Below are 57,671 nucleotides of genomic sequence, written 5' to 3'. Positions count from 1 at the left end.
GATCCGTGTTTATCATAGCAAAGCTATTAGCCTAATGACGCGCGTTTAAAGAAGTGATTTTACTTATCTAAGGCTCTGTGATCATGGTGGCAAGGCCATAAGCATGGCAATAAGTAAAAGCTATATGAAAGCGTTTAAGTATAAGTAAATCTTATAGGTGATTTAAATCACATTTATAAATTACCCTTGCAAATATTTGGCCTTTGTTATATAATTACATTTGTGAAAGATAATAATTTTATAGGAGGAATAAAAATGGCAAAACAATTTAAAACCATGGATGGTAACACAGCTGCTGCATATGTATCATACGCATTTACAGAAGTTGCTGCCATCTACCCAATAACTCCTTCTTCAAATATGGCTGAAGCTGTTGACAGCTGGTCTGCTCACGGCAAGACTAACATATTTGGCGAAAGAGTTTTAGTTCAAGAAATGCAATCTGAAGCTGGCGCAGCTGGTGCTGTACACGGATCATTACAAGCAGGTGCATTAACTACTACATATACAGCTTCACAAGGTCTTCTACTTATGATTCCTAATATGTATAAGATCGCTGGTGAATTACTACCAGGTGTATTCCACGTATCAGCAAGAGCTCTTGCTTCTCACGCTCTAAGCATCTTTGGTGACCACCAAGACGTTATGGCATGCCGTCAAACTGGCTTTGCTATGTTAGCATCTGGCTCAGTTCAAGAAGTTATGGACCTTGCAAGTGTTGCTCACCTTTCAGCTATTAAGGGCAGAGTACCATTCTTACACTTCTTCGATGGTTTCAGAACTTCTCACGAAATTCAAAAAATCGAAGTTATCGACTATGAAGATCTAAAGAAACTTCTTGACAAGGACGCTCTAAGAAAGTTCAGAGAAAACGCTTTGAACCCAGAACATCCAGTAACTAGAGGTACTGCTCAAAACCCTGATATCTATTTCCAAGCTGCAGAAGCATCTAACAAACACTATGAAGATATCGTTGAGATAGCTGCTGACTACATGAAGGAACTTTCAAAGATTACAGGAAGAGAATACAAACCATTCAACTACTACGGAGCTGAAGACGCTGAAGACATCATCGTTGCTATGGGTTCTGTAACTGATACTGTTGAAGAAACTGTTGACTACTTAAACAGCAATGGCAAGAAGGTTGGTCTTATCAAGGTTAGACTATATAGACCATTCTCTAAGAAATACTTCTTCGATGTATATCCAAAGACTGTTAAGAGAATAGCTGTTTTAGATAGAACTAAGGAAAAGGGCGCTCTAGGCGAACCACTATACCTTGACGTTAAGTCAATGTTCTACGATGCAGATACTAAGCCACTTATCGTTGGTGGTAGATACGGTTTAGGTTCAAAGGATACTACTCCTTCACAAATCTTATCTGTATATGAAAACTTAGCATCAGAAAATCCTATCAATGGTTTCACTATTGGTATCAATGATGATGTTACTCATAAATCACTAGAAATTAAGAAAATTATAAATACTGAACCAGAAGGAACTATCAAGTGTAAATTCTGGGGCTTCGGATCAGACGGTACAGTAGGTGCTAACAAGTCAGCTATCAAGATTATCGGTGATAACACTGACCTTTACGCACAAGGCTACTTTGCTTATGACTCTAAGAAGTCAGGTGGTGTAACTGTTTCTCACTTAAGATTCGGTAAATCACCTATCAAATCAACATACCTAATCAGCCACGCAGACTTCATAAGCTGTTCAAAACAATCTTACATCAATCTATATGATTTATTAGATGGACTTAAAGATGGCGGAACATTCTTATTAAACTGCATTTGGGACGAAAAGGAACTAGAAGAAAACTTACCTAACAGCTTAAAACGCTCTATTGCTGAGCACCATGCTAAGTTCTACACTATAAACGCAACTAGAATCGCTGAAGATATCGGTCTAGGCGGAAGAACAAACATGATCATGCAAGCTGCATTCTTCAAGTTATCTGAAGTACTTCCTCTTGACGAAGCAATTGCTCACTTAAAGGACTCTATCGTTAAATCTTATGGACGTAAGGGTGAAAAAGTAGTTAATATGAACTACGAAGCAGTTGACAAGGGTATTGAAGAATTAAAAGAAATTAAATATCCAGAAAGCTGGAAAGACTTAAAGGACGAAAAAGAAGAAAAGAAAGAAACTACTAAGTTCTTCGAAGAAATTGCTGAAGTAATGAACGCTCAAAAGGGTGACACTCTTCCAGTATCTAAGTTTGTAGGTATTGAAGACGGTACTTTTGAAAATGGTACAGCTAAGTTCGAAAAGAGAGCTATCGCTGTTAACCTACCTAAGTGGCACAAAGAAAATTGTATCCAATGTAACCAATGTTCATACATCTGCCCTCACGCTGTTATCAGACCAATACTTCTAAATGATGAAGAAGCTGCTAAGGCTCCTGAAACATTTGAAACAATCGAAGCTAAGGGTAAAGGCTTAGAAGGATTACAATACAGAATGCAAGTTTCATCACTTGACTGTACAGGTTGCGGTAACTGCGCTGACATCTGTCCAGCTAAGGAAAAAGCATTAGAAATGGTTCACTTCGAAGACATTGCTGAAGTAGAAAGTGAAAACTGGGATTTCGCTATGGACGAAGTTGAAGTAAAAGACGACCTTATGGATAAATTTAGCGTTAAGGGATCTCAATTCCAACAACCACTTCTTGAATTCTCAGGCGCTTGCGCTGGTTGCGGTGAAACTGCTTATGCTAAATTAATCACTCAACTATATGGTGACAGAATGATCGTTGCAAACGCAACTGGATGTTCATCAATTTGGGGTGGTTCAGCTCCATCAACTCCATACTGCGTAAACAAATGCGGTAAGGGACCTGCATGGGCTAACTCATTATTCGAAGATAACGCTGAATATGGTTACGGTTTCGTTCTAGCTGATGAAGTTAACAGAAAGAGAATCAAAGCTCTTATGGAAAGCTACATCGAACTAGACAAGAAGGACGCTGATCTTGAAGAAGCGTTCAAACTATGGTTATCAGATATAAGAGACGCTAGAGTAAGTAAAGAAGCTTACGCTAAGATGGCTAATAAATTAGCTAAGAAGACTGGCGACGCAGCTCAAGACGAAATACTAGAACAACTTGATGAACTAAGAGACTACATGATTAGAAAGTCTGTTTGGGTATTCGGTGGAGACGGCTGGGCTTACGATATAGGCTTTGGCGGACTTGACCACGTACTAGCAGCTGGTAAAGACATCAACATCTTTGTATTTGATACAGAAGTTTACTCAAATACAGGTGGACAATCATCAAAAGCTACTCCAACAGCAGCTGTTGCAAAATTCGCAGCTTCTGGTAAGAAGATCAGAAAGAAAGACCTTGGTCTAATGATGACAAGCTATGGCTACGTATACGTTGCTCAAATCGCTCTAGGCGCTAACATGAACCAAGCACTTAAAGCAATTAAAGAAGCAGAAGAATACGATGGACCATCAATCATCATCGCTTACGCTCCATGTATCAACCACGGATTAAAATGCGGTATGGGTAAGAGCGTTAACAGAGAAAAACAAGCTGTTGCAGCTGGTTACTGGCACCTATACAGATTCGACCCAAGACTTGAAAAAGAAGGCAAGAATCCATTTGTACTAGACTCAAAAGACCCTACAGAATCATTCCAAGACTTCATAGGCTCTGAAGTAAGATACACATCACTTCAAAAGGACTTCCCTGAAGAAGCAGAAATCTTATTCAAGGCAGCTGAAGAATCTGCTAAAGACAGACTTGCAAGCTACAAGAGAATGGCTGGCTTAGATAAATAATTTAAGTAAATATATTTAATGAGATGCGAGGAGATATCTTCGCATCTTTTTTTGCTTGCAATTCACCCCTCAATAATTTATAATATATAAAAGGAAGTGAAGAGATGAAACTAATTAAAGCAAATAAAAAACATAAAGATATAGTTTTAGAATTTAAAGAGAAAATAATAGAAGCAGGAGAGAGATTTTGCGGGGTTAGTGGACTTGAAAGACTTGATTTTGATGAGTGGCTTGAAAGGAATAAGTCAATAGAAAATAAAAGCACCTGCCCAGAGGGAATAGTCCCTGCGATGCAATATATTTATACTGATGACGACGAGAGCAAAGTTATTGGCATGATAAATTTAAGACTTGAACTGAATGACTTTTTACTTAAATTTGGTGGACATATAGGCTACTCAATTGTCCCAGATGAAAGACGCAAAGGATACGCAAAAGCTATGCTTAAAGAAGGACTTAAGTTTTATAAAAATCACGGCTATGAAAAAGTTCTTATTACATGTGACGTAAATAATATAGCGTCAGCAAAGACCATAGAAGCGTGTGGCGGTGAGCTCGAAAATATTATTAAAGAAGATGAACTTCATTCAACAAAAAGATACTGGATTAAATTATAATTGGGTATATATATTTTAAGGAGTTGATTATATGTATTTACTAAAACTATACAGAGACTTTGACCTTGTCTACTCGATAGGCATGTTCAAAGAAGAAAAAGATTACAAAGAGTTTTTAAAAGGCATTCCAAGCTGCAAACCTGAAGAAGATGGCTATAACTATAGAATATATCTAGATGGTTTTCCAGCACTACTTAAGCTAAAATTCAATGACGCCGACTTTATCATTTCGAGAGATATCTTTCTAAACAGAGAATATCTTTACGTCGATGTCGAAGAGTATCCACTACTTAACGAGTACAAAGGCATGTATGATAAGTATCAAGTGATTGGCGCTTATGCCATCGGCACAGATGAGCTCGAAGACTATGTGACAAGACGTAACAAGAAGCTCGATCTTGTATTTAAGATACTTGATGATATGGGCGTCGAAGCCTTTAGAGATTATTCAGACTCTGAAGATGGTGAGTGCATCATTCTTAAGAAGGACTCAAGTATATTATTCGTGCTTGACCCATCATTCAATGAAGACCTTCCAGACGATGAAGCTGGACTAAGAAAAGCAATCGAAGAAGAGCTAGAAAACAAGTAAATAGTTTTTGTAAAGATCTAAGTTAGTCTTAGATCTTTTTTAGTCCATATACATGTGATAACGTGGTAACAATTGTGATTAAAATGCTTGACAATTACGAGTAAATCTAATATAATAACAATGTTAATATATATGTAAGGGGAGAGATGTATGGCCAAAGAACAATACTTAACAGAAGAGGGTTTAAAACAAAAGGAAGAAGAGCTTGAGTACCTTAAGACCGTTGCAAGAAAAGAAGTTGCAGAAAAGATCAAGATAGCACTTGGTTACGGAGACTTAAGTGAAAACGCTGAGTATGATCAAGCAAAAAACGATCAAGCAGCACTTGAAGAAAAGATAGCTAAACTTGAAAATATACTTAGAAACGCAGTACTTATAGACGAGGCAGGAGATACTGATAACAAATCAGTAAAGGTTGGCTCAAACGTTAGATTCAAAGACATGGATACAGATGAGTTTTTAGAATACCAAATCGTTGGTGTAGTAGAAGCGGATCCATTTAACGGTAAGATTTCAAACGAAAGCCCTGTTGGCAGAGCCATGATAGGTAGAAAAAGAAATCAAGTTGTTGAAGTAGAAGCACCATCAGGTATTAAGAAATATAAAATAACAAAGATATCATAGGAGTTGAAAGATGCAAAACACAGATTTAAATGAAATGCTTCAAATTCGCAGACAAAAGTTAAAAGAACTACAAGATCAAGGCAAGAACCCATTCTTAATTGAAAAGTTTAATCCTGATCATCACACTACAGACATTACTGATAACTACGATGAATTTGAAGGCAAGGAAGTTACCGTAGCTGGTAGAATTATGTCAAAGAGAGGACACGGTAAAATCTCTTTCATGGACATACAAGATATGAAGGGAAGAATACAAATCCTTTCAAAAATTGACGAACTAGGTGAAGAAGCCTACAAGATTATCTCATACTTAGATATGGGGGACATCATAGGCGTAGAAGGCGAAGTCTTTAAAACACAATCAGGCGAAATCAGTATTAAAGCTAAAAAGCTTACATTACTTTCCAAATCCTTACAAATACTACCTGAAAAGTGGCACGGATTAAAAGACCCAGACCTTAGATACAGACAAAGATACGTTGACCTAATCGTTAACCCGGAAGTAAAAGAAACATTTTTACTAAGAAATAAAATTATTAGAAAGATTAGAGAGTACCTAGACAACTTAGGCTACTTAGAAGTAGAAACTCCAATCCTTGGCAATATCGCTGGTGGTGCAAACGCAAGACCATTCTTAACACATCATAACGCACTAAACATCGACATGTCATTAAGAATAGCGAACGAACTTTACCTAAAGAGACTTATAGTCGGCGGTTTCGACAAAGTTTATGAAATGGGTAAGATGTTCAGAAACGAAGGTATGGACACAAGACACAATCCAGAGTTTACTAATATCGAGCTATACGAAGCATACGCTGACTATAACGATATGATGGAAATTACTGAAAATCTTGTTGCTTACGTTGCTAAAGAAGTTTTAGGAACTACAAAAGTTGAATATCAAGGCAAAACTATTGACTTTACTCCACCATGGAGAAGAATTAAAATGCAAGACGCAGTTAAAGAGCACACAGGTGTTGACTTTGACAAGATAAATACAGATGAAGAAGCTCTTGAAGTAGCTAAAGAACATAAACTTGAAATAAAACCTGGCATGACTAGAGGCCACGTAATAAGTGAAATGTTCGAAGAATTCTGCGAACAATATATGGATCAGCCAACATTTATCATTGGCCACCCAGTAGAAATTTCTCCACTAGCAAAGAGAAATCCAGACGATCCAAGAATTACTAACAGATTCGAAGCCTTTGCCAATTGCTGGGAAATAGCAAACGCTTTCTCAGAATTAAACGACCCAATCGATCAAAGAGAAAGATTCGAAGAACAATTAAGACAAAAAGAATACGGCGATGACGAAGCACACCCAATGGATGAAGACTTCTTAAACGCTATAGAAGTTGGTCTTCCACCAACAGGCGGACTTGGTATAGGTGTTGACAGACTCATCATACTACTTACAAATCAAGCATCCATAAGAGACGTAATCTTCTTCCCTACAATGAAGCCAATAGGCTTAGAAAAGGCAGAAAATAGCGATTCTAATGCTAATAATGACAAAACTTACGACCAAGTTACGACAGATTTAAAAAAATTAGACTTCAGCAAAATAAAGGTTGAGCCTTTATTTGAAGATGAAGTTGATTTTGAAACTTTTTCAAAGTCTGATTTTAGAGTTGTAAAAGTAAAGAATTGTGAAGAAGTTCCAAAGAGTAAAAAATTATTAAAGTTTACTTTAGATGATGGAACTGGCAAAGATAGAATTATTTTGTCGGGTATTAAAGCTAATTATAATGCGGATCAATTAATTGGTAAAACTCTTTTGGCAATAACTAACTTGCCTGAAAGACAAATGATGGGAGAATTAAGTCAAGGCATGCTTTTATCTGCAATATGTGAATATGATGGGGAAGAGTTATTAAATTTAATAATGTTAGACCCTAGTATTCCTGCAGGAGCAAAATTATATTAATTAAAAATAGAACTCGTTATGAACTGAGATTAAAATATATTTAATCTCAGTTTTTTTATTAACATATTTTAGAGCGATAGAGAAATCTATCGTTTTTTTAATGCAAGAAAGGAAGTGAAATTATGAACTTTGATTATTTTTATAATCGTCAAGCTGATAGGTTTAGTTTCTATATGTTACCAAAAATCTTAATTAGTGATGAACATTTTAAATCTTTATCATCTGATGCTAAGATATTTTATGCTTGCTTACTTGAAAGAACTAGCTATTCATATAAAAATAATTGGATTGACGATGAAGATCGGGTTTATATAATTTTTACTATAGATGAAATCATGAAAACCTTGAGTGTTTCTAATAAGACAGCTACTAAAATATCTGCTGAGCTTGAAAATATTGGATTAATAGAAAAGAAAAGGCAAGGCTTAGGAAAGCCAAATATTATCTATGTTAAAGATTTTATGAGTGTATTTGACATCGAGAAAAATGAGTATATTACAAGAAGTGTAGATTCTACACTTCAGAAGTGTAATAATTACACTTCTGGAAATGTAAAAAGTACATCTCAAGAAGTGAAGAAAGTACACGGAATAGATACTAATTATAATAATACTAATTATAATAATATAAAAAGAGACGAGAAAAAAACTTATGGACAATTTCAAAATGTTTTCTTAAGTGAAATTGAATATCAAGACTTATTAAATAAAATAGGTAGTAGAATTAATGAATATATAGAAAGGTTGTCTTCATACATGAAGTCGAATGATAGATCTTACAAAGACCATAAAGCTACGATAATAAACTGGTATTTAAATGACAACAAATATAAAAGTAAAACACAATTGAAACCAGTATCTAAAGCTAAAGATTTCAATGAGAGAGAATATCCAGATAATTATTTAACTGAAAAATACTCAAATAATTGGAAATAAAAATTTGTGGAGGTGGATATACGATGGTTAATGAAGAGGCGAGCAGATCGACCTTAAATATAGAGTATAAACTGGCTAAAGCAACTGCTGAAGGTGTTTTGAATGCAATCAAATCAATATATGGTTTAGGTGGTAATGAAGAAAGCTTCGATAAAGCTCTTAAAACAAATGGGAAAGAAGTCAAGTTAAAAGACTTAGTAGCAAAGGGTAAAGTTGAAGATATGCCAATTAAAGATGCAGAATTGAAAGAACTGAGGAAAGAGCTAAAGAAAGATGGCGTAAATTTTTCAGTGGTTAAAGATAAGGAGACAAAAGAATATACTATATTCTTTCAATCAAAGGACTCAAAAGTAATGTATCACGCTTTTAACAAAGCTATCAAAAGAGCAGAAAAGAAGATAGATAGAAAAGAATCTGTCCACAAAAAACTTGAAAATTTTAAGCAAAAGGCAAAAGAAGCTATTTTTAAAGATAAAGTTAAAAATAAGCATAAGGAGCAATCACTATGATGTTAACTTTAAATCTTTTGCCACTATATTAAGAAGTTGACGGCTATGAAGAATAAAATAATAGAAAGCATAGTAGCTGACATTAAGGGCATGTTTAAAATACAGGATAAAAAAAGTTTTATTAAGCAAAACTTACCGTATCTTGTATTTTTTTATATAGCAAATATTTTTTCAAAGCATGTCAATGGTTATATAGGTGGAGATATTATAGATAAAATTTTTGTTGCTCTAAGAGATTTAAAAACTATCTCTTATATTCCAAGTTTAAAGCTAAACGATATTCTATCAGGTTTAATCTTTGTTGCCATAATCAAGCTGATTATTTACGAAAAAGGTAAAAACAGAAAAAAATTCAGACAAGGCAAAGAATATGGTTCTGCAAGATGGGGGAATTCCAAAGATATAGAGCCATATATCGACCCTAAGTTTGAAAATAATGTTTTAATTACTAATACCGAAAGACTTACAATGAACTCAAGACCTAAAAATCCTAAATATGCTAGAAATAAAAATGTCTTAGTAATAGGCGGTTCTGGTTCAGGTAAAACAAGGTTCTATGTTAAGCCAAATCTAATGCAAATGCATTCTTCTTATGTAGTCACTGACCCTAAAGGCACACTTATAAATGAGTGTGGAAAGATGCTTTATGACAATGGTTATGAAATAAAAGTTTTAAATACTATAAATTTTAAGAAGTCTATGAAATATAATCCGTTCGCATATATCAGAAGCGAAATAGACATCTTAAAATTAGTACAGACTATTATTGCCAACACTAAAGGCGAGGGCGAAAAAGCTGGAGAAGACTTTTGGGTAAAAGCTGAAAAATTGTATTATACGGCTTTGATAGGATATATCTTTTATGAAGCACCTAAAGAAGAGCAAAACTTTGCAACGCTTCTTGATATGATAGATGCTTCTGAAGTTAGAGAAGATGATGAAACATACAAAAACCCAGTTGACAGACTATTCGAAGCATTGGAACAAAAAGATCCTCAGCATTTTGCTGTTAAGCAATATAAAAAATATAAACTCGCAGCTGGAGTAATAGAATTAAGGAGAACACTTAATCACTATTTTAGTGAAATATGTACTTCTTAATTCTTTTTTTATTGAAAAATTAAGAGAAAGGGGGTAAAAATGAGGAATTTTGAAAAGATAACAGCACTCTATGAAAGATTAAGTCGTGATGATGAACTGCAAGGAGAGAGTAACTCTATCATCAATCAGAAAAAAATATTGGAAGAATACGCAAGCAAAAATAACCTGTCAAACATCATTCACTTTACAGATGATGGAATCAGCGGAACACAGTTTGACAGACCGGGATTTATGGCAATGATGAACGGAGTCAATCAAGGAAATATTGGTTGTATCATCGTAAAAGATATGAGCAGACTTGGCAGAGATTATCTCAAAGTCGGTCAATGTATGGAGATACTAAGACAAAAGGGCGTAAGACTAATCGCTATCAATGACAATGTAGATAGTTTTTACAGAGAAGATGATTTTACCCCTTTTAGAAATATCATGAACGAATGGTATGCAAGAGATACATCAAGAAAAATCCAATCGACTTTCAAGTCAAAAGGGGAAAGTGGAAAACATACGGCAAGTACACCGCCTTATGGCTATATCAAAGATGAAAAAGATAAAAACAAATGGATAGTAGATGAAAAAGCAGCAGAGATAGTAAGGCGAATATTTAACCTGACCATGCAAGGAAATGGTCCGTATCGAATAGCAAAGATATTAGAAAGTGAAAAAGTAGATATACCCGCCTACCATCAACAAAAATTAGGCTATGGACTATATCAAAGCAAAAACTTTGAACATCCCTATCGTTGGTGCAGCTCAACCATAGCAAGCATTTTAAAGAAACAGGAATACTTGGGGCATACAGTCAATTTCAAGACAAGAAAGCATTTCAAGGACAAGAAAAGTAAATATGTATCGGAAGATAACTGGCTTATTTTTGAAAACACGCATGAACCAATCATAGACCAAGAAACCTTTGATAATGTGCAAAGGATAAGGGGAAATGTAAAAAGGTATCCTGACGGTTGGGGAGAATATCACCCACTCACAGGACTGATGTATTGTGCAGATTGTGGGAGCAAGATGTATGTTCATAGAACGAGCAATTACAAAAATATACCCTATTACACTTGCAGTGCCTATACTAAAACACCTTGTGGCATGCTTTGTCCATCAGCACACAGAATAAAAGCGGAAGTAGTCTTAAACCTTATTAGGGAAACACTGAAAGACATTAAAAAATACCTTGATGAAGATAATGAAGCCTTTATCCGTTCCATTCAAAATGAAATGGAAGAAAAAGAAAAAATAGAGATAGAAAAGGAAAAGATAAGATTAACGGAAAGCCAAAACAGACTTCAGGAACTCGAACGACTGATGTGCAGAATTTACGAAGATATGATCCTGAATAAAATACCGAATAATCGCTATGAAATCCTTAATAATCAATATGAAACGGAGCAGGTAGCTTTAAGTAAAGAAATTAAGGACTTGGAGCAGCAGGTTTCAAGATATGAAAAAGAAACAGACAGAGCAAGAAAATTTATATCTCTTATCAGTCGTTATGAAAACTTTGATGAACTTACAACTACAATGATAAATGAGTTTGTAGAAAAAATTATCGTACACGAAAGAGATAGAAAAGGAAGTCAGACATCAAAGCAAAAGATAGAAATTTACTTTAATTTCATAGGAAATTATGAACTGCCACAGGCGGAGTTAAGTGATGAAGAAAAACAAAAACTTGAGGAAGAAGAAAGAAAAATAAAGAAAAGAAAAGACAAGCTACATCAAAATTACCTGAAACGAAAAGCAAGCGGAAAACAGAAAGAGTATGAAGATAAATATAAGGCAAGGAGAGAACAGAAGAAACAGGAGAAAATAAAGGTTTTGAAAAGAGTGGGGATACCGGTGAGTGAGTATATAAAAACAAATATTTAAACCTATCTTGACAAATATTGAATTTTGATTTATTATTAAATATATATTCAGTATTTGAATAGAAAGAGGTGTGCTATGGCACAAGTATTAAAAGAAGAAGTTAGAAATAGAATACTCGAAGCAGCAGAAAAAGTATTTTATAAAAAGGATTATAGAGGTGCCAAATTAACAGAAATTGCAAAAGAAGCAGATATTCCTGTGGCACTCATTTATACCTATTTCAAAAATAAGGAAGTTTTGTTTGATGCAGTAGTAAGTTCTGTTTATATAAACTTCGAGTCAGCTTTTAATGAGGAAGAATCTTTGGAAAAAGGTTCTGCTTCTGAAAGGTTTGATGAGGTTGGAGAAAATTATATTCATGAACTTTTAAAAGATCGTAAGAAGTTAATTATTTTAATGGATAAAAGCTCAGGTACAAAGCATACAGAAGCAAAACAAAAACTCATATCACAAATGCAGGTTCATATTGAAGTAAGTTTAAAAAGACAATCGAAACAGGAATATGATCCAATGCTTGCCCATATTTTAGCCAGTAACTTTACAGAGGGACTTCTTGAAATAGCAAGGCATTATCAAAGTGAAAAGTGGGCAAAAGATATGCTAAAACTTATTGCAAGGTGTTATTACAAGGGAGTGGAATCCCTATAATCAGCACAAAAAAATAGACTTTGCGTAATCAGCAAAGTCTTACTTTAAACCTTAATACTGAATTAAAATTCAATATTATTCAATTTTGAAAGGAGAGTTGTTCATGCCGGAAAAAGAATTAAGAAAAAAAGTGATTGGGAAAAACGGTTTATCCAATTCACTTCTTGCTTTAAAAATAGTATTTGATTTGATACCACAAATCTTACTCGTATATTTGATTAGTTCTTTAATTACAAACAATATTAACGAAGGTAATTTAAAGTATATATTTTTGGGAATCTTTATATCGTTTGTATTAAAAGGAGTGTTTTATTATTTTGCAACAAAGGTTGCCCATGAGAAAGCATACGAAAAATTAACAGAACTTAGGTTAGATATTATCGGTCATCTGAAAAAACTAAGTTTGGGATTCTTTAAAGAACATAATACAGGAGAGCTTACCAACATTGTCCAACATGATGTAGAACAAGTGGAAGTATATCTTGCTCATGGTCTCCCTGAAATAATGTCAGTTACACTTCTGCCTACCATTATTTTTGTAGCTATGATTTTTGTGGATTGGCGTCTTGCTCTTGGGATGATTGCCGGAGTTCCACTCATGTATTTGGTAAAAGTTCTTTCACAGAAAACAATGGATAAAAACTTTGCGATTTACTTCAATCATGAAAACAGAATGAGAGAAGAGCTAATGGAATATGTAAAAAATATTTCTGTGATTAAGGCTTTTGCTAAAGAAGAGGAAATTAGTGAAAGAACATTAAAAACGGCAAGAGAATATATTTACTGGGTTAAAAAGAGCATGGGGATGGTTACAATTCCAATGGGACTCATTGACATATTTATGGAAATTGGAGTGGTTATTGTCATGATTTTGGGAAGCATATTTCTTTATCATGGAAATATTACAACGCCTAATTTTATCCTTGCCATTATTTTATCGTCTGCTTTTACTGCTTCTATAAGTAAGACAGCTACATTGCAACATTTTTCTATTGTGTTTAAGGAAGCGTTAAAGGCGATAGGGAAAGTATTAACAGTTCCACTTCCAAACAAAAAGACAGAACAAGGTTTAGAATTTGGAAACATAGAATTTAAAGATGTGAATTTTGCATACGGAAAAGATAGCTTTGAGCTTAAAAATATCAATTTGAATTTTAAGAAAAATAGTTTGAACGCCTTTGTAGGAGCAAGCGGTTGTGGAAAGAGTACGGTATCTAATTTGCTTATGGGATTTTGGGATGCAGATGAAGGACAAATACTGATAAATGGAAAAGATATAAAAGAATATAGTCAAGAAAATATCTCAATGCTGATTGGTAGTGTGCAACAAGAAGTTATCCTTTTTGACTTAAGTATTTTTGAAAATATAGCAATTGGAAAACTAAATGCAACAAAAGAAGAAGTCATAGAAGCTGCTAAAAAAGCAAGATGCCATAATTTTATTTCAGCATTGCCAAATGGATATGAAACACGAGTAGGTGAAATGGGAGTTAAGTTATCCGGTGGAGAAAAACAAAGAATCTCTATAGCAAGAATGATACTGAAAAATGCACCGATTTTAATATTAGATGAAGCAATGGCGGCTGTTGATAGTGAAAATGAAAGACTTATCGGCGAAGCAATTGACGATTTAAGCAAGGATAAAACCATCATTACAATTGCTCATCATCTAAATACGATTAGAGATTCAGACCAAATTATTGTTATGGATAAGGGTGTTGTTCTTGATGCAGGAAGCCATGAAGAGCTGATGAAAAGATGTGATTTTTATAAGGATATGGTTGAAGCACAGAACAAGGTAGATAGATGGAATTTGAAAGAGGTGGTAACAGAAAATGTTTAGAGAAATGTTAAAACTACTTACAAAAACTGGCAAGAGAGATTTGATTATATCGAGTGTATTCTTTGCCCTTTATGGACTAAGCTCCATAGCTATGATTGTGATCGTATTTTCTATACTGTTCCAAATATTCGATGGAACGAGCTTAGCAAGTCTATATAAATATTTTATTGCGATTGGATTACTTGTAGTGTTCAAAGGTATTTGTAATATGGTTGCAGATATGAAAAAGCATAGTGCAGGTTTTGATATTGTTCAGCAAATCAGAGAACGCATGATTATCAAATTAAAAAAATTCAGCTTAGGATTTTATACCAACGAAAGACTGGGCGAGATCAATACAATTTTACACAAAGATGTTGATAATATGTCCCTTGTTGTAGGACACATGTGGTCAAGAATGTTTGGTGATTTTTTGATAGGTGCAGTCGTATTTGTTGGTCTTGCAAGTATTGATTTCAAACTTGCTATTATTATGGCTGTATCTGTTCCGATTGCACTTATCTTTCTATATCTGACAATTAAGCAATCTGAAAAAATAGAAAATCAGAACAACTCAGCACTTCTTGATATGGTTAGCTTATTTGTTGAATATGTTAGAGGAATACCTGTACTAAAGAGTTTTTCAAACAATAAGAGCTTAGATAATGAGCTTATGAACAAAACGAAAAAGTTCGGAGAAACAAGTAAAGCAGCTTCAAGATTCAAGGCAAAACAGTTATCTATATTTGGTTTTTTACTGGATATTGGATATTTAGTTCTTTTAATTGCAGGAGCAATACTTGTTATAAAGGGAAATCTCGATGTGCTTAATTTTATTATCTTTGCGGTAATTTCAAAAGAGTTTTATAAGCCGTTCGCTTCTATGGAACAACACTATATGTACTATGTTTCGGCGGTAGATAGTTACGAAAGACTTTCAAGAATTTTATATGCAGATGTAATCCCGGATAAAGTGAATGGAATTGTTCCGAAAGATAATGATATAGCTTTTGAAAACATAGATTTTTCCTATGAAAAAGATGAATTTAAAATGGAAAAATTGAGTTTTTCTATTGCTGAAAAAACAATGACAGCCTTAGTTGGAGAATCAGGTAGTGGAAAGACTACTATAACAAACTTACTTCTAAGATTTTATGATGTGCATAAAGGGAAAATTACACTCGGAGGAACTGATATAAGGGATATTCCTTATGATGAGCTTTTGGATCGTATCAGTATTGTCATGCAAAATGTTCAACTATTCGATAACACGATTGAAGAAAATATTAGAGTAGGTAAAAAAGGAGCTACAAAAGAGGAAATCATTAAAGCTGCAAAGAAGGCAAGGATACATGATTTCATTATGAGCTTACCAAAAGGTTATGAAACTGATATTGGCGAAAATGGAGGAATTTTATCAGGTGGACAAAGACAAAGAATATCTATTGCAAGAGCTTTTCTAAAAGATGCACCGATTTTAATTCTTGATGAAATGACAAGTAATGTTGATCCTGTAAACGAATCTTTGATACAGGATGCTATTACAGAACTTGCAAAGAATAGAACTGTACTTGTAGTGGCTCATCATTTAAAAACAATTCAAAAAGCTGACCAAATTCTCGTATTTCAAAAAGGAAATTTACTTGAAAAAGGAAAGCATGGCGAACTTCTTGCAAAAAATGGTTACTACACAAAATTATGGAAAGCTCAGTATGAGGTATAACCATGATTTTGCTAAAAAATGTTTATTATGAATGGGAAGATGGACGAACTGCTTTAAAAAATGTCAATCTTGAAATTAGAAAAGGTGAATTTGTTTTAATTTCAGGGAAAAGTGGAAGTGGTAAAAGTACTCTTGGAAGTGTGATGAATGGTCTTATTCCACATTATTACAAAGGCAAAATGAAAGGGGAAGCCTTTGCGTCCGGAAAAGATATAAGCAAATTATCGCTTCATGAAATAGGGCATATTGTAGGGACTGTATTTCAAGATCCAAGAAGTCAATTTTTTACGACAACGACAGATGAAGAAATAGCTTTTGGGCTTCAAACCATTTGCAAATCAAGAGATGAAATAAAACAGAGAGTAGAAGAAGTATATGCAGAACTGGATATTGAGGAACTGAAAGGAAAATCTGTTTTTGAATTATCAAGCGGACAGAAACAAAAGATAGCTATTGCAAGTATCTATGCGATGAATCCGAAAGTTTTAATTTTAGATGAACCTTCAGCAAATTTGGATATGAAAGCAACATTTGACCTATTTTTAATTTTGGAAAAATTAAAGAAAAAAGGAACAACAGTTGTTCTAATTGAACATCGTTTGTACTATGTAAAATCTTTATTTGACCGTTTTCTTTTGGTGAAAGATGGAGAAATTGCACTGGACTTGAGTCGGGAAGAAGTTATTCATCTTGAAGGGGAGTTTTGGGATGAGAATGGACTAAGAACTCTTGAATTAGAAGAATATAGGATAAGTGAGAAGAAAGACTCATATCAATTAAATGATGAAAGTATAAACGGAAAAGGCTTGAGATTTTGCTATCCGAATGTAGCTAAGGATGGAAAGAAGCAAAAACAGTACATTTTAAATCATCTTGATTTTAATATGGAGTGCGGAATAGCCATTGGTCTTATCGGCTTAAATGGTACCGGAAAAACTACCTTTGCAAGAGTGATTTCAGGACTTGAGAAGATAAAAGAGGGGAAGATATGGACGGGGAAAGATAATTCGCTTAATCATAAAGATTTAATGGATATGTCATATTTTGTCTTTCAAGATTCAGACTATCAGTTGTTTTCGGAAAGTGTACTTGATGAAATGCTGCTTGGTATTTCAAGTAAAGATAAAAAAGAAAATACTCAAAAGGCAAAGTCTATTTTGAATGTACTTGGCTTAGATAAATACATTGATAAGCATCCGTTTGCTTTATCAAGAGGAGAAAAACAAAGACTCACAATAGCTTGTGGAATGATGAAACAGGCAAAAGTTTTTATCTATGATGAACCAACATCAGGTTGTGATAAAGACTCAATGCTTTCAGTGGCAAAATTAATTGAAGAACAATTAAAAAATGGAACAACAGTTTTGGTGATAAGTCATGATTTTGAGTTTTTAGCGAACACAGTGAGTAAGCTCTGGGTAATGGGAGATGGAAAAATAGAAAGTGTTTTGAATATGAGTGAAAGTAATAAAATTCTCATATTGGACAAGATGAGAGGAGGTAGATAACTTGATGGATAGAAAAACAGTCGATCCGAGAATAAAACTTACTCTACTTCCAATTGTTGGATTTACGAGCTTTTTTATAAGCGATACAATTCTACTTTTCGGACTGATTCTCTTTGCCTTTTTTCTGTATGTATACAGCAGTATGTGGAAAAGAGCATTACGCTTTATTTTGTTTTTTGTGATTTTATACTGCATAGAGTTATGGCTTGGAAAGTTTTGTGAAGCAAGTATCGTATTTGCAATATATATGTTTATTTACTTTGCATCAAGGATGACCTTAATTGCTATGTTTGGTGGATATATAACAAAGACTACAAGTGTAAGTGAAATGCTTGAAGCATTAAATAGAATGAAAGTACCAAGAAGCATTGGTATACCTTTTAGTGTTTTGCTTAGGTTTGTACCAACTATAAAAATAGAACTCAAGGCATTAAAAGAGAATATGAAGATTCGAGGAATCGTAACAAGTAGATTTTTCCCCTTGCTACATCCAATTAAATATATTGAATATACGCTTGTTCCGCTTTTAATGAGAATGATTAAGATTTCAGATGAACTGTCAGCTTCAGCACTCATTAGAGGACTTGATAGTGATGAGAACAGGGTTACATTAACAAAATTGAGGTTTAGAACAACGGATTTGTTGATTGGACTATTAGGAGCTTTGATGATTGCTCTTGTGATAGTAATACAGAAAATTTATTAGGAGGACTTTTATGAAAAACAAATTAAATGGTCGTGATTTTATTACAATCGGAATCTTTAATGCAATTGGAATTGTCATATACATGGCGGTTGCATTTGCTATGGCAACAACAGTGATTGGAGGATTTATTGCTTCAGGAGTTAGCTTTATGGTAGCTGCTACCGTTTATATCCTTATGGCTTTGAAAGTTAAAAAGAAGGGCGTATTTACAATATCAGGAACGCTTCTTGGTTTAATTGCATTGTCAGGAGGACATTTGCCTCATGCAGTCTTTGCTGTAATCGGTGGAATTATATGTGATTTGATTATAGGAAATTATGAGAGCAAGGGACGAATGATTATTGGATATGGGATATTTGCATTAGCGGATTTTTTAGGGACAGTAATTCCTGTGATTTTATTCGGAACAGCTTCTTTTGTGGAAAGAGCATCAAAATGGAAAATGAGTGAAGCACAAATAAATGAAGCATTATCTTATTTCAAAGTTTCATGGGCAGTAGGCTTTGCCTTGATAACATTTGTTCTTGCTTGCATAGGAGCATTCGTTGCAACAAAGATACTCAAAAAGCATTTTGAAAAAGCAGGAGTGATTTAATAATAAATTTACTTAGGAGGGAAAATAATGGAGGGATAATTATGTCAAAACTTATAGTTTCGGTTTTCACGGAACGATATAATTATCCTTTTTTATTCTTGGAATTGCTTACACATAGCAATAATACTTTACCAGAAACGACCAAATAGAAAATTATATAAAACATTAGTTTTTAAGCCGAGAGGACTTTTTACGCCAAAGTGTAGAAGTCCTCCTTTTTTATTCTCAAAACCAAAACAGAGAACTTAAAAAGGAGGATGACTAAGTGGCAAAGAAAGAATATTACCTTTATGTAAAAGGCAAAGCCGTACCTGTAAGTGAAGAAGTCTACAAAGCCTATTGGAAGATAACAGAGCATGAAAAGTATCTCCAAAGAAAAGATTGGAAGCATAATGTAATACCATTTTCGGCACTGGATCATGATGGACACTTTGTAGATAACATCATAGATGAAAAGATAGACTTAGAAAAAATTGTAGAAGTAAAAATGCGAATTGAAGAACTTCATAAAGCATTAAATACTCTTACAAAAGAAGAACGAGAACTAATGGAAGCCATCTTCTACAAAGAAGAAAGTCTAAGGTCAATCAGCAGAAGAGAGAAAGTTACACATCAAGCAATCAGTGGGAGGAGGGATAGGATTTTAGAAAAACTGAGAAAGATTTTAGAAGATAAAATCTAAAAACTTGGAAAGGTTAAGTGTCAAAAAAGGTGCTTAACCTTTCTTTATGGAAACAAGTAGATACCAAAACGGAGGAATTAAAAATGAAGAAAGAAAAAACATTACAGGAAGTACAGGAACAAATTTCTGAACTTCAGGAAGAAAGAGAAAAGTGCGATGTAAAGCTGAAACAATTACAAAATCAAGGCAAAAAATTAGAAAAACTGGCAAATGAAAAGGAACGAAAAAGAAGAAATCACAGGCTCATACAAAGGGGATTGATAGTAGAAAGGGTCATTAAAAATCCTCTAATATTTACCAATGAGGAGATAGAAAAACTGTTAAATATCTCTACTCACACAGAAGAATACAGACAAGCCTATGAAGAAATGATAAATGGAAAAGATATGGAAGATGAAACAGACATAGAGTAGATAAAAAAAATAGTTTTTTCAGAAGCTCCCTGCAAGGGCAAAAAGCTTCGCAGAACGCAAAGCACCATTTAGGGTGTATAATTGCGCCCTTAGAAAATCTAAGGGATTTTAGCAAGTCTTTAAACACACAAAACTTAATAAAAATATACGGATAAAGCAGATAGGAAAAGATACAAAAAATAACCTGTCTGCTTTTTTCCTTTACCTGAAAACAAACAAAAAATGAAAGGAGCTTATACCGATGGCAGAAACATTTCACTTTAGTATTTCTATGATAAGCAGAGGAAAAAGTAAATCGGCAGTTGCAAGTGCAGCATATATCTCTTGTGAGAAAATCAAAAATGAATGGGACGGAGAAGTTCATGACTATCATAATAAAAAAGGACTTTTACATTCAGAAATCTTCTTGCCGGAGAATGTCCCCATAGCATTAAAAGATAGAACTACCTTATGGAACAGCGTTGAACTAAATAAGAAAGCAAGCAATGCACAGCTTGCAAGAAATTTTATCATTGCTCTACCAAAAGAATTATCCTTTGAAGAAAATAAGAAACTCATTACCGACTTTATTGGGGAAAATTTTGTATCAAAAGGAATGATAGCAGATCTTGCAATCCATGATGAAAGTGATGAAGAAAATAACAATATCCATGCTCATATTATGACTACCCTTAGACCAATCAATGAAAAAGGAGAGTGGCTGGCAAAAAGCAAAAAGGAATATGTACTTGATGAAAAGGGAGAAAAGATAAAACTAAAAAGCGGAAACTACAAAACAAGAAAAGTAGAGCTGACAGACTGGAACGATAAAGGAAACGCAGAGAAATGGAGAGAGAATTTTGCAAGCCTTTGTAATCAGTATTTAGAAAAAAATCATCAGGAAAAGAGAGTGGACCATCGCTCCTACAAAAGACAAGGGATAGAAGAAATCCCAACCATTCATATGGGAGCAAGTGCAAGTGCCTTAGAGAAAAAAGGAATCGAAACCGACAAAGGAAACATCAACAGAGAAATAAAAAAGCATAATTCCTTAGTAAAAGCCATCAAGAACAAGATAAAAGAAATCACCTCTTGGATAGACTCTTTACTTGGAAATCTACAAGCTAAATACGATGAGTATAAACAGACCAAAAAAGATGAACTGGAGAACAAAGCAGAACTCTTTAACCTCTATGAATATATCTCTATCTACAACGAGATACAGGGAGAAAAAACAAAAAATCTATCCTACTACGGACAGATAAAAAAAGGAAATGCAGACCTAAAGAGATTTGTAAAAGCAATCTACTATTTGAAAGATAATCATCTTCAAACCATAGCAGACCTACAAGAAAAAGTCATTGAACTGGCAAAGCAAAGTAAAAAGATAAGTGAAGATATTCAAAGCAAAACCCAAAGAATAAAGGAGTTAAATCGTTGCTTTATTTGTGCAGACATCATCAAAGAAAATAAGGCGGTATATCAGGAATATAAAGATAAAACTTTTCTTAAAGATAAATTTTACAATTCACATAAAGATGAAATTGAAAACTACAAAAAAGCAAGAAAGACTATAGAAAAATTTACTGGAACATCAGCTATAAAGTCGAGTGATTGGCAGAAAGAAATATCAAGCCTTGAAAATCAGATACAAGACTTAACTGAAGATAAAGCTAAAGTTCAAGACGAATTTAAGCAGATAGATCATATCAAATATGCAGTAAAGATTGTGGGTGACGAGTATGGAATAGATTTATCTATAGAGATAGACAAGGCAATTAAGAGGGGAGATAAACCAAGTGTAATTGCACAACTGAAAAAATTTCAAGAGCAAGAGGAAAGAAAGGAGCAGTACAAACAAAAAGCAAAAGAAAAGGCTAAAGAAAATTATAAAAATAAAGGGGAGGAAAGATAAAAATGGCAGACAACAGAAGATACTATTGGTTAAAATTGAAAGAAGATTTTTTTACAGATAAGAGAATCAAAAGGCTAAGAAAAATATCAGGAGGAGATACCTATACAATCATTTATCTTAAATTGCTTTTACTTAGCTTAAAAGATAGTGGGAAGCTGTATTATGATGGAGTAGAAACAGACTTTATCAAAGAGCTTGCCTTAACGATTGATGAAACGGAAGATGATGTAATGGTTACAGTAAATTATCTTGTAGCACAAGGATTGATGGAGATAATTACAGAAAATGACGAGTATTTTTTAACAGAAATTCCAAGTCTTATAGGTTCAGAAACAGCTTCTACAAGGCGTTCAAGAAAATCGAGAGGACAAAAAGCGTTGCAATGCAACACTGGTGCAACACCTTGCAACCTTTTGCAACAAAACTGCAACGGAGATATAGAGATAGATAAAGAGATAGATATAGAGTTAGAAAAAGAGGGGGAGATAGAAAAAATATCCCCCAACCTTTATGGAGAATATAAAAATGTTTCCTTAACCGATGAAGAATATGGGAAGTTAAAGGATAAAATGCAAGGTCATAGGGAAGAAATGATAGAAAAGCTGTCAACCTATATGCAAAGCACGGGAAGAAACTATAAAGATCATTATGCGACCTTAGTTCATTGGTATGAGCAAGATAAAGGTAAATTAAAAGAAAGCCATAAATCAAAAGTATATACCTTTGAAGATTATGACAAGGGGGAACACTTGTAGACCTCGTATAAGACGGTGGAAAGGTGTTTTTAGAGCGTTAATGATAAAATAGGTATCAGACTATAGCTAAGTGTAAAATAGGGCTTAAAATTGCAGTATGAAAAAATAGCGTATTTATGATAAAATGATAGTGATATGGTAATAAACTCAGTTATAAGGAGAGGATATATAAATGCGAATTCAATTTACTGTAACCGATGAAGAACTTGAAATTTTAACTAAAAAAGCAATAGAGGGAGGTTTCCCAAGCGTTACTGAATATTGTAAGTGTAGCAGTTTACAAGAAAATACAAGCTATGCTGACCTATATACTACCTTATTAAACAAAATTAGCTCTTTACCGAAGGGCAAAGAATTTGTTTTGAGAGAGTTAATCGCAACACCGCCGGCATTGATTGGCAGATGGTTTTATGAAAATGTAAATAAGAGACTTGTAAAAAATGTGGAACACATCGGAAAAGCTGAAGGCGGAGTAGAAAAATATAAAAGAATTTAGATAATGTTGGAGGTGCATTTCATGGCAGAAGAGAATAAAGAGATAGTTATTGTAGATGATAAAACTATACAAGAAAAAATATATCTTATTCGTGGGCAAAGAGTAATGCTTGATGCAGATTTAGCTGAAATATATGGTTATGAAACAAAAAACTTTAATAGACAGGTGAAAAACAATATTGAGAAGTTTGAAGGCGAAGATTTTATGTTTCAACTGACCGAGAATGAATTTGAAAACTTGAGGTGCAAAAATTTCACCTCAAGTTGGGGCGGTTCAAGATACTTACCAAATGCCTTTACAGAACAAGGTATTTATATGCTTATGACGGTATTAAGAGGTGAACTTGCGATTAGGCAAAGTAGAGCCTTAATTAGAACATTTAAGCAGATGAAAGACTTTATAATCGAAAATCAAGATTTTATTAGCTCAAAAGAATTGGTACAAATAGCAGTACAGACAAATCAAAACACAAAGGATATAGCTGAAATAAAGTCGCAAATGGCTACAAAAGAAGATTTGAAAAAGGTTATGGATAATTTTATAGATCCGGACACATACAAGCATTTCCTTTTAATGAACGGAGATAAGATTGAAGCAGATGTTGCCTATACCAAAATATATAAGTCTGCAAAGAAAAGTATTTATGTGATAGACAACTATATAGGCTTGAAAACCTTAGAATTATTAAGGGCTGCAAAAGACAATGTTGAAATTATAGTCTTTAGCGACAATGTGAAAAACAAGGATATGCTGACAAAAAATATCCTAAACGATTTTAGAAAAGATTACCCTAATATCAATCTGAAGATGAAAATTGCAGGTAAAAAGTATCACGATAGATATATTGCCATTGACTATGGAACAGACAGTGAAGCCTTTTATCTTTGCGGAGCTTCATCAAAAGATGCAGGAAATAAAATATCAAGTATTACAAAGATAGAGGAATCTTCCAAGGATATGTATCATACGATGTTTGGCGGAATGCTGAACAATAAGGATTTGAAAATTTAATATGTAAATGGTAAAGCGTTATTAAATGAATAGCTATAAGACTTGTGAAAGGCGGTAGAAATAAAACTCTATCGTCTTTTTTTGATTGCAACTAACAGGAGGGAAACTAATATGCACGAAAATAAAAATGAACATAATACAGGAACAAAGACTATAAAAAAGATTGGAAAAGTAACTTATGAGGTTATTGTCCATTTTAATGAAAATGCGACTGAAACTATGCAAGATAAATTGAAAAGGATAATGCTTAGAGAAATGGAGATGAAAAAACATCAAAAAGGAGATAAAAATGATTAGAAAGTCCTTGACAAGTTGTTACAGGCAAAACTGCTAAATCAATTTTAATTTCGTGTGGAGCAAGATTAGCACCATTTGATATAAAAGAACTTAGAAGCTTAATGAGTGAAGATGAATTAGAGCTTGACAAAACTGGAGATAGAAAAACAGCTTTGTTTGTTATTATTTCAGATACTGATGATACATTTAACTTTGTAGTTTCAATAATGTATTCTCAATTATTTAATCTACTTTGTGATAAGGCGGATGATGTGTATGGAGGAAGACTTCCAATTCATGTTAGATGTTTGCTTGATGAGTTCGCAAATATCGGTTTGATTCCAAAGTTTGAAAAACTAATTGCCACAATTCGTTCAAGAGAAATATCAGCGAGTATAATATTACAAGCACAATCCCAATTAAAAGCAATCTATAAAGACCATGCAGATACAATAGTTGGTAACTGCGACTCAACACTCTTTCTAGGAGGAAAAGAAAAAACAACAGTAAAAGAGTTATCAGAAACCTTAGGAAAAGAAACCATAGATCTATATAACACATCAGAAACAAGATCCAATCAAAAATCTTATGGACTTAACTATCAAAAGCTTGGCAAAAAATTAATGAGTCAAGACGAGATAACAGTTATGGATGGTGGAAAGTGTATATATCAATTAAGAGGTGTAAGACCTTTCTTGTCAGAGAAGTTTGATATAACTAAGCATAAAAATTATAAACTACTTGAAGATTATGACAAGAAAAACTTATTTGATGTAGAAAATTACCTTAAAAATAAAGATAAATTAAAACTAAAAGCTAATGATAAGATAATTACTTTAAGTAGATAATTTAAATATAAATTTAACAACTTAAGGGGGGATAAAAATGAGAATTAGAGATCGGACATAAATTAAATAATAGTTTTATTCAGTAAGCAACTGGCATTTGCCAATTGCTTTTTTATTGAAAATAGTAAAGGAGAGAATAGAGATGGAAAATGAATTAATTAATATTGATGCGAATTTAGTTAAAGAACCTAGATTTGCAGAGTTTGAGAAAAATGGAGAAACTGTAAAAGTTGCCAACTTTTCTTTAGTAAGAAAAAATGAAGATGGCAAAAAAGCATACACTGATTGCTCTGTCTTTGGCGACAAATCTAACATTGTGAAAGATTTTGAGAAAGGTGACTCAATTCATGTGTATGGATATTTTAAAGAAAATATGAAAGACGACAAGGTATATAAAAACTTTATTGTTGTGTCTCTTAACAAAATAGAAAATAAAGAAATTTAAATTAAGGAGGAATAAATTATGGAATTTTTTACAGAAGGTGTAAACACATTAAAACTTCTTGTAACTGCGATTGGTGCAGGTTTAGGAGCGTGGGGAGTTATTAACTTAATGGAAGGTTATGGTAATGATAACCCTGGTGCTAAATCTCAAGGTATTAAGCAATTTATGGCAAAATAAGGACGGAATAACACAACAAATTCTCTAAAATAAATCACTAAATCAATGTAAGATTGAATGAAATCAATATTTATGCTATAATTAAATAAATCTAATGAACATAAAAAGAGGGATATTATGGCACTTAACTATAAACCATTATGGATACAGTTAGCAAAAAAAGGTTTAAAGAAAACTGATGTAATAGCTATGGCAGGGCTTACAACAAATGTTATGGCACAAATGGGCAAGGATAAACCAATTACATTTAAGAATTTAGAAAGAATATGTAAGGCTCTATCTTGCACTCCTAATGATATTATTAGTTTTGAAGATGAATTTGAACAAGAGATTTAAATTCTTATAGTTCTTTAAACTTGATTTATAAGGAATCAAAGAAAATCTTAATAAAGTTATCTAAAATTTTATTGAAATAACAGTAATGGATGGAGGCACGTGTATATACCAGATAAGAGTAGTAAGACTTTTACTATCTGATAAATTTGATATCACAAAACATAAGAATTACAAGTTACTGGAAGATTATGATTAAATATTAAGATATAATTATTTTTGGCAAAATATCTATATACAAACCATGGAGGTAGGCATATGAGGTCTTATGAAAGTAAGGAAGAATTAAAAAATGAGATTAAAAAAACTTTTGCAAAATATATTTCAGAGTTTGATAATATCCCAGAAGAATTAAAAGATAAAAGAGTAGACGAAGTTGATAGGACACCAGCAGAAAATCTTGCCTATCAAGTAGGTTGGACAGCTTTAGTATTGAAATGGGAAGAAGATGAGAAAAAAGGACTTGAAGTAAAAACACCATCAGATAAATTCAAGTGGAATCAACTTGGAGAATTATATCAATGGTTTACAGAGAACTATGCCCATAAATCTCTATATGAACTAAAAGAACAACTAACAGAAAATGTAAAAAAAATTTATCTTATGATAGATGAATTAACAGATGAAGAATTATTTAAACCACATATGAGAAAATGGGCAGATGAAGCAACCAAAACTGCTACTTGGGAAGTATATAAATTTATTCATGTAAATACAGTAGCGCCATTTGGAACATTTAGGACTAAGATTAGGAAATGGAAGAAATTAGTTCTATAGATAGAAAAGTATAAATAAGTTTACTTAGGAGGATTTTATGGCAGTTGCAAATATCAAAGTTACATTAAATTGCCCAATAGAAAAAGTATGGGATAAAGTTACTGACCTTCGTGATTTTGGTTGGAGAAGTGATATCAAAGATATCAAAATTATTGATGATAAGAATTTTGTAGAGATTACAAAAGATGGGATAGAAACAAATTTTAAAGTTATAGAATGTATGAAACATCAATGCTGGTCTTTTGAAATTGAAAACGCAAATATAAAAGGAACTTGGATAGGAAAATTTTATTCGAATTGAGATAAAACAACATTAGATTTTACAGAAAATATTATTTCTAAAAAATTTACATTTAAACCTTTTGTAGGACTATATTTAAGAAACCAACAAAAACTGTATTTTAAAGATTTGAAGGAATCACTTAATTGTGAAGAAGCAAGTCATGTTCAAGTGTTATGAAAATAATGAAATAGATAAATTGGAGATTCCTTGACAAATATGCTCTTACGTGCTATTATTTAAGTGACTATTTAAAAGGAGTTAATAAATATGCGGCAAGGTATTCTTAAATAAACTGTCAATTTGATAGCGGGAACAAATAATTAGATGTCCTTTTTTAGGAGGGCTTAGTTTTTTGTACCCAGTTTAAGAATACCTTTATCATGTGATTCTAAAGTATCCAGAGAATATCTGTATGCTTTGTATACCTATGGTTATGCATAAAAATCCCAGTGATAAAAGTATTTATCACTGGGATTTTTATGCCCTTTTGGGTTTTTGAATGGAGGAAAATCACATGAAAATTATTAATATTGGAGTTTTAGCTCATGTTGATGCAGGAAAAACTACCTTAACAGAAAGCTTATTATATAACAGTGGAGCGATTACAGAATTAGGAAGCGTGGACAAAGGTACAACGAGGACGGATAATACGCTTTTAGAACGTCAGAGAGGAATTACAATTCAGACAGGAATAACCTCTTTTCAGTGGGAAAATACGAAGGTGAACATCATAGACACGCCAGGACATATGGATTTCTTAGCAGAAGTATATCGTTCATTATCAGTTTTAGATGGGGCAATTCTACTGATTTCTGCAAAAGATGGCGTACAAGCACAAACTCGTATATTATTTCATGCACTTAGGAAAATGGGGATTCCCACAATCTTTTTTATCAATAAGATTGACCAAAATGGAATTGATTTATCAACGGTTTATCAGGATATTAAAGAGAAACTTTCTGCCGAAATTGTAATCAAACAGAAGGTAGAACTGTATCCTAATATGTGTGTGACGAACTTTACCGAATCTGAACAATGGGATACGGTAATAGAGGGAAACGATGACCTTTTAGAGAAATATATGTCCGGTAAATCATTAGAAGCATTGGAACTCGAACAAGAGGAAAGCATAAGATTTCATAATTGTTCCCTGTTCCCTGTTTATCACGGAAGTGCAAAAAACAATATAGGGATTGATAACCTTATAGAAGTGATTACGAATAAATTTTATTCATCAACACATCGAGGTCCGTCTGAACTTTGCGGAAATGTTTTCAAAATTGAATATACAAAAAAAAGACAACGTCTTGCATATATACGCCTTTATAGTGGAGTACTACATTTACGAGATTCGGTTAGAGTATCAGAAAAAGAAAAAATAAAAGTTACAGAAATGTATACTTCAATAAATGGTGAATTATGTAAGATTGATAGAGCTTATTCTGGAGAAATTGTTATTTTGCAAAATGAGTTTTTGAAGTTAAATAGTGTTCTTGGAGATACAAAACTATTGCCACAGAGAAAAAAGATTGAAAATCCGCACCCTCTACTACAAACAACTGTTGAACCGAGTAAACCTGAACAGAGAGAAATGTTGCTTGATGCCCTTTTGGAAATCTCAGATAGTGATCCGCTTCTACGATATTACGTGGATTCTACGACACATGAAATTATACTTTCTTTCTTAGGGAAAGTACAAATGGAAGTGATTAGTGCACTGTTGCAAGAAAAGTATCATGTGGAGATAGAACTAAAAGAGCCTACAGTCATTTATATGGAGAGACCGTTAAAAAATGCAGAATATACCATTCACATCGAAGTGCCGCCAAATCCTTTCTGGGCTTCCATTGGTTTATCTGTATCACCGCTTCCGTTGGGAAGTGGAATGCAGTATGAGAGCTCGGTTTCTCTTGGATACTTAAATCAATCATTTCAAAATGCAGTTATGGAAGGGATACGCTATGGTTGCGAACAAGGATTATATGGTTGGAATGTGACGGATTGTAAAATCTGTTTTAAGTATGGCTTATACTATAGCCCTGTTAGTACCCCAGCAGATTTTCGGATGCTTGCTCCTATTGTATTGGAACAAGTCTTAAAAAAAGCTGGAACAGAATTGTTAGAGCCATATCTTAGTTTTAAAATTTATGCGCCACAGGAATATCTTTCACGAGCATACAACGATGCTCCTAAATATTGTGCGAACATCGTAGACACTCAATTGAAAAATAATGAGGTCATTCTTAGTGGAGAAATCCCTGCTCGGTGTATTCAAGAATATCGTAGTGATTTAACTTTCTTTACAAATGGACGTAGTGTTTGTTTAACAGAGTTAAAAGGGTACCATGTTACTACCGGTGAACCTGTTTGCCAGCCCCGTCGTCCAAATAGTCGGATAGATAAAGTACGATATATGTTCAATAAAATAACTTAGTGTATTTTATGTTGTTATATAAATATGGTTTCTTGTTAAATAAGATGAAATATTTTTTAATAAAGATTTGAATTAAAGTGTAAAGGAGGAGATAGTTATTATAAACTACAAGTGGATATTGTGTCCTGTATGTGGAAATAAAACACGATTAAAGATAAGGGAAGATACTGAATTAAAAAAAATTCCCCCTCTATTGTCCGAAATGCAGACAAGAAAATTTAATTGAAATAAAGCAGTTCAAAGTAACTGTGATTACAGAGCCAGACGCAAAGACGCAGAGCCGATAAAATGAGATTAATACAATCTCATTTTATCGGCTCTTTCCGTTATGTATGGATTCTTTTAATTAGTCTTCGATGTTTCTTGCTTCGTTGATACCGCTGGCTAAAGATTCCATTAAGGATAGTTCTTTGTCTGTAAAGCTATCCATGTATTTCTCTATCTGTAATCGTCGGGTGCTTTTTACCAAGTTATTAGCAGGTAAGAAAAATTCATCAACGGAAACATGAAGTAACGATACAAGGTCATAAAGAACTTGTATGCTGGGGTGTTGCCCTTTATTTTCAATATTAGTTAAGTACCGTGGGTCAATTTCAATCAATGCTCCCACTTGTTCACGAGTTAAACCTCGTTTCAATCGAGCTTCTTTAATGGCTAAACCAAAGGCTCTAAAATCATATTTATCTTCTTTTTTACGCATAGTAGACCACCTCTATACATTTTATTGTTCCTACTGAATTAAAAACAGGTATAGAAAAACGTGTTATATGGTTTATAGGTTTATATTTAATAAAAAGCACTACTAAACGCCAATAAAAAAAACCGTTATATGGTAGTGCTATTTACGCTGTTAAAATATTGTATATTACTTCCAAATGGCGGTTTGTTGGAGGTCAACGTCGCCATGAAGTACATCATATACAATAAATTTCCTTACATTGGGTTCTTGTCAAAAAAAGTCGTCTATCTGCAATAGATAAGTACGTCCACCAATGTGGTTTTATAAATCATATAGATAGAATAACAGAAGCATGTAAACAGAGAAATAAATCTGTTTATATGCTTTTTTGGCTATTCAGAACTTTTTTACAAAGTTTATTTATCAGTAATGCAACAAATCCCCCTTTCACATTGGGACTAAGAGTGAAAGGAGATAAACGAGCAAGGCTCACTTCCTTTCCTAGACAGAAAGGGGGTGAGAAACATGAAACCATCTTCTTTTCAGACCACAATAGAAAATCAGTTTGACTATATCTGTAAACGTGCTATGGAAGACGAGCGAAAGAATTATATGCTTTATCTTTCAAGGATTGCAAAGCGTGAGGTGTCCTTTTCGGATGTTGGCGATTATCTTGTTAGCCAGTTTGCGACAACAGATAACTATTCAACTGACTTTCAGATTTTTACACTCAATGGGTTATCAGTAGGCGTTGAAAATGATTTGTTGAGTGAAGCATTACGTGAGTTGCCAGACAAGAAACGTGAAATTCTACTGCTGTTTTACTTTATGGACATGAGCGATTCAGAAATTGCAGACCTGTTGAAATTGAACCGTTCTACTGTCTATCGGCATAGAACCAGTGGACTAGCCTTAATTAAAAAGTTTATGGAGGAATTTGAAGAATGAAAACACAATATCCTATGATTCCCTTTCCTCTCATTGTAAAGGCAACAGATGGCGATACCGAAGCGATTAACCAGATTCTACATCATTACAGAGGGTACATAACGAAGCGTTCCCTACGACTTATGAAAGATGAATATGGCAATCAAAGTATGGTCGTTGATGAAGTCTTACGTGGAAGAATGGAAACCAGACTGATTACAAAGATTTTGTCATTTGAAATTAAGTAATATCCTCTCTCCTTTCGTGGAAGCGTGCTAAACCATTCCACGCTTCCCGAACAGGGAGGTTTGTTATTCCACCAAAGCATATTGAGCTTTCAATGTGTTTTGATAGGCTAACGAGCCATTGTTCTTTGAAAACTGAATAAAAGTAATCGAATACGTTTCGATAAGAAAAGAGCCAACGGAACTAACCGCCATGACCTATCTTATAAAGATAGCGAGCGATTCATGTTAGTGATCCGAGAAGCAATCTTTAGCAGGATTGCCTGCAACGACATTCTTATCGTGATAATGATACTCCCATACAGTCAATAGTCCGAGCGTGATAAAACCGTCGCAGGCAATGAGTATGGCTACATGAGAACCATGCAGGGGTGGAACTCCCGTGAGCTTTGCTAAAGCTGTTCGATTGCTGGTAAAACAACTTTTATGAAATCCAAATAAGTGATTTGGAAAGGAGGATTTTATGAAGCAGACTGACATTCCTATTTGGGAACGTTATACCCTAACCATTGAAGAAGCGTCAAAATATTTTCGTATTGGCGAAAACAAGCTACGACGCTTGGCAGAGGAAAATAAAAATGCAAATTGGCTGATTATGAATGGCAATCGTATTCAGATTAAACGAAAACAATTTGAAAAAATTATAGATACATTGGACGCAATCTAGCGTCGCCAAAGGGTCTTGTATATGATAAAATAGTATTAAGTCGTATCAAGGCTCTTTCCATAAAGGAAAGGAGCAAATGCCATGTCAGAAAAAAGACGTGACAATAAAGGTCGAATCTTAAAGACTGGAGAGAGCCAACGAAAAGACGGAAGATACTTATACAAATATATAGATTCATTTGGAGAACCGCAATTTGTTTACTCGTGGAAACTTGTGGCTACAGACCGAGTACCAGCAGGAAAGCGTGATTGTATCTCACTTAGAGAGAAAATCGCAGAGTTACAGAAAGACATTCATGATGGTATTGATGTTGTAGGAAAGAAAATGACACTCTGCCAGCTTTACGCAAAACAGAACGCTCAAAGACCAAAGGTTAGAAAAAACACTGAAACTGGACGCAAATATCTTATGGATATTTTGAAGAAAGACAAGTTAGGTGTAAGAAGTATTGACAGTATTAAGCCATCAGACGCTAAAGAATGGGCTATTAGAATGAGTGAAAATGGTTATGCTTATCAAACCATCAATAACTACAAACGTTCTTTAAAGGCTTCATTCTATATTGCTATACAAGATGATTGTGTTCGGAAGAATCCATTTGACTTTCAACTGAAAGCAGTTCTTGATGATGATACTGTCCCTAAGACCGTACTAACAGAAGAACAGGAAGAAAAACTGTTAGCCTTTGCAAAAGCTGATAAAACCTACAGCAAAAATTATGATGAAATTCTGATACTCTTAAAAACAGGTCTTCGTATTTCAGAGTTTGGTGGTTTGACACTTCCAGATTTAGATTTTGAGAATCGTCTTGTCAATATAGACCATCAGCTATTGAGAGATACTGAAATTGGGTACTACATTGAAACACCAAAGACCAAAAGTGGCGAACGTCAAGTTCCTATGGTTGAAGAAGCCTATCAAGCATTTAAGCGAGTGTTAGCGAATCGAAAGAATGATAAGCGTGTTGAGATTGATGGATATAGTGATTTCCTCTTTCTTAATAGAAAGAACTATCCAAAAGTGGCAAGTGATTACAACGGCATGATGAAAGGTCTTGTTAAGAAATACAATAAGTATAACGAGGATAAATTGCCACACATCACTCCACATAGTTTGCGACATACATTCTGTACCAACTATGCAAATGCAGGAATGAATCCAAAGGCATTACAGTACATTATGGGACATGCTAATATAGCCATGACGCTGAACTATTACGCACATGCAACATTCGATTCTGCAATGGCAGAAATGAAACGCTTGAATAAAGAGAAGCAACAGGAGCGTCTTGTTGCTTAGTAGTACAAATGAATTTACTACTTATTTACCACTTCTGACAGCTAAGACATGAGGAAATATGCAAAGAAACGTGAAGTATCTTCCTACAGTAAAAATACTCGAAAGCACATAGAATAAGGCTTTACGAGCATTTAAGAAAATATAAAAAGATAATTAGAAATTTATACTTTGTTTATTTGAAATATATTTATAGAGCAGTTTTTTATAGCTAAAAACAAAAGAATTATAGTGGGTCATTTTCAAAAATTACTGCTTGATAAGAGTGTTAAATTTGAGCTAGAGTGTTTTGAAAAAATGGAATATTACGATGAATTTAAAAAATCTAAAGATCAGATAGAGAAAAGAATAGAAGATATTCAAGAAACACTTTCAAATTTTGTGACATCAATTTTAGGAATTGGTGCATTTATTGGTTTAATAATAACTATGGAACCAATTGTAATTATATTTTCATTTTCAAGTGTATTAATGTCCTTATTTTTAAATAAAAAAGCTATAAGTATGCAATATGATTTTTATGAAAAAATAACACCATTAGAGCGAAAAGTGGATTATTTTCTTAAAATTAGTACTGATAGAGAATATGCTAAGGATGTAAGAATGCACTCTGGATTCGTATCTTTGATTAAAATGAAATTTAACTATAATTTGTCAAATATAATTAAAATAATTAAAAGTTTTTCTAAAAAATACTCATATGTATTAGTGTTTCAGAACTTGATTGTTCAAGGCGTTAATCTGATTACAGTAATTTATATTGTACGAAAAGTTTTCTTTAAATTAATTTCTATAGGAGATTTTGTAGCACTAGCCGGCAGTAACCAGCGATTGATTGAGTATATCAGCACATTATTCAGGGTTATTCCAGAAATATATGAACATGGTTTGTATTTAGAAAATCTATTCAATTTTTTGGAATACAATGTAAAAGTATATGATGGTGAAGTAGATTATGTTGATGAGAAAAATCTTGAGATACAGTTAGAAAATGTTAGTTATATGTATCCAGAAACAAATGTATATGCCATAGAAAACCTAAATATGAAAATAAGGCAAGGAGAGAAAGTTGCTATAGTTGGTGAAAATGGAGCAGGTAAATCTACATTAATAAAATTATTGTGTAGATTATATGATCCCACATCGGGTCGTTTATATTTTAAAAATGAATTATATAAAGATTTAAAAATAAATATTATAAGGGACAATATAAGTGTTCTTTTTCAGGATTTCAAAATGTATTCGTTACCTATAATTGATAATGTTTTAATGAAAGAAGTAACAGAGAAAGATGTTGATTTTGGGAATGTAATAGAAGTGCTACGAGTACTAAGAATGTTGCAAAGGATAGAAAATTGTGATAACGGGATATTCACAGAAATATCTAGAGAATTTAGTAATAAAGGGACTTTATTTTCGGGAGGAGAGGAGCAACGTATTGCAATAGCGAGAATTTTTTCTCAAGACAAAAAAATATACATTTTTGATGAACCATTAAGTAATATAGACCCTCTTGCTGAGAGTGAAATATTTGATTTATTGATGGAGAAATGCTCTGATAAGACTCTAATATTAATATCTCATCATCTGTCTAATTTATATAAAATGGATACAATATACTTCTTAGAAAATGGTAAAATAAAAGAAAGTGGTTCACATGAACAATTGATGGCAAAAAAAGGAGAGTATTATAATATGTATATGCGACAATCGGAAAGATATTTAAGGTAGCAATTTTAATTCAATATAAGATATATTGGTAAGAAAAACTTAGCCTTTTTAAATCTTAAATTTGAGGAAATTATTATAAAATAATAAAAAAATAATGGAACAAATGGAGAAAGAATAAAAAATAGAAAATCATTATAGATACATAGATGATATTTCAAAAGACATAAAATTTTAATAGTGAAACTTTGAAAGGGATAGCAGAAATGTTATCTCTTTTTTAATACAAGAAAGGAGATCAGTATGAAAAATTTAGATCAAATAAGACAAGAGTCAAAAGAAATAAAAGATAAAATTGATGATACAGAAGAAAGATTAAGGCAACTAAAAAATCAAGAAAAGAAGATATTAAAACAAGACATAATAAAAAGAAGAAAAGAAAGAACTCATAGGCTAATAACTAGAGGAGCAATATTAGAAAGCCTTATAGAAAATGCAGAAGAACTAACAGATGAAGAAATAAAAATCCTACTAGAAGAAGCAACAAAGACAAAAGAATTCAAAGAAACACTAAAAATAATGAGAGAAAATTAAGAAAAATAAAATAATCAAATATCCCTTAGATTTTCTAAGGGCGCAATTATACACCCTAAAGGGTGCTTGCGTCCTGCGGAGCCAAACCCTTGCAGGGAGCAACAACCATTCGCTTTTTAAAAGTCAAGGGTAAATAAACTCGCTAACGCTCGCCCTTGACTTTTAAAATTTGAAATGAAAGTAACAATTAAGCCGACATACTGAAACAACAAAAATTAATTCAGTAGTCGGCTTTTTCTATTCTATCATTTCAAAACGCTCATTCACAAGGTGGCTATAAAAAATCTATTAAGCCTCCACCTAAAACAACAAAAAAGAAAGGAAGTGATAAAAATGGCAGACAGTTTTCATTTTTCAGTAAACATAATATCAAGAGGAAAAGGCAAAAGTGCAGTAGCAAGTGCAGCATATATAAGTGGAGAAAAAATAAAAAATGAATGGGACGGAGTAACCCATGACTATACAAGAAAAGAAAAAGTATTAGTAAAAAATATAATATTGCCTGATCATATACCAAAAGAATTTAATGATAGGTCTACCTTATGGAATAAAGTAGAAATGGCAGAAAAAAATTCTAATGCACAACTAGCAAGACAATTCATAATAGGACTACCAAAAGAATTAACTTTAAGTGAAAATAAAAACCTGGTTGAAAGATTTATAAAAGAAAATCTAACATCACAAGGAATGATAGTAGATTATGCAATTCATGATGAGAGTCAAGATAAAAATGGAAATATTCATTGTCATATAATGACCATAATGCGACCCATAAACGAAAAAGGAGAGTTCTTAGCAAAGTCAAAAAAAGAATATATCCTAGATGAACAAGGAGAAAAGATTTTAAACAAAAATGGAAAACCAAAGACAAGAAAAGTAGAACTAACAACATGGAACGATAAAGGCAATGTAGAAAAATGGAGAGAAAATTTTTCAGACCTTTGTAATGAATATCTTGCAAAAAACAAGATAGAAAAAAGAGTAGACCATAGGAGTTTTAAAAGACAAAATTCTGATTATCTACCGACAATCCATTTAGGATCAGCAGCAAGTGCAATGGAAAGAAAGGGAATAGAAACTGACAAGGGAAACTATAATAGAGAAATAAGAAAATATAATGAACTTGTAAAAACAATAAAAGAAGAGATAAAAACATTAAAGGATTGGATAGGAAATCTATTAGATAACTTGTCTACTGCTTATGAAAAATTTAAGGATATAGAAAGAGATAAGGTAATAGACAACCCTAAACTTTTTAATCTAACAAATTATCTATTAACTTATTCAGAAATTCAAAAAGAAAAAAGTAAATATCTAAAAGGATATGCCAAAACCAATAAAGAAAAGTATGACTTCAAAAAGCTAACGAGTGCATATAGCTATTTAAGAAAAAACAACATAGAAACCATAGGTCAGTTACAAACAAAAATAGAAACTTTAAAGTCTAATAGTTACAAAATAAATAAAAAAGCAAAGACAATCCATAAAGAAATGGAAGATGTAGAAAAGAAAATTCTATACTATGAAATATACAAAGACAAAAAAGGAGTTTATGAAGAATATCAAAAGAAAAATATATTCACAAAAGACACATTCTATAACAAACATAAGAAAGATATAGACCAATATAAGGTAGTAAGAGAGAAATTAAAAAAACTCCTATCAGATAAGGAAAAACTAAGTCCTAAAAAATGGAATGAAGAAAAAAATCTTTTAATGGCAAATCTTGAAGAAATAAATAGAGAAAAAGACAAGATAAAAGATGAATACCAGGAAATTAATCATATAAAATATTCAGTAGATTTTGTAAACAAAGAACTTGGCATAGATTTATCCATAGAAATAGATAAGCTAATAAAACAAGGTGAAAAACCAAGTGTAATAGCACAGATTAAAAAATTCCAAGACCAAGTTATTAAAGATAATGAATACAGAGAAATGATGAAAAACAAGAAAATGGATCAAGAAAGATAAGACCTGGTAAAAATATCTTATCCAAGCTATAATATGACCAAACAACTAAAGGCAGATCTAGGAGGTAATAGAGATGAATAAAAGGCAAGAGCTAATAGATGAACTCATAAAAGCAGATCAAGATGGAACATACAAAACCTATAAAAGCACAGAAGAAATAAAAGCGATGAACAATGAAGAAATACAGATTATATATTCCAACATGAAAAACTATCTATCAGACAAAAGAACGCACATAAACTACTAAAGGTGGAAAGGCATTGTAAGCTATTTTAAAGTATAAAAGGTACAAATACCTAAGTAAGCTATAAAAACATCAAAATAAAGCATTCCACCACCAAGAACAATAAAATAAAAACAATCAAAGGGAAGTATAGAAAAATTAAAGCCTATACTTCCCTTTTTTTAATTCAAACAAAGGAGATAAAGCATGATAAACGAAGAAATAAGCAAAGAAGCAGGGCAAGCAGCACAAACCATAATATCATACACAATAAAGGCAGCAAAAGAATCAATTAAATTAGACAAAGAAATTAGAAAAAAGATGAATGATACTTTAGAAAAAGCAAATGGAAACCTAAAAAGCCTTATTGGCGATGAAATAAAAATAAAAGACCTCTACAAAAAAGGACAACTAGAAAATATAAGCATAGATCAAAGCAACCTCAAAGACTTAAGAAAAGAACTAAACAAACTTGGAGTAAGTTTCTCAGTAATGAAAAACAAAGAAAGCAAAAACTATGAAATATTCTTCCAAGCCAAAGACATAAAAGTAATGGAATATGCCTTTAAGCAAGTCATAGCCAAGGAAAATAAAAAAGAAAAAGAAAGTATCCTAAAACAAATAAAGAAATACAAAGACCTATCCAAGAACAAGGATAAGACAAAAGAAAAAGTCAAAAGAAAAGTAAAAGAAAAAGTAAAACCAAGTAAAAAAGATATGACCAGAGAAATCTAAGGGAGTAACGAAAAGTTACACCCTTAAATAACTAAAATAACAAGACTTCCGAAAATCGGAAATCAAGAATTCCGAAAATCGGAAATCAAGAATTTCGATTATCGAAAATCAAGAAAGGAGCAGATATGGCAACAAACAAAAGATATTATTGGATAAAATTAAAAAAAGAATTTTTTACAGACAAAATAAACAGAGGACATTGTCCTTAATGAGTCCAACCCATGTCCGACAAGAGATAGAGAAAGATATAGAGATAGATAAAGAGAGAGAGGGAGAGATAGAAAAGATTTAACATTTTTGGTATAATCACATTAATTAAACTAAATGTGTAATGATAAAATGAGCTTGTTTACCGTAAGCTGATTGTGATAAAAAGATTAAAACTCCCACCATTGGTGAAAGAGATAGAATAAAATAAAAAGAATCAGATTGGAGTGATTAGAATGGATAAAAAAGATTTAGATATTATAGGAGATGGTGAATATATAAAAATGCTTGAGAAAATAAAAAGATCATATACAAGCAGACAACTTAAAGCAGCAGTTTCGGTCAATTCTGAAATGCTAAAGTTTTATTATAGTTTAGGAGAAGAAATTATTAACTTAAAGGCAGAAAGCAGATGGGGAAGCGGATTCTATAAAAAATTAAGTTCGGATTTAAAAAATGAAATTCCCAATGTTAAAGGATTTTCTGTTACTAATTTAAAATATATGAAGAAATTTTATGAAATGTATTCGCCATTAAATCGTCCACAGCTTGTGGACGATTTACAAATATCTAAAGTCGGTGGAGATTTTAATATGATTTTTAGTATCCCATGGGGACATCAAAGATATATTATGGATAGATGTGAGGGAAATTTGAATAAAGCATTTTTCTTTATATCTAAAACATTAGAAAATAGCTGGAGTAGAGCGGTGCTTTTAAATTTCTTGGATACAGATCTATTTGAAAGACAAGGAAAAGCAATAACAAATTTCACAAATAATTTGCCTGCTACACAAAGTGATTTAGCCAATGAAATGACGAGAGATCCGTATAATTTTGACTTTATATCTATAAGGCAAAATTATGATGAAAAAGAATTGAAAGACGCTTTGATGGATAATATTCAAAAATTCTTATTGGAGCTAGGGACAGGTTTTTCGTTCGTGGGCAGAGAATATAGACTTGTAGTTGGAAATTCAGAAGAATTTATTGATATGTTATTCTACAACATTAAGCTACATTGCTATGTAGTTGTGGAGGTTAAAATTTCCGCATTTAAACCTGCGGATATAGGACAACTTGGAACCTATGTAACATCTGTAAACCATATATTAAAGGGAGATGGGGATAATCAAACAATAGGTCTTTTAATCTGTAAGACAAAGGATAATGTATTGGCAAAATATGCTTCTGAAAGCTCCAGAGAGCCTATTGGAATTTCAGAATATCATCTACAAAACTTAATTCCTGAAAGTTTAAAGGGAGCATTACCAACCATAGAAGAAATTGAAAACGAACTAAAATAAATTTTAAAAACATAATAAATGTACACAAGGCGGTAGAAGTAAAAACTATCGTCTTTTTTTATTTGAAGAAAGGTAGGAGAGCATGGCAGATAAAAGAATGTTTTCACTAAAGATAGTGGATAGCGACTTATTTTTGGATATGCCACTAAGTAGTCAATGTCTGTATTTTCATTTATCAATGCGAGCAGATGATGACGGTTTTGTAAATAACCCTAAGAAAATCATCAAGATTATCGGAGCAAATGAAGATGACCTAAAAATACTTATTGCCAAAGGCTTTGTGATAGTCTTTGATCAGGGAATTATCGTCATTACTCATTGGAAGATAAATAACTTTATTAGAAAAGACAGATATAAGCCAACAATGTATATCGATCAGAAACAGCAGCTTTATCAAACGGACAATGGAGCATATATTTCAGAAGAAAAAGTTGGTTGTCATCTGGTTAACCAAAGGTTGTCAAGTGGTCAACCCAGTATAGATAAGGGTAGATTAGATAAGGTTAGTATAGATAAGGGGAGAGAGGGAGAGATAGATAAAAAGTCCACCCCCATTTTTTATGGAGAATTCAAAAATGTAAGGTTAAGCAAAGAAGAATATAAGACCCTTAAAGAAAAATTAAACTCACACACAGAAATAATGATAAATAAACTATCAAGATACATGAAAAGTAGTGGCAAGACCTATCAAAACCACTATGCGACAATCTTAAAATGGTATGAAGAAGACAAAGAAAAACTAAGACATCAAGGAGGGAATAAAAAAATGAACTATGACGTAGGAGAATCTTTATAGGTAAAAAGAGGTGGAAAGGCATTATTAAAGACTTTAAGTCTAAAAAGGTATCAAAGTATGCCAGAGATAATAAAAATGTAAATATGACACTTAAAAGGCGATTAGAAAATTAAAAATCTAATCGCCTTTTTTTTATTGTATGAAAGGATAAGCTATGACAAAAAGACAAACAAAATACATTGTAAAAAGAAATTATGATGATAGAAGAACAGATACGGACGCTTTTCTAAGACTAATAAAAAAATCAAGCAAATTAAATAATACTAATGAAATTGAGTATAACAAATATAATATTGATAGTAATAAAAAAGAGTGCTATAATAAAAATAGTTTTAGAGAAAGTTGTGTTATTTCCGAAAACTCAAATAAGGAGGAATAGGAAATGATACAAACAAATTCAAATCACTTTTCATTCAAAGCTGCAATTTATTGCAGACTATCTAAAGATGATGAGCAGAAAGGAGAGAGTGCCAGCATACAAAACCAAAAGGAACTTTTAGAAAACTATGTAAAATCAAGGGGTTGGAGTATTTACGATGTATATATAGATGATGGATATACTGGATTAAATACAAATAGACCATCATTTCAAAGACTAATTAGAGATATTGAAAATAAAAAAGTGGATATAGTAATCACTAAGGACTTATCAAGACTTGGAAGAAACTATTTGCAGACTGGGTACTATACAGAAAATTTCTTCCCAAAGAACAATGTCAGATATATAGCTTTAAATGATGGAGTAGATACCTTTCAAGAAAACAACGAAATAGTTCCTTTTAAAAATGTTTTAAACGAGTTTTATTCAAGAGATGTTTCTAAAAAGATGAAATCTGCCTATATGACAAGAGCAAGGCAAGGAAAATTTATTGGTTGTCTTGCTCCAATAGGATATAGGAAAGACAATGAAGATCCACATAAATTAGTAATCGATGATGAAACTTCATGGATTGTTGAAAAAATTTTTGATCTTGCTTTTAGTGGTTATGGAGTACAAGCAATTAGAAGAAGACTATTTGAAGAAAAAATACCTACACCTACCTGGTGGAATAGAAAAAAAGGACTTAGAAATAAAAAAACTAAGTTAGAAATGACCGTAGATGGTGGAGAGTATTGGTGGGACTGCACAACCCTAAAAGAAATTATTGAAAACCCAGTTTATATTGGTCATATTGCTAGTCAAAAAGTTAATTATAAATTCAAAGTAGGTTGGTTATCCGATAAACCCAAAGAGGAATGGATAATAGTAGAAAATACACACGAACCAATTATTTCTGAAGATATTTATAATATAGCAAATGAAAAATTAAAGAGCAGGAGAAGACCATTTAAAAATGGAGAAGAAAGTATATTTGCAGGAATTGTGAAATGTCCCGATTGTGGAAAATCTTTAAATCTTGGAAGAAACAAATCGAAAAAAAGAGAAAAGTTACTCACTTGTAACACTTATAGAAGATATGGAAAATCATTATGTAGTCAACATAGAATTTATTACGATACTCTTTATGAGATAGTGCTTAAGGATATTAGAAAAAATGCAGAAATAGCATTAAAAGATGAAAAAGAAATTATAAAAGCACTTGAAAAATCACGAGAAATTGATAATGAAGAAGAACAAAAATTTATTATGGATAAGATTTACGAAGATCAAATAAGAGTAGAAGACTTAACTAAAAAGATTGAAAGATTATATGATGACTGGCTAGACAATAAGATAAGTGAAAGTAACTTCCAAAAAATTCTTGAAAAATCACAAAACGAACAAGACTATCTTAACCAAAGAATAGAAGATAATCAAAAATTGATTGTTAAAGAAGATCTTGAAGATATTAATGTTAAAAAATGGATTGAACTCATAAAAAAACATAGGGATATAAAGAAGCTGGACAAAGAAACCTTAAACGAACTCATCTCAAAAATCTATGTTCACGAAAAAGAAGTAGTGAATGGAGAAATCACCCAAACAATTGATATTTACTACAATTTCATAGGAAATACAGACACACTACAAGTATTTTACAATCTCTAATTAGGCATAAAGCAACTAATGGCAGGTGGTGGTATTGTCCTAATTGGAATGAAGTTAATACCATTATTAAGCAATGTTTTTAATGGATAGTTGGAGTTAGAAATGTTTTTATTATTTAATATCTTTGACAAATTATCAGATTTGCTTAAAGATATTTTAATCGGAAGCATACAGGCAAACTTTGAATCAATGTTTGGAGAGATGAACGACAAAATTGGCATTATTGCCAGAGATGTTGGTCAAACACCAATGGGTTGGAATAAAGATGTTTATACTTTTATAAAAAGCATAAATGACGATGTTATAGTTCCAATTGCAGGTCTTATAATAACTGCAGTGTTATGTATTGAGTTAATACAAGTGGTTATGCAGAGAAACAATATGCAAGATGCAGACACATTTGAGCTATATAAATACATCATAAAGGCTTTTATTGCTGTATATTTGGCGAGTCATGCTTTTGAATTTTCAATGGCAGTTTTTGATGTTGCACAGACGCTAGTTAATAAAGCTGCTGGAGTAGTTGGCTCGTCAACGACATTCACTTCCGATGACCTGATCGCCACGATTGAAACTCTTAAAGGGTTTGAGATAGGTAAGCTCTTCGCATTAGTTATAGAAACGACAATATACAAATTTGTTTTATGGGTAGTTGGTATTTTAATAAACGTAATTGTTTGTGGACGTATGTTTGAAATATATGTTTATTCATCAATATCATCAATACCATTTGCAACTATGGGAAACAAAGAGTGGGGTCAAATTGGGACAAATTATATTAAGGGACTTTTTGCATTAGGATTGCAAGGATTATTCTTGATGATATGTCTTGGAATATATAACGTTTTGATTAAATCAGTAGTTATATCAGGTGCTGACTTTACAGCTTCTCTAACAAGTATAGTTGGTTTTGCAATACTCTTAGGTGTAATGATGTTTAAGAGTGGGTCAATCTCAAAAAGCATTATGAATGCAAATTAAAATTAAGGAGGTATTTATGGATAAAAAAGATGTGTGTATTTTACTAGGAGCTGGAGCTCTTATTGCTGGTGCATATAGCACGTATAATCAATATAAACAAGAAAAAAAGTTGTTTAAACTAAACAAAAAGCTAACTAGACTAGGTTCTTGTCACAACAATTTTGTTGAAGTACAAAAGGCTATTAATAATTTATCATCTGAAAATATGACTGATATGTGTGACAGAGTTGATTGTTTAGAAGATACAAGTATTGCTAACTATAATCAAATCTTAGAACTAAAAGAACAAGCAAATAAAGACGATGCATGCAAATGTGTGAGCGACTATAGTGACTTAGAGGGTCAGGGAGATTAAAATGGCTTACGTACCAATTCCAAAAGATCTCGACAGAATTAAAACTAAAGTTGCTTTTAATTTAACAAAAAGGCAACTAATAGGGTTTGCTGTAGCTACATTGATTGGTGTACCTGCTTATTTAACAGCAAAAAAATATTTGCCTAATGATATATCTATAATATTTTTGCTGGTATCTACACTTCCTATATTTTATATTACATTTTTTGATAAAGATGGCTTAACTTTTGAAAAATATTACAAGTACTATTATTTGCATAAGTTTTATCAGCCATCAAAAAGAGTAAGAAAGGAGGTTTACCTTGAAGAAAAGAGAAAAGCAGATGCAAAGCTTAAATCAAATGCAAAAACAGCTAAAAAAAGACAGAAAAGAATTAAGGGGAATAAAGGCAAGAAAGAATCAAAATAGTAGTCTTTTAAGTGTATTACTAAACAAAGAAAAAAAGATATATACAGTTGAAGACACAATTCCATATTTAAGAATGTTATCAGATGGTATTTGTCAACTAGACGAAAGGCGATACTCAAAAACAATAGCTTTTCAGGATATAAACTATCAATTAGCACTTGAAGAAGATAGAGATTTAATTTTTAATCAATTTGCTAATTTTTTAAATTCTTTCGATCCAAGCGTACGCATTGAGCTTAACTATGTAAATCAAATGGGAAGAAACAAAGATTTACAAGATGCAATAAAAATTGGAGATAAAAATGATGGATATGATGATGTAAGAAAAGAATTTAGAGAAATGCTAAAAATGCAGCTTAATAAAGGAAATAACGGACTGAAAAAAATGAAGTTTGTTACATTTACAATTGAAGCTGATAATTTAGATCAAGCAAAAGCCAATCTTAATAGGCTTGAGGTTGACATTTTATCAAATTTCAAGGCTATGGGAGTTAGAGCAGAAAGTCTTGATGGAGAAGAAAGGTTAAGGCTTATACACGACATGCTTAATCCAGATGCTGACTTTAACTTTTCTTATCAAGACTTGAAAAAGAAAGAATCTACAAAATCATACATTACACCAAGTGTTTTTAATTTTGCACCAGCTGAAATTTTTAAATTCGGTAAATATATTGGTTCTACAACACATTTTCAAATATTGGCAAGTGAGCTTTCTGACAAAATGTTGTCCGAACTACTAAATATTGAAGATAATATATATATTGGTTTTCATATAGATGTTATAGAACAGACAGAAGCCGTTAAGCTTATTAAAAGAAAAAATACTGATATTGACAAAATGAAAATAGAGGAGCAAAAGAAAGCTATTCGTGCAGGATATGATATGGATATTATACCATCAGATATTAACACTTATGGAAATGATGTAAAGTCTATGTTATCAGACCTACAAAATAGAGACGAAAGATTGTTTTTAGTTACTATAGTTATTATGAACTATGGAAAAACAATTCAAAATGTTGAAAATACTATTGCACAAATCTCATCAATTGCCAACAAAAATAACTGTCAAATCAAAAGGCTGAGCCACATGCAAGAGCAAGGACTTGTTACAGTTTTGCCTTTAGGAACAAATGAAATTGAGATAAAAAGATATTTAACTTCATCTTCCACTGCTGTGTTTATGCCGTTTACTACTGAAGAGTTGTTTATTGACTCATCAAACTCTTTATATTATGGGTTAAATGCTCTTAGTCAAAACTTAATAATGGCAGATAGGAAACTACTAAAGAACCCTAATGGATTAATATTAGGTACACCAGGCTCAGGTAAGTCTTTCTCAGCCAAAAGAGAGATGGCAAATGCTATATTAGTAACAGATGATGATGTAATTATCTGTGATCCAGAGGGCGAGTATGGAAACCTTGTTAGACAGTTTCGCGGTGAAGTTATTAAAGTTTCAGCGAAATCAAAAGATTATCTAAATCCATTAGATATTAATATGAACTATGGAGATGGAGATGCACCATTAAAAGATAAAGCGAACTTTATAATGTCTATGCTTGAACTTGTAGTAGGGGGCTCAGGGCTAACAGCAGCAGAAAAATCAGTTATAGATAGATGCTTGCCTAAAATTTATCAAAAGTATTTTGATAATCCTATACCTGAGAATATGCCTATTCTTGAAGACTTATATAATCAGCTGTTATCACAAGATGAAAAAGTTGGACAAAAGCTTGCTACTGAGCTTGAAATTTATGTAAAAGGAAGTTTGAATGTTTTTAACAATCGCTCAAATGTAGATATGCACAAACAGCTTTTATGCTTTGATATTAAAGAGCTGGGCACTCAGCTTAAAAAAATTGGCATGCTCGTAATTCAAGACCAAGTATGGAACAAAGTCTCTCTAAACAGAGGTCAAAAAGCTACAAGGTACTATATTGATGAGTTTCACTTGCTATTAAAAGATGCTCAAACTGCTTCTTATTCAGTAGAAATTTGGAAGAGGTTTAGAAAGTGGGGAGGTATTCCGACAGGCATCACGCAAAACGTTAAAGACCTTTTAACAAGTATGGAGATTGAAAACATATTTGATAATACAGACTTTATACTAATGCTTAACCAAGCGAGTGGCGACAGAGAAATACTTGCTAAAAAATTAAAAATATCACCTTATCAACTAAACTATATCACTAACTCAAACGCAGGCGAAGGACTCTTATTCTTTGGAAACACAATAGTTCCGTTTATTGATAAGTTCCCTAAGAATACTATGTTATATAAATTAATGACTACTAAGCCAGAAGAAGCAAAGTAGGTGAGTTATGAAAAAGCGTAATAAAGATTTTCAAAAAAATTACAACAAATCAAGAGATGCACCTAAAGATAGCAACACTAAAGAAAATGTTAAGAGCAAGCTTGTGCATTCCGAAGATTATCGAAATAAGATTGTAAAAACTGGAGAAAGATTTAAGGATAAAATAGCCGAAAAAGATAATAAGCTTATTCAAGATAATGCTACAAATGTAGCAAGTGAAGACACGACAAGAAAATCAAAAAGACAGAAGATTCCTGAGAAAGAAACAATCAATAACGACAAGTTTTCTTATGGCACACCAAGTAAGCTTGTGCATTCCGAAGATTATCGAAATAAGATTATAAAGACTGGGAAAAAGCTTAATGAAAACAAGTCCAGCAAAAATACTAAGAGTAAGCTTGTGCACTCTGAGGACTATCGAAATAAAATTATAAAATCTGGCGAAAGGTTTAAGGATAAGATAGCTGAGAAAGATACTAAGCTTGTTACTACAAATGTGGAAAATCAAGAAGTAAAAAGAAAACCGAAAAGAGCAAAGCTTCTTGACAAAAATACACTTAGCAATAAGACCACTGACTCTAAACCAAGTAAGCTTGTGCACTCTGAGAACTATCGAAATAAAATTATAAAATCAAAAGAAAAATACAAAGACAAGCTTAGACGTAAAAGCTCTAAACTCATACAAGATGAGAACAAGCATAATCTAAGTAACAATCAATATAATTATAGTGAAGATGCAAATAAAGAGCCTGTAGGTGTTAATAGCGAACAAACAAGCAACTCTGAAACTGAAAATAAGCAAAATTACAAGAGAAAGAATTATAAGAACACTATTTATACACGCACTAGGAATAAAAAACTTAAAAAGGATAATAACAAATCTGAAAACATCAAAGACTCCTCTAAAGGCAACTTAAGTGGTGATGATAAAGTAAATTTAAGCGACAAAAAGTTAAAGAAATATCAAGGAAAACAATACAAACTATATAATAAAAAGTCTAATTATAAATTATATGATGATATTAAAGACAATACTTTAAAAGTTGGAGCTAAAACATCTGAATTAACTAGAGACTATCTAAGCCAAGGAAGCGATAACTCTGGTATTGAATCAGCCGAAAAAGTTGCAGGAGCGTCCTCTAAGCTACAACATGGAATAAGAAAATATAAGTTAGATAAAAAGAAAAAAACACTTAGAAAAATTTCAAAGCTTGAAAATAAAATTAGCAAAAGAAGTAGCAAGCTTGAATTTAGGTCTGCTATTGCTGATTTAAAAAATAAAAAAGAATACCAAAAAGCAAATGCTGTTAAAAAGTTTTTTAAGAGAAAGCAAATGAAAAAAATGATTGCTAAGAAGCATGAAGCTAGATTTGTAGATAGAGTAAAAAAGTCTTTCTTAAGCTTAAACAAAAAAGTCAAAGAAATAATTGTTAAAAAGGTTAAAGGCTTTTTATTTATTGCAATTGCTGTATTTATGCTATTTATGGTGCTCTTTGGAATAGGAAGTATTGGAGGGTCTGGTCTTAATAATTCGAGCAATTCCGTTTTAACAACAAGCTATTTATCTGATAAAGATGTTTTAAATGGCATCAACACAAACTTTACTAATCTTGAAAATGAATTAGCTGATAAAATAGCCAATATACCAACAGATCATCCTGGATATGATCAATATGTTTATATCGATACAGAAAATATTGGACACAGTATTTATGAGCTTTTTGCTTATATTACTTCTAAATGTGGAGGGCCAAATGATCCATCTGAGGTTCAGCCTGATTTAATTGAGCTTTTTAATAAAATGTATCAACTTGAATTTAAAGAAAAAGTTGAGATTAAAACTAGAACGGTTCGTAAAGAATATGTTGACGGAAGAGGCAGGGTTCACATTATTGAAGAAAAAGAACCATATGAGTATAAAACACTTATAACAACTCTTAAATATAAAACTATAGGTGATGTTGCAAAAGAAGTATTTCAGGACTCTGAAGATAATACGTTACATTACAACACACTTATGGAAACAAGAGGTAATTCAGGATTAACATTTGGTAACTCTGAGTTGATAGAAGCTAATGGTGGTGTTGGAGGTGGACAAGACTACGAGGCGTCTTCTGATGTACAAAAGAAAATTGTAGATGCTTGTTATATTACTCCATCGCCTGGAAAAGGTTGGTGTGCTATGTGGGTATCTCAAGTGTATCAAAATGCAGGACTTGGATATATAGGAGGCAATGCATGCGATTTGTATAGAAGATATGCATTTACATCAGATCCATCTAAGCTTCAAGTGGGAATGCTTGTAATGGTTGAAAGCTCATCAAGTGGGACGCAGGCAGGTTTAACTTATGGACACGTTGGCATATATATTGGAGATGGGAAAGTCATGGACAATATAGGCAAAGTAAGAATTACCACTCTTGATGACTGGATTAAAACATATTGCAAAAATAGTCCAGTAGGCTTTGGTTATCCACCATCAGTTCAACCTTAGGAGATGTAATCGGAAACATAATAAATATAAAAATTTATAAAAGTTAAGAAATAAGATTTAAAATGTTAAAAATAAAAAAGGAGAGTAAAATTATGAAGAAAAGAATTATAGCTATATTAATGATGGCTGTTTTATTAATTGGAAGTTTTAACCCGATATCAAGGGCACAAGAAAACACTGAACAAGATAAAATTTATTACTGGAAAGTCTATACAACTGACATAGCAAAAGGAGAAGAAAATTTAATAGAATGGATCAATCCTACTATTTGGGATGGCATGGGATATAGTTGGGACAAATATTGGAAATTAGGATATGACACTATCGAATTTCGCAATATAGATGGAGACAATTATGTTGTAGGTTCAGATCGAAAAATGTTAAAAGATAGAAAAGTAGGAGATACATTTTATCATTTAAATTCTGGAAATGATAATGTCCACGAAAGAAGACTTACTAGTGGCGGAAGACCACTTAGTAAGTGTACTATTAGAAGTATCACTCCATTCAGTTTTGCTGATGGAGGGTATTACAATGTAGACACATCAACACTATTTGCATATAAACATATTGGATATGCTAGATCATATAATAGAGATATATTTAAGAAATACGAACTAGATAAATATGAAAATCACCCTACAGATTACAGCTTATATTTTGAAAGACTAACAGAAGAACCAACAGGTGATGTTAATTGGATAAATGATGACGGATTCCAAGAGGATTATAAGAATAAGCATACTCAAGATCCAGGCAAAGAAAATCCAAACGAACCTGGAGAAACAGATCCTAGCGATAAATCTAAGATTGATGAGCTAGAAAAAGAACTAGCCGACAAAGATACTAAAATTGCAGACCTTGAAAAACAAATAGAGGATCTAAATAAGCTAATTGCTGAAAAAGATGCTAACAAGTGTCCGAGTGAAAATACTGAAAAATGCGACGAGCTAGAAAAAGAACTTGAAGAAATTAAAAAAGCAAAAGCTAATTTAGAAAAAGAATTAGAAGATGCTAAAAAAGCAAAAGATGACGTTTTAGCCAATGCTAAAGAAGAAGCAAAAAAAGAAATCGGCAAAAATAAAGATTTAACTGACACAGAAAAAGTAGACGCATATAAAAAAATTGACGACGCTAAAACTGTCGAAAAAGTTAAGAAAATTGTAGACGATATTTTAAAAAATTCCAAAGCTAAACAAGACGATCCTGAATATTTAAAGAAGAAGCTTGAAAAATTAATAGATGAAGCTAAGAGAGTAAGATACCCATCTGAAGAATTGGAAAAAGCAATTGATGAAGCTTACGATATTATTTTAGACAGATATTCAAGAGCTGATGATTATAAGTATGCTATTGAAAATCTTGAGAAAATATTACAAAATATGAGGGATACAAGAAGAAACAGATATAAATTAGATGTTGACGAATTAAAAGATACAGACAAAGAGCTAACAGGAAAAACTGAATCTAAATGGTATGTAGACGTATATAATGGCAACAAACGTATACTAAATGGACAAGCTAACTATAAAGGCGATTTTTCTATTGAAATTAAGAAAGATAAAATTAAAGCAAAAGATAAACTAAAGATAGTTGCTACTGATCCAAGAGATGACAGTAAATATAAGGAAGTAGAAATAGTTGTAGGCGGAGACACTAAGGAAACTAAAGAGAACAAGCCAGCATTTAGCATTGACGACCTATTAACAGCAGATGGATCAAACTCTTTAGTTGATTTAGCTATATTTCCAGTTGGAAAGAACTATTATAACGTAATTCAAAACAGTCAAAAAACAACTGTCTATATGGATGTTAAAGCCTTCATTAGTGGCAGTAGAACAATGCTTCCTATAAGATATATTGCATATACTTTAGGATTTAATGTTGAGTATGATAATATATCTCGTGAAGCGATATTCTCTAATACAGAAAATCCAGTTTTGGCTAAAAAGACTATATCGATCAATATAGATACTGGCATGATGAGAGATTCTTACGGAAGAATATATCAATCTGACGTAAAACCAATGCTTATCAACAATAGAATTCACGCATCTATAGCAAATATTGCTAAAATGTTTGAGGCAAGCCAAGGCACTATTGAAGATGGTGTTAATCAAACAATTGAATGGGATAATGCTAGAAAAGCTGTTTATGTATTTAAAAATGTAAAATAGCAAAAGGAGTAGATTATGATTAAAAACAAGATAAAGCAAGGAGTAGCCTTTGGGTTGCTCTTTTCATCACTTTTGACACCTACATTTGCTCTTGCTAAAACTACGCAAGAGGTTATAGAAGATCAACCAACATCAATATATGCCCCTAGTTCATATAATATAGAGGGTATTAATGATGATTTACTAACACCAGGTAGTCAAAATATTCCGTACCAAAATTATACACAAAACAATCAAAATAAAGAAAACACTAAAGCTCCTTTAGTTAAAGGGGGAAATTTGAAAGCAGTTAATCCTTTAGCTACAAAAGAAAATAAAGCAAGAGGAACTGTGCTTGAAAATGTTGATAGAACTGGAAAAGATATTACACCTACTGGAGATATAAAGAAAGATAAAGACAATCCTGTTGATGTAAGACAATTTTTAACATTTCAAACTAAAAGTGGCAAGACAATGCACTTAATTGTAGACCACTCTGCACAACAAGAAAATGTACAATTATTGACAGAAGTAGGAGAGCAAGACCTGCTTAACATGATTGAAGCAGATGAAGATGCTAAACCTGCAATTAAAGAAGAGCCAGTTAAGAAAGAAGAGCCAGTTAAGAAAGAAGAGCCAGTTAAGAAAGAAGAGCCAGAAGAAAAGACAGACGATAAAGAACCTAAAAAAGAAAAATCTGGATCTTCAATGTTTATAATATTGGTTGTAATCTTTGTGGGTGCTGCTGCATATTACTTTAAGGTTGTAAAAAACAAAGATAAGAAAGATATGGAGGATTTTGAAGAAGAAGATGAAGACTATATTGGCGAATCTGAAGAAGTGATTGATAATACTCACAAAGACGATGAGGCTGAAAACTATTCTAAAGATGAAGACCATGAAGATCATGAAGATGAAGATGATGATGAAGACCTTTTATAAATATAAATAATTGTTAAGGGCGAATGATATACATTTGCCCTTTCATTTTTAAGCATATTTTAAGCGTAGGAAGGCTTTTAAAGCATTAAGCATATATTTAGTAGGCTAAGTATATAAAATCGAGATATGAGCGTTTTAGATAGCTTAAAATTAAAATGAGTAAAAAGGAGGTAGAAAATGCCAGATTTAAAGGAAAAAGTAGGTAAGCTTGTCAAAGATTTTGTAGACGCAGTCGACGAAGTAGAAAAAGATATTAACGAAAAAGATTTAGAATCATATAAAAATTTTATGGACTATGATAGTTCTTATTTATCGGATACAGATATTGAAAAATTAAATAGCAGAGCAGATTTTCCAAAGCATGATGAAAATATATATTTTGTTAAAGGTCGTGAAGATAAAAAAGGCAAAATGTTTAAAAACTTCGATGATGCAAAAACTTATGCTATAGAAACAAACAAGTTTTTATTTCAAATTAATGGCTCTGATTTTTATGACAAGAATATGGAAATAAAATCGTTAAAGCAAATTGATTTGACAAAAGATTGCTCTAAAAAAGAATCTGTCTTAGGTAAAATTGCTGACTACAAAAAAGAAAATAAAAACTTGCATAAACCTAAGTCTGAAAAGAATAAAAGTATAGGAATGGAGATGTAATATGAAATTAGTAATAGCAGAAAAGCCAAGCGTAGCATTAACACTAGCAAAAGTTATAGGTGCAAACACAAAAAAAGATGGGTATTGTGAGGGCAACGGCTATGTTGTATCTTGGTGCGTAGGTCACTTAATACAAATGTCTAATCCTGATAAAATGGATGAAAAATGGAAAACATGGTCTTTAAAAAATATGCCTATAATTCCAGAAGAGTATAAATATGAGATTACAAAAGCAACTAAAAAGCAATATATCATTTTAAAAAAGCTACTAGATTCTGATAGAGTTGACACTGTGGTCAATGCTTGTGATGCTGGTCGTGAGGGCGAGTTAATATTTAGGCTTGTATACAATCAAGCTAAATGTAAGAAGAAAATTCAAAGACTATGGATCTCTTCAATGGAAAATAAAGCGATTGAAGATGGCTTTAAAAATCTTAAAGATGGCAAAGGCTATGAGAACTTATATAAGTCGGCAAGTGCGAGAGCTATTGCGGACTGGTTAGTTGGAATGAACCTAAGCAGACTGTATTCTTGTCTGTACGATCAAACTTATTCTGTCGGCAGAGTTCAAACTCCAACACTATATTTAATTGCGAAAAGAGATAGCGAAATAAGCACTTTTAAGAAGCAAAAATATTATACAGTAGATATAGCAAGTGATAATTTAAAGCTTGTATCAGAAAGAATTGATGATTTAAGCATTGCAAAGAACCTGCTAGAAAACATTAAAAGCGAATATTATAATAAAGATATAGAGCTTACAAGCGTAGAAAATAAAGAGGTAAGCATTAAGCCTGATAAGCCTTATGACTTGACTACATTGCAAAGAGAAGCAAATAAGTATTTTGGGTATAGTGCAAACGATACTCTAAATACTACACAAAGTCTTTACGAAAAGAAGCTTGTAACTTATCCAAGAACTGACAGTAGATATTTAACAAACGATATGACTGAAACAATTAAAGAATTATTGCAAGGTCTTGAAAATGACTATATTATTAATGAAGATAACTTTAAATCAATATTTGATTCGTCAAAAGTCACAGATCACTATGCAATAATTCCTACTCTTACAGGTATAGCTAAGGCAGATGGCTTGTCAGACAAAGAATATAATGTGTATAACTTAATTAAAAATAAGCTATTAGCTTCTTGCTCAGATAATTTAATTGAGTCAAACACAAGTGTTGAGATAGTATATGGAGAGCACAAATTTAGTGCAAAGGGTAAATCAGTTATTAAACAAGGTTTTACTAAATATTTGCAAGAATATATAAAATCAAAAGAAGATAGCAAGCTTCCAAGCTTAAATCAAGGCGATTCAATTAAGCTTGTATCTTTTGAATTGTCAGAAAAATATACAAAGCCACAAAGTCACTACAATGAAAATACTCTTTTAAAAGCTATGGAAACAGCTGGTGTTGATTCGCTAGATAAAAATATAGAAGTTGAAAGGAAAGGCTTAGGTACACCAGCAACTAGAGCTAGTATAATTGAAAGCTTAATTCGTAGAGAGCTAATTAAAAGAGATAAAAAGAATTTGCTTATTACAGATAAAGGAAACATGTTAGTTTCAATAGTGGAAGATAAATTTAAATCGGCAGACACTACATCTGACTGGGAAATGAAGCTATCAAAAATAAGTTCTGGAGAAGTAGATGCAGATGATTTTATAAAAGAAATTGAAAGTAACGTAACAGAGCTAGTTGAAAGATATAAAAAAACTTTAAGTAATATCTTTTAAATATAGGAGGTGCACATAATGGCAATAATTAAATTAAATTACGATAAGGAAGAGTTTAACAAGCTTATGAATTCACTATATAATGTATATAATTTTGTAAAAGATAGTGAAGATAGCGAAGATGATTCAATTAAAGAAAACATAGAAGAAGTGTTGGGCAGTATTAAAAAGTATTCTATTGGTAGATATGATGAAGATAAAGATGAATATCTATATATAAGAGTTCCTCATACTGAAAGAGACCTATTTATTATATGGGACGCAAGAGACTTTGCTTCATTTTTAGACGCTCGTTCATACTTTTATACGCTTGATGAACCTGAAAACATTGACTACTATACAAAATTTGTTGAAGAATTCAAAGCAAAATATGAAATATACAAAGAGGGAAAAATGAAGAAGCTTCAACAATCTATGGATAAAAAAGAAGCAATCAATAGAGTTGAAAAAGAGATAGAAGAAGATAACAATCAAGTTAAAGATGAAGAACAAACAACAATAGCAGAGCCACTTTAGGCTCTGTTTTTTGTTTTATTGGGAGGAAGTAAGATGAGAATAAATGATTTTTTAAACAATAAAGAGATAGTAAAAGATAATATACTTGCAAGTGAAAAAGAATATCTAAAGCTTTTAAAAGTAGTAGGCAATAATCAAAGATATGACTTTGTAACGCAATTAAGCATTTATAATAAAGTTCCGAATGCTAAAGCTTGTGCTGGTTATGACTTTTGGAAAAAGAATTATAATAGGGCAGTTTTAAGAGGCGAAAAAGGCATTCCTTATTTAGCAGATAAATATAAAAAGTCTGTCGATTATATCTTTGATATAAGCCAAACTACACCTATTGTTAGAAATGTAAATAAAATTAGATCTGTAGATTATTGGCAATTTGATTTTAATTCAGATATTGATGTTTTAAAAAATACAATTTCTGAAAATAGGTTTCAGCCAAGTGATGTGCTTAATGAGAACATATTTGCGTTAAGCAGAATATATGGAGATGAAGATATAGATGTTGCTCTTAATGACCTTAAAGTTAGTGCTGATAAAAAATTAAGCTTTCAAAAGTTTATGATAGAGTCAATATCTTACTCTGTAGCAAGCAGATTTAACATACTTTATCCAATAGATATTGACAATGTAAAAGAAAATATTTCAGAACTTACACCAATATCGCTTGAATACGTGGGAGACATAGTTTCAACTACAAGCCATAATATTATAGAAGATATAATGGAAAAATCTATAGAAATAAAAAGATCAAAAGGCTTGACAAGCGTTAATGATATAATGTACAATAGTGATGAAGTAGAAAGAAAAGATATAGGAGGTATAGAAAATGAGCTTCGAGGAGAGTTTGAAACAATACACAAAGAAGAAGATAGAGAGTCCGTTCGATCAGTGCGAGGACACAGAGGAGATAGCTTACAAGATGAACGAGATAGCGGAGGAAGAGCTACTAGCGGACGAGGAATTTCAAAAGATACATGGAGTGAATTGGGCAATAATGAGGCTGGACTATCTATCGATGGAACACACAGACGAGAATTGGATGAAACTACAGGAACTATATTGGGACAAGACCTTAATAAGCCACTTGAAAGAGATGCAAGTGAGAGCCGAGAACTTCATCAAGATGGAAAAGCCGAGAATGATGGAGGCATGGAAGATAGAGAGCGAGGACAGTCCACAATATCCAGTGATGATGTCAGCATTGAGAGAGATGCTAATCAAGGAGATAATAGAAGAATAGAAAACGATAAAGATTTGGAGAAAGAAGCTAACAAGGCTTCTTTTTTTGTTGATCCAAACTTAAAAAACTTTCAAATCACGAATGAAGTTCTAGTTGAAAAGCTAACTCCATCAGAAAGGCTTAAAAATAATATAGAGGCTATATCTACATTAAAGAAGATTGAAAAAGGTGACTTAACTTTAAATGTTGACACACAAGAAACACTTGCTAAATATGTGGGTTGGGGTGGACTTGCAGATGTGTTTGATGAAAGCAAAGAGGGACAATGGCTTACAGCAAGAACTTTCTTAAAAGAGAGTTTAAGCGAAGAAGAGTATAAAAATGCTAAAGAATCTACGCTTACAGCCTTTTATACTCCAAAAATAGTAATGGACGGAATGTATAAAACTCTTAGCGATATGGGTTTTAATTCAGGGAATATTTTAGAGCCATCTGCAGGTATTGGAAATTTTATTGGTAATTTACCTGCTGATATGAGAGGCTCTAAAGTCTATGGTGTAGAACTTGACTCGATAAGTGGAAGAATAGCAAAAGCCTTATATCCTGAATCTAATATACAGGTTAAAGGCTTTGAGGAAACTAATTTTTCTAACAATTTCTTCGACTTAGCGATAGGCAATGTTCCATTTGGGGACTTCAAGCTTAACGATCGTGAATATAATAAAAGTAATTTTCTTATTCACGATTATTTCTTTGCTAAGTCAATAGA

At 32.4% G+C, this 57,671-nt stretch carries 50 protein-coding genes and 7 pseudogenes (1 of these 57 only partly in view); 56 read left to right on the top strand and 1 reads right to left on the bottom strand.

The features are described 5' to 3' along the window. Positions 1-255: 255 nt before the first annotated feature. The 31 genes and pseudogenes from nifJ (at position 256) to AC1EJ0_RS05560 (ending at position 30,094) form a co-directional block, all read left to right on the top strand. Positions 256-3,792, top strand: coding sequence for a pyruvate:ferredoxin (flavodoxin) oxidoreductase (gene nifJ / locus AC1EJ0_RS05710; RefSeq protein WP_480023525.1), 3,537 nt, complete (start codon positions 256-258; stop codon positions 3,790-3,792). A gap of 104 nt (positions 3,793-3,896) precedes the next feature. Continuing rightward, on the top strand, positions 3,897-4,409 hold the full coding sequence (locus AC1EJ0_RS05705) for a GNAT family N-acetyltransferase (RefSeq protein WP_480023526.1): 513 nt from the start codon (positions 3,897-3,899) through the stop codon (positions 4,407-4,409). 31 nt (positions 4,410-4,440) lie between these two features. Next, positions 4,441-5,001, top strand: a complete 561-nt coding sequence (locus tag AC1EJ0_RS05700) for a hypothetical protein (protein ID WP_480023527.1) — start codon at positions 4,441-4,443, stop codon at positions 4,999-5,001. Positions 5,002-5,151: 150 nt separating this feature from the next. Continuing rightward, a complete protein-coding gene (gene greA / locus AC1EJ0_RS05695; RefSeq protein ID WP_058260109.1) occupies positions 5,152-5,625 on the top strand; it encodes a transcription elongation factor GreA in 474 nt (157 codons plus the stop codon). A 10-nt stretch (positions 5,626-5,635) separates the two neighbouring features. After that, positions 5,636-7,558 (top strand): lysine--tRNA ligase, encoded by a 1,923-nt coding sequence (gene lysS, locus AC1EJ0_RS05690; protein WP_480023528.1) that lies wholly within the window; start codon positions 5,636-5,638, stop codon positions 7,556-7,558. Between the two features lie 122 nt (positions 7,559-7,680). Next, complete coding sequence (locus AC1EJ0_RS05685) at positions 7,681-8,493, top strand: replication initiator protein A (RefSeq protein WP_480023529.1); 813 nt, start codon at positions 7,681-7,683, stop codon at positions 8,491-8,493. A 23-nt stretch (positions 8,494-8,516) separates the two neighbouring features. Beyond that, positions 8,517-9,002: a PcfB family protein gene (locus AC1EJ0_RS05680; protein ID WP_480023530.1), complete on the top strand. Its 486-nt coding sequence runs from the start codon at positions 8,517-8,519 to the stop codon at positions 9,000-9,002. 90 nt (positions 9,003-9,092) lie between these two features. Beyond that, positions 9,093-11,981 (top strand): annotated as a pseudogene (locus AC1EJ0_RS05675) (DUF4368 domain-containing protein). A gap of 75 nt (positions 11,982-12,056) precedes the next feature. Beyond that, positions 12,057-12,629 (top strand): TetR/AcrR family transcriptional regulator, encoded by a 573-nt coding sequence (locus AC1EJ0_RS05670; protein WP_000079886.1) that lies wholly within the window; start codon positions 12,057-12,059, stop codon positions 12,627-12,629. 103 nt (positions 12,630-12,732) lie between these two features. Further along, entirely contained in the window at positions 12,733-14,472 is a 1,740-nt protein-coding gene (locus AC1EJ0_RS05665) for an ABC transporter ATP-binding protein (protein ID WP_001114254.1), read from the top strand. Then, entirely contained in the window at positions 14,465-16,174 is a 1,710-nt protein-coding gene (locus tag AC1EJ0_RS05660) for an ABC transporter ATP-binding protein (protein ID WP_000488165.1), read from the top strand. The genes AC1EJ0_RS05665 and AC1EJ0_RS05660 overlap by 8 nt, the downstream gene beginning before the upstream one ends. Positions 16,175-16,176: 2 nt before the next feature. Further along, complete coding sequence (locus AC1EJ0_RS05655; RefSeq protein WP_000601969.1) at positions 16,177-17,682, top strand: ABC transporter ATP-binding protein; 1,506 nt, start codon at positions 16,177-16,179, stop codon at positions 17,680-17,682. A gap of 4 nt (positions 17,683-17,686) precedes the next feature. Next, complete coding sequence (locus AC1EJ0_RS05650; RefSeq protein ID WP_000375396.1) at positions 17,687-18,388, top strand: energy-coupling factor transporter transmembrane component T; 702 nt, start codon at positions 17,687-17,689, stop codon at positions 18,386-18,388. Between the two features lie 10 nt (positions 18,389-18,398). Then, entirely contained in the window at positions 18,399-18,983 is a 585-nt protein-coding gene (locus AC1EJ0_RS05645; RefSeq protein ID WP_000791747.1) for an MptD family putative ECF transporter S component, read from the top strand. 265 nt (positions 18,984-19,248) lie between these two features. Next, positions 19,249-19,665, top strand: coding sequence for a sigma-70 RNA polymerase sigma factor region 4 domain-containing protein (locus AC1EJ0_RS05640; RefSeq protein ID WP_001074477.1), 417 nt, complete (start codon positions 19,249-19,251; stop codon positions 19,663-19,665). Positions 19,666-19,748: 83 nt separating this feature from the next. Next, positions 19,749-20,078, top strand: a complete 330-nt coding sequence (locus tag AC1EJ0_RS05635; protein WP_009346081.1) for a DUF3847 domain-containing protein — start codon at positions 19,749-19,751, stop codon at positions 20,076-20,078. Positions 20,079-20,319: 241 nt separating this feature from the next. Next, positions 20,320-21,972, top strand: coding sequence for a MobQ family relaxase (gene mobQ / locus AC1EJ0_RS05630; RefSeq protein ID WP_480023531.1), 1,653 nt, complete (start codon positions 20,320-20,322; stop codon positions 21,970-21,972). A gap of 2 nt (positions 21,973-21,974) precedes the next feature. Continuing rightward, on the top strand, positions 21,975-22,727 hold the full coding sequence (locus AC1EJ0_RS05625) for a phage replisome organizer N-terminal domain-containing protein (protein WP_048949719.1): 753 nt from the start codon (positions 21,975-21,977) through the stop codon (positions 22,725-22,727). 172 nt (positions 22,728-22,899) lie between these two features. Next, entirely contained in the window at positions 22,900-23,223 is a 324-nt protein-coding gene (locus AC1EJ0_RS05620; protein ID WP_001222545.1) for a hypothetical protein, read from the top strand. Between the two features lie 21 nt (positions 23,224-23,244). Further along, complete coding sequence (locus tag AC1EJ0_RS05615) at positions 23,245-24,234, top strand: ORF6N domain-containing protein (protein WP_000797008.1); 990 nt, start codon at positions 23,245-23,247, stop codon at positions 24,232-24,234. Between the two features lie 111 nt (positions 24,235-24,345). Continuing rightward, positions 24,346-24,531, top strand: a complete 186-nt coding sequence (locus AC1EJ0_RS05610; RefSeq protein ID WP_062570877.1) for a transposon-encoded TnpW family protein — start codon at positions 24,346-24,348, stop codon at positions 24,529-24,531. An 11-nt stretch (positions 24,532-24,542) separates the two neighbouring features. Further along, positions 24,543-25,358 (top strand): annotated as a pseudogene (locus tag AC1EJ0_RS05605) (VirD4-like conjugal transfer protein, CD1115 family); the annotation flags it as partial. A 142-nt stretch (positions 25,359-25,500) separates the two neighbouring features. Beyond that, positions 25,501-25,803 (top strand): hypothetical protein, encoded by a 303-nt coding sequence (locus AC1EJ0_RS05600; RefSeq protein ID WP_480023532.1) that lies wholly within the window; start codon positions 25,501-25,503, stop codon positions 25,801-25,803. An 18-nt stretch (positions 25,804-25,821) separates the two neighbouring features. Further along, positions 25,822-25,974, top strand: a pseudogene (locus tag AC1EJ0_RS05595) (Maff2 family mobile element protein); the annotation flags it as partial. Positions 25,975-26,097: 123 nt separating this feature from the next. Then, positions 26,098-26,316, top strand: coding sequence for a helix-turn-helix domain-containing protein (locus AC1EJ0_RS05590; protein WP_004830100.1), 219 nt, complete (start codon positions 26,098-26,100; stop codon positions 26,314-26,316). A 73-nt stretch (positions 26,317-26,389) separates the two neighbouring features. After that, positions 26,390-26,509 (top strand): annotated as a pseudogene (locus AC1EJ0_RS05585) (conjugal transfer protein TraG); the annotation flags it as partial. 62 nt (positions 26,510-26,571) lie between these two features. After that, positions 26,572-27,090: a ClbS/DfsB family four-helix bundle protein gene (locus AC1EJ0_RS05580; RefSeq protein WP_019117173.1), complete on the top strand. Its 519-nt coding sequence runs from the start codon at positions 26,572-26,574 to the stop codon at positions 27,088-27,090. Positions 27,091-27,127: 37 nt separating this feature from the next. Beyond that, positions 27,128-27,391 carry a hypothetical protein gene (locus tag AC1EJ0_RS05575; RefSeq protein WP_007894970.1) on the top strand — a complete coding sequence of 88 codons (264 nt, stop codon included), beginning with the start codon at positions 27,128-27,130 and terminating at the stop codon, positions 27,389-27,391. Positions 27,392-27,824: 433 nt separating this feature from the next. Continuing rightward, a pseudogene (locus AC1EJ0_RS05570) lies at positions 27,825-27,872 on the top strand (hypothetical protein); the annotation flags it as partial. A 15-nt stretch (positions 27,873-27,887) separates the two neighbouring features. Next, complete coding sequence (gene tet(M) / locus AC1EJ0_RS05565; protein WP_000691727.1) at positions 27,888-29,807, top strand: tetracycline resistance ribosomal protection protein Tet(M); 1,920 nt, start codon at positions 27,888-27,890, stop codon at positions 29,805-29,807. Positions 29,808-29,904: 97 nt separating this feature from the next. After that, positions 29,905-30,094 (top strand): annotated as a pseudogene (locus tag AC1EJ0_RS05560) (cysteine-rich KTR domain-containing protein). A 59-nt stretch (positions 30,095-30,153) separates the two neighbouring features. Here AC1EJ0_RS05560 and AC1EJ0_RS05555 read toward each other — a convergent pair. Next, positions 30,154-30,507, bottom strand: coding sequence for a helix-turn-helix transcriptional regulator (locus tag AC1EJ0_RS05555; RefSeq protein ID WP_001227347.1), 354 nt, complete (start codon positions 30,505-30,507; stop codon positions 30,154-30,156). Between the two features lie 504 nt (positions 30,508-31,011). On the opposite strand from AC1EJ0_RS05555, the gene AC1EJ0_RS05550 reads away from it, so the two are divergent. The 25 genes and pseudogenes from AC1EJ0_RS05550 to AC1EJ0_RS05430 form a co-directional block, all read left to right on the top strand. After that, positions 31,012-31,434, top strand: coding sequence for a sigma-70 family RNA polymerase sigma factor (locus tag AC1EJ0_RS05550; protein ID WP_000804885.1), 423 nt, complete (start codon positions 31,012-31,014; stop codon positions 31,432-31,434). Further along, entirely contained in the window at positions 31,431-31,661 is a 231-nt protein-coding gene (locus AC1EJ0_RS05545; protein WP_000857133.1) for a helix-turn-helix domain-containing protein, read from the top strand. The genes AC1EJ0_RS05550 and AC1EJ0_RS05545 overlap by 4 nt, the downstream gene beginning before the upstream one ends. 460 nt (positions 31,662-32,121) lie before the next feature. After that, positions 32,122-32,325 (top strand): excisionase, encoded by a 204-nt coding sequence (locus tag AC1EJ0_RS05540; protein ID WP_000814511.1) that lies wholly within the window; start codon positions 32,122-32,124, stop codon positions 32,323-32,325. A gap of 81 nt (positions 32,326-32,406) precedes the next feature. Further along, positions 32,407-33,624 (top strand): tyrosine-type recombinase/integrase, encoded by a 1,218-nt coding sequence (locus tag AC1EJ0_RS05535; protein ID WP_001291561.1) that lies wholly within the window; start codon positions 32,407-32,409, stop codon positions 33,622-33,624. 294 nt (positions 33,625-33,918) lie between these two features. Next, positions 33,919-35,352: an ATP-binding cassette domain-containing protein gene (locus AC1EJ0_RS05530; protein ID WP_225791830.1), complete on the top strand. Its 1,434-nt coding sequence runs from the start codon at positions 33,919-33,921 to the stop codon at positions 35,350-35,352. Positions 35,353-35,592: 240 nt separating this feature from the next. Further along, positions 35,593-35,883, top strand: a complete 291-nt coding sequence (locus AC1EJ0_RS05525; protein ID WP_009346049.1) for a DUF3847 domain-containing protein — start codon at positions 35,593-35,595, stop codon at positions 35,881-35,883. 333 nt (positions 35,884-36,216) lie between these two features. Then, on the top strand, positions 36,217-37,857 hold the full coding sequence (gene mobQ / locus AC1EJ0_RS05520) for a MobQ family relaxase (protein ID WP_066537330.1): 1,641 nt from the start codon (positions 36,217-36,219) through the stop codon (positions 37,855-37,857). A 73-nt stretch (positions 37,858-37,930) separates the two neighbouring features. Continuing rightward, a complete protein-coding gene (locus tag AC1EJ0_RS05515; RefSeq protein ID WP_019035175.1) occupies positions 37,931-38,104 on the top strand; it encodes a hypothetical protein in 174 nt (57 codons plus the stop codon). A 183-nt stretch (positions 38,105-38,287) separates the two neighbouring features. Beyond that, complete coding sequence (locus AC1EJ0_RS05510) at positions 38,288-38,815, top strand: PcfB family protein (protein ID WP_009345651.1); 528 nt, start codon at positions 38,288-38,290, stop codon at positions 38,813-38,815. A gap of 443 nt (positions 38,816-39,258) precedes the next feature. Next, entirely contained in the window at positions 39,259-40,329 is a 1,071-nt protein-coding gene (locus AC1EJ0_RS05505; RefSeq protein WP_007516562.1) for a PDDEXK nuclease domain-containing protein, read from the top strand. Positions 40,330-40,411: 82 nt separating this feature from the next. Next, positions 40,412-41,125: a hypothetical protein gene (locus AC1EJ0_RS05500; RefSeq protein ID WP_009345654.1), complete on the top strand. Its 714-nt coding sequence runs from the start codon at positions 40,412-40,414 to the stop codon at positions 41,123-41,125. Positions 41,126-41,279: 154 nt separating this feature from the next. Beyond that, positions 41,280-41,504: a hypothetical protein gene (locus AC1EJ0_RS05495; protein WP_007516568.1), complete on the top strand. Its 225-nt coding sequence runs from the start codon at positions 41,280-41,282 to the stop codon at positions 41,502-41,504. A gap of 3 nt (positions 41,505-41,507) precedes the next feature. Continuing rightward, complete coding sequence (locus AC1EJ0_RS05490) at positions 41,508-43,154, top strand: recombinase family protein (protein ID WP_007516570.1); 1,647 nt, start codon at positions 41,508-41,510, stop codon at positions 43,152-43,154. Between the two features lie 6 nt (positions 43,155-43,160). Beyond that, positions 43,161-43,244, top strand: a complete 84-nt coding sequence (locus AC1EJ0_RS05485) for a Maff2 family mobile element protein (RefSeq protein ID WP_480021923.1) — start codon at positions 43,161-43,163, stop codon at positions 43,242-43,244. A 12-nt stretch (positions 43,245-43,256) separates the two neighbouring features. Further along, positions 43,257-44,135, top strand: coding sequence for a VirB6/TrbL-like conjugal transfer protein, CD1112 family (locus AC1EJ0_RS05480; protein ID WP_480023533.1), 879 nt, complete (start codon positions 43,257-43,259; stop codon positions 44,133-44,135). Positions 44,136-44,151: 16 nt separating this feature from the next. Continuing rightward, positions 44,152-44,490, top strand: coding sequence for a hypothetical protein (locus AC1EJ0_RS05475; RefSeq protein ID WP_480023534.1), 339 nt, complete (start codon positions 44,152-44,154; stop codon positions 44,488-44,490). A gap of 1 nt (position 44,491) precedes the next feature. After that, entirely contained in the window at positions 44,492-44,899 is a 408-nt protein-coding gene (locus AC1EJ0_RS05470) for a PrgI family protein (protein ID WP_480023535.1), read from the top strand. Beyond that, entirely contained in the window at positions 44,814-47,216 is a 2,403-nt protein-coding gene (locus tag AC1EJ0_RS05465; protein WP_480023576.1) for a VirB4-like conjugal transfer ATPase, CD1110 family, read from the top strand. The genes AC1EJ0_RS05470 and AC1EJ0_RS05465 overlap by 86 nt, the downstream gene beginning before the upstream one ends. Positions 47,217-47,223: 7 nt before the next feature. After that, on the top strand, positions 47,224-49,710 hold the full coding sequence (locus AC1EJ0_RS05460) for a CHAP domain-containing protein (RefSeq protein WP_480023536.1): 2,487 nt from the start codon (positions 47,224-47,226) through the stop codon (positions 49,708-49,710). 92 nt (positions 49,711-49,802) lie between these two features. Further along, positions 49,803-51,887 carry a stalk domain-containing protein gene (locus AC1EJ0_RS05455; RefSeq protein WP_480023537.1) on the top strand — a complete coding sequence of 695 codons (2,085 nt, stop codon included), beginning with the start codon at positions 49,803-49,805 and terminating at the stop codon, positions 51,885-51,887. A 15-nt stretch (positions 51,888-51,902) separates the two neighbouring features. Then, on the top strand, positions 51,903-52,808 hold the full coding sequence (locus AC1EJ0_RS05450; RefSeq protein ID WP_480023538.1) for a CD1107 family mobile element protein: 906 nt from the start codon (positions 51,903-51,905) through the stop codon (positions 52,806-52,808). Between the two features lie 177 nt (positions 52,809-52,985). Further along, positions 52,986-53,465: a hypothetical protein gene (locus AC1EJ0_RS05445; protein WP_480023539.1), complete on the top strand. Its 480-nt coding sequence runs from the start codon at positions 52,986-52,988 to the stop codon at positions 53,463-53,465. Between the two features lies 1 nt (position 53,466). Beyond that, positions 53,467-55,209 carry a DNA topoisomerase 3 gene (locus AC1EJ0_RS05440; RefSeq protein ID WP_480023540.1) on the top strand — a complete coding sequence of 581 codons (1,743 nt, stop codon included), beginning with the start codon at positions 53,467-53,469 and terminating at the stop codon, positions 55,207-55,209. An 18-nt stretch (positions 55,210-55,227) separates the two neighbouring features. Further along, positions 55,228-55,725 carry a hypothetical protein gene (locus AC1EJ0_RS05435; RefSeq protein ID WP_480023541.1) on the top strand — a complete coding sequence of 166 codons (498 nt, stop codon included), beginning with the start codon at positions 55,228-55,230 and terminating at the stop codon, positions 55,723-55,725. Between the two features lie 33 nt (positions 55,726-55,758). After that, positions 55,759-57,671 (top strand): annotated as a pseudogene (locus tag AC1EJ0_RS05430) (class I SAM-dependent methyltransferase) (its annotated part continues 70 nt past the right edge of the window); the annotation flags it as partial.

The sequence above is a fragment of the Fenollaria sp. C0166D3 genome, from assembly GCF_056590255.1.
Note: the sequence above shows the minus strand (reverse complement) of the source record. Positions and strands in the feature narration are given on the sequence as shown.

Bases quoted from the DNA above. Each gene is read 5' to 3' on its own strand.
- AC1EJ0_RS05650 (WP_000375396.1), top strand. From the start codon at position 17,687: ATGGATAGAAAAACAGTCGATCCGAGAATAAAACTTACTCTACTTCCA.
- AC1EJ0_RS05450 (WP_480023538.1), top strand. From the start codon at position 51,903: ATGATTAAAAACAAGATAAAGCAAGGAGTAGCCTTTGGGTTGCTCTTT.
- AC1EJ0_RS05550 (WP_000804885.1), top strand. From the start codon at position 31,012: ATGAAACCATCTTCTTTTCAGACCACAATAGAAAATCAGTTTGACTAT.
- AC1EJ0_RS05465 (WP_480023576.1), top strand. From the start codon at position 44,814: ATGCAAAGCTTAAATCAAATGCAAAAACAGCTAAAAAAAGACAGAAAA.
- AC1EJ0_RS05685 (WP_480023529.1), top strand. From the start codon at position 7,681: ATGAACTTTGATTATTTTTATAATCGTCAAGCTGATAGGTTTAGTTTC.
- AC1EJ0_RS05635 (WP_009346081.1), top strand. From the start codon at position 19,749: ATGAAGAAAGAAAAAACATTACAGGAAGTACAGGAACAAATTTCTGAA.
- AC1EJ0_RS05700 (WP_480023527.1), top strand. From the start codon at position 4,441: ATGTATTTACTAAAACTATACAGAGACTTTGACCTTGTCTACTCGATA.
- AC1EJ0_RS05580 (WP_019117173.1), top strand. From the start codon at position 26,572: ATGAGGTCTTATGAAAGTAAGGAAGAATTAAAAAATGAGATTAAAAAA.
- AC1EJ0_RS05545 (WP_000857133.1), top strand. From the start codon at position 31,431: ATGAAAACACAATATCCTATGATTCCCTTTCCTCTCATTGTAAAGGCA.
- AC1EJ0_RS05510 (WP_009345651.1), top strand. From the start codon at position 38,288: ATGATAAACGAAGAAATAAGCAAAGAAGCAGGGCAAGCAGCACAAACC.
- AC1EJ0_RS05620 (WP_001222545.1), top strand. From the start codon at position 22,900: ATGCGAATTCAATTTACTGTAACCGATGAAGAACTTGAAATTTTAACT.
- AC1EJ0_RS05575 (WP_007894970.1), top strand. From the start codon at position 27,128: ATGGCAGTTGCAAATATCAAAGTTACATTAAATTGCCCAATAGAAAAA.
- AC1EJ0_RS05665 (WP_001114254.1), top strand. From the start codon at position 12,733: ATGCCGGAAAAAGAATTAAGAAAAAAAGTGATTGGGAAAAACGGTTTA.
- AC1EJ0_RS05555 (WP_001227347.1), bottom strand. From the start codon at position 30,507: ATGCGTAAAAAAGAAGATAAATATGATTTTAGAGCCTTTGGTTTAGCC.
- AC1EJ0_RS05645 (WP_000791747.1), top strand. From the start codon at position 18,399: ATGAAAAACAAATTAAATGGTCGTGATTTTATTACAATCGGAATCTTT.
- AC1EJ0_RS05625 (WP_048949719.1), top strand. From the start codon at position 21,975: ATGGCAGACAACAGAAGATACTATTGGTTAAAATTGAAAGAAGATTTT.
- mobQ (WP_480023531.1), top strand. From the start codon at position 20,320: ATGGCAGAAACATTTCACTTTAGTATTTCTATGATAAGCAGAGGAAAA.
- AC1EJ0_RS05435 (WP_480023541.1), top strand. From the start codon at position 55,228: ATGGCAATAATTAAATTAAATTACGATAAGGAAGAGTTTAACAAGCTT.
- lysS (WP_480023528.1), top strand. From the start codon at position 5,636: ATGCAAAACACAGATTTAAATGAAATGCTTCAAATTCGCAGACAAAAG.
- AC1EJ0_RS05475 (WP_480023534.1), top strand. From the start codon at position 44,152: ATGGATAAAAAAGATGTGTGTATTTTACTAGGAGCTGGAGCTCTTATT.
- AC1EJ0_RS05680 (WP_480023530.1), top strand. From the start codon at position 8,517: ATGGTTAATGAAGAGGCGAGCAGATCGACCTTAAATATAGAGTATAAA.
- AC1EJ0_RS05525 (WP_009346049.1), top strand. From the start codon at position 35,593: ATGAAAAATTTAGATCAAATAAGACAAGAGTCAAAAGAAATAAAAGAT.
- AC1EJ0_RS05530 (WP_225791830.1), top strand. From the start codon at position 33,919: ATGGAATATTACGATGAATTTAAAAAATCTAAAGATCAGATAGAGAAA.
- AC1EJ0_RS05480 (WP_480023533.1), top strand. From the start codon at position 43,257: ATGTTTTTATTATTTAATATCTTTGACAAATTATCAGATTTGCTTAAA.
- AC1EJ0_RS05490 (WP_007516570.1), top strand. From the start codon at position 41,508: ATGATACAAACAAATTCAAATCACTTTTCATTCAAAGCTGCAATTTAT.
- AC1EJ0_RS05670 (WP_000079886.1), top strand. From the start codon at position 12,057: ATGGCACAAGTATTAAAAGAAGAAGTTAGAAATAGAATACTCGAAGCA.
- AC1EJ0_RS05500 (WP_009345654.1), top strand. From the start codon at position 40,412: ATGGCAGATAAAAGAATGTTTTCACTAAAGATAGTGGATAGCGACTTA.
- AC1EJ0_RS05455 (WP_480023537.1), top strand. From the start codon at position 49,803: ATGAAGAAAAGAATTATAGCTATATTAATGATGGCTGTTTTATTAATT.
- AC1EJ0_RS05535 (WP_001291561.1), top strand. From the start codon at position 32,407: ATGTCAGAAAAAAGACGTGACAATAAAGGTCGAATCTTAAAGACTGGA.
- nifJ (WP_480023525.1), top strand. From the start codon at position 256: ATGGCAAAACAATTTAAAACCATGGATGGTAACACAGCTGCTGCATAT.
- AC1EJ0_RS05440 (WP_480023540.1), top strand. From the start codon at position 53,467: ATGAAATTAGTAATAGCAGAAAAGCCAAGCGTAGCATTAACACTAGCA.
- AC1EJ0_RS05705 (WP_480023526.1), top strand. From the start codon at position 3,897: ATGAAACTAATTAAAGCAAATAAAAAACATAAAGATATAGTTTTAGAA.
- AC1EJ0_RS05445 (WP_480023539.1), top strand. From the start codon at position 52,986: ATGCCAGATTTAAAGGAAAAAGTAGGTAAGCTTGTCAAAGATTTTGTA.
- AC1EJ0_RS05460 (WP_480023536.1), top strand. From the start codon at position 47,224: ATGAAAAAGCGTAATAAAGATTTTCAAAAAAATTACAACAAATCAAGA.
- AC1EJ0_RS05590 (WP_004830100.1), top strand. From the start codon at position 26,098: ATGGCACTTAACTATAAACCATTATGGATACAGTTAGCAAAAAAAGGT.
- AC1EJ0_RS05655 (WP_000601969.1), top strand. From the start codon at position 16,177: ATGATTTTGCTAAAAAATGTTTATTATGAATGGGAAGATGGACGAACT.
- AC1EJ0_RS05600 (WP_480023532.1), top strand. From the start codon at position 25,501: ATGGAAAATGAATTAATTAATATTGATGCGAATTTAGTTAAAGAACCT.
- mobQ (WP_066537330.1), top strand. From the start codon at position 36,217: ATGGCAGACAGTTTTCATTTTTCAGTAAACATAATATCAAGAGGAAAA.
- greA (WP_058260109.1), top strand. From the start codon at position 5,152: ATGGCCAAAGAACAATACTTAACAGAAGAGGGTTTAAAACAAAAGGAA.
- AC1EJ0_RS05470 (WP_480023535.1), top strand. From the start codon at position 44,492: ATGGCTTACGTACCAATTCCAAAAGATCTCGACAGAATTAAAACTAAA.
- AC1EJ0_RS05615 (WP_000797008.1), top strand. From the start codon at position 23,245: ATGGCAGAAGAGAATAAAGAGATAGTTATTGTAGATGATAAAACTATA.
- AC1EJ0_RS05495 (WP_007516568.1), top strand. From the start codon at position 41,280: ATGACAAAAAGACAAACAAAATACATTGTAAAAAGAAATTATGATGAT.
- AC1EJ0_RS05540 (WP_000814511.1), top strand. From the start codon at position 32,122: ATGAAGCAGACTGACATTCCTATTTGGGAACGTTATACCCTAACCATT.
- AC1EJ0_RS05515 (WP_019035175.1), top strand. From the start codon at position 37,931: ATGAATAAAAGGCAAGAGCTAATAGATGAACTCATAAAAGCAGATCAA.
- AC1EJ0_RS05505 (WP_007516562.1), top strand. From the start codon at position 39,259: ATGGATAAAAAAGATTTAGATATTATAGGAGATGGTGAATATATAAAA.
- AC1EJ0_RS05610 (WP_062570877.1), top strand. From the start codon at position 24,346: ATGCACGAAAATAAAAATGAACATAATACAGGAACAAAGACTATAAAA.
- AC1EJ0_RS05660 (WP_000488165.1), top strand. From the start codon at position 14,465: ATGTTTAGAGAAATGTTAAAACTACTTACAAAAACTGGCAAGAGAGAT.